This window comes from Streptomyces sp. NPDC050564 (assembly GCF_044457265.1).
Taxonomy (GTDB): domain Bacteria; phylum Actinomycetota; class Actinomycetes; order Streptomycetales; family Streptomycetaceae; genus Streptomyces.
This window is the reverse complement of record NZ_JBITGS010000019.1, coordinates 166,825-212,729: the sequence shown is the minus strand read 5'-3', so window position 1 is coordinate 212,729 and position 45,905 is coordinate 166,825. Positions and strand designations below refer to the sequence as shown.

Annotated in this window: 46 protein-coding genes and 1 rRNA gene (1 of these 47 running past the window's edge); 20 read left to right on the top strand and 27 right to left on the bottom strand. The window is 69.8% G+C overall.

Annotated features, from left to right (window positions below; translation table 11 throughout):
• Positions 1-90, top strand: a 5S ribosomal RNA gene (gene rrf, locus ACIBK0_RS29190); the annotation flags it as partial.
• 403 nt (positions 91-493) lie between these two features.
• Here rrf and ACIBK0_RS29185 read toward each other — a convergent pair.
• A complete protein-coding gene (locus ACIBK0_RS29185; RefSeq protein ID WP_399086320.1) occupies positions 494-1,255 on the bottom strand; it encodes a CDP-alcohol phosphatidyltransferase family protein in 762 nt (253 codons plus the stop codon).
• Between the two features lie 122 nt (positions 1,256-1,377).
• Between ACIBK0_RS29185 and ACIBK0_RS29180 the strand changes: the two genes are divergently transcribed.
• A complete protein-coding gene (locus ACIBK0_RS29180) occupies positions 1,378-1,944 on the top strand; it encodes a GNAT family N-acetyltransferase (protein WP_399086317.1) in 567 nt (188 codons plus the stop codon).
• A 112-nt stretch (positions 1,945-2,056) separates the two neighbouring features.
• Here ACIBK0_RS29180 and ACIBK0_RS29175 read toward each other — a convergent pair whose 3' ends face one another.
• The 10 genes from ACIBK0_RS29175 to ACIBK0_RS29130 form a co-directional block, all read right to left on the bottom strand.
• Positions 2,057-3,676 carry a type VI secretion protein gene (locus tag ACIBK0_RS29175; RefSeq protein ID WP_399086314.1) on the bottom strand — a complete coding sequence of 540 codons (1,620 nt, stop codon included), beginning with the start codon at positions 3,674-3,676 and terminating at the stop codon, positions 2,057-2,059.
• Positions 3,677-3,689: 13 nt separating this feature from the next.
• Positions 3,690-5,114, bottom strand: coding sequence for an ATP-binding protein (locus tag ACIBK0_RS29170; RefSeq protein WP_399086311.1), 1,425 nt, complete (start codon positions 5,112-5,114; stop codon positions 3,690-3,692).
• 14 nt (positions 5,115-5,128) lie between these two features.
• On the bottom strand, positions 5,129-6,688 hold the full coding sequence (locus ACIBK0_RS29165; protein ID WP_399086308.1) for an SCO6880 family protein: 1,560 nt from the start codon (positions 6,686-6,688) through the stop codon (positions 5,129-5,131).
• Entirely contained in the window at positions 6,685-8,001 is a 1,317-nt protein-coding gene (locus tag ACIBK0_RS29160) for a hypothetical protein (protein ID WP_399086305.1), read from the bottom strand. Before ACIBK0_RS29160 ends, ACIBK0_RS29165 begins: the two co-directional genes overlap by 4 nt.
• A complete protein-coding gene (locus ACIBK0_RS29155; protein WP_399086302.1) occupies positions 7,991-8,839 on the bottom strand; it encodes a hypothetical protein in 849 nt (282 codons plus the stop codon). The genes ACIBK0_RS29160 and ACIBK0_RS29155 overlap by 11 nt, the downstream gene beginning before the upstream one ends.
• A 199-nt stretch (positions 8,840-9,038) precedes the next feature.
• On the bottom strand, positions 9,039-9,347 hold the full coding sequence (locus tag ACIBK0_RS29150; protein WP_028804304.1) for a hypothetical protein: 309 nt from the start codon (positions 9,345-9,347) through the stop codon (positions 9,039-9,041).
• 529 nt (positions 9,348-9,876) lie between these two features.
• On the bottom strand, positions 9,877-11,199 hold the full coding sequence (locus tag ACIBK0_RS29145; RefSeq protein ID WP_399086299.1) for a peptidase S8: 1,323 nt from the start codon (positions 11,197-11,199) through the stop codon (positions 9,877-9,879).
• A 409-nt stretch (positions 11,200-11,608) separates the two neighbouring features.
• Positions 11,609-11,869 carry a DUF397 domain-containing protein gene (locus ACIBK0_RS29140; protein ID WP_399086296.1) on the bottom strand — a complete coding sequence of 87 codons (261 nt, stop codon included), beginning with the start codon at positions 11,867-11,869 and terminating at the stop codon, positions 11,609-11,611.
• Entirely contained in the window at positions 11,862-12,056 is a 195-nt protein-coding gene (locus ACIBK0_RS29135; RefSeq protein WP_399086293.1) for a DUF397 domain-containing protein, read from the bottom strand. The genes ACIBK0_RS29140 and ACIBK0_RS29135 overlap by 8 nt, the downstream gene beginning before the upstream one ends.
• A gap of 11 nt (positions 12,057-12,067) precedes the next feature.
• On the bottom strand, positions 12,068-12,913 hold the full coding sequence (locus ACIBK0_RS29130) for a helix-turn-helix domain-containing protein (RefSeq protein ID WP_399086290.1): 846 nt from the start codon (positions 12,911-12,913) through the stop codon (positions 12,068-12,070).
• A 218-nt stretch (positions 12,914-13,131) separates the two neighbouring features.
• Between ACIBK0_RS29130 and ACIBK0_RS29125 the strand changes: the two genes are divergently transcribed.
• Complete coding sequence (locus ACIBK0_RS29125) at positions 13,132-13,575, top strand: ATP-binding protein (RefSeq protein ID WP_399086287.1); 444 nt, start codon at positions 13,132-13,134, stop codon at positions 13,573-13,575.
• A gap of 191 nt (positions 13,576-13,766) precedes the next feature.
• Positions 13,767-14,522: a trypsin-like serine peptidase gene (locus ACIBK0_RS29120; RefSeq protein ID WP_399086284.1), complete on the top strand. Its 756-nt coding sequence runs from the start codon at positions 13,767-13,769 to the stop codon at positions 14,520-14,522.
• On the opposite strand, the gene ACIBK0_RS29115 is transcribed toward ACIBK0_RS29120, so the two are convergent.
• The gene (locus ACIBK0_RS29115) at positions 14,519-15,184 is read right to left on the bottom strand and encodes a hypothetical protein (protein ID WP_399086281.1); all 666 of its coding nucleotides are present in this window, start codon (positions 15,182-15,184) and stop codon (positions 14,519-14,521) included. The two genes, ACIBK0_RS29120 and ACIBK0_RS29115, sit on opposite strands and share 4 nt — an antisense overlap.
• Before the next feature lie 89 nt (positions 15,185-15,273).
• Here ACIBK0_RS29115 and ACIBK0_RS29110 point away from each other — a divergent pair, with 89 nt between their 5' ends.
• Both ACIBK0_RS29110 and ACIBK0_RS29105 read left to right on the top strand, forming a co-directional pair.
• Positions 15,274-16,281: an NlpC/P60 family protein gene (locus tag ACIBK0_RS29110; protein ID WP_399086278.1), complete on the top strand. Its 1,008-nt coding sequence runs from the start codon at positions 15,274-15,276 to the stop codon at positions 16,279-16,281.
• A gap of 214 nt (positions 16,282-16,495) precedes the next feature.
• Positions 16,496-17,197 carry a phosphatase PAP2 family protein gene (locus tag ACIBK0_RS29105; RefSeq protein ID WP_399086275.1) on the top strand — a complete coding sequence of 234 codons (702 nt, stop codon included), beginning with the start codon at positions 16,496-16,498 and terminating at the stop codon, positions 17,195-17,197.
• Positions 17,198-17,336: 139 nt separating this feature from the next.
• Here the strand turns inward: ACIBK0_RS29105 and ACIBK0_RS29100 are convergent, their stop codons facing one another.
• Entirely contained in the window at positions 17,337-18,899 is a 1,563-nt protein-coding gene (locus ACIBK0_RS29100; protein WP_399086272.1) for an FAD-binding oxidoreductase, read from the bottom strand.
• 122 nt (positions 18,900-19,021) lie between these two features.
• A complete protein-coding gene (locus ACIBK0_RS29095) occupies positions 19,022-19,192 on the bottom strand; it encodes a hypothetical protein (RefSeq protein ID WP_399086269.1) in 171 nt (56 codons plus the stop codon).
• Between the two features lie 120 nt (positions 19,193-19,312).
• Between ACIBK0_RS29095 and ACIBK0_RS29090 the strand changes: the two genes are divergently transcribed.
• Together ACIBK0_RS29090 and ACIBK0_RS29085 are read left to right on the top strand one after the other, a co-directional pair.
• The gene (locus ACIBK0_RS29090) at positions 19,313-20,152 is read left to right on the top strand and encodes a hypothetical protein (protein WP_399086266.1); all 840 of its coding nucleotides are present in this window, start codon (positions 19,313-19,315) and stop codon (positions 20,150-20,152) included.
• 116 nt (positions 20,153-20,268) lie between these two features.
• Positions 20,269-20,478, top strand: a complete 210-nt coding sequence (locus ACIBK0_RS29085; RefSeq protein WP_399086263.1) for a hypothetical protein — start codon at positions 20,269-20,271, stop codon at positions 20,476-20,478.
• Between the two features lie 104 nt (positions 20,479-20,582).
• On the opposite strand, the gene ACIBK0_RS29080 is transcribed toward ACIBK0_RS29085, so the two are convergent.
• Complete coding sequence (locus ACIBK0_RS29080; protein ID WP_399086260.1) at positions 20,583-20,957, bottom strand: metal-sensitive transcriptional regulator; 375 nt, start codon at positions 20,955-20,957, stop codon at positions 20,583-20,585.
• Positions 20,958-21,211: 254 nt separating this feature from the next.
• Here ACIBK0_RS29080 and ACIBK0_RS29075 point away from each other — a divergent pair, with 254 nt between their 5' ends.
• The gene (locus ACIBK0_RS29075; protein ID WP_399086257.1) at positions 21,212-21,832 is read left to right on the top strand and encodes a DUF47 domain-containing protein; all 621 of its coding nucleotides are present in this window, start codon (positions 21,212-21,214) and stop codon (positions 21,830-21,832) included.
• Between the two features lie 7 nt (positions 21,833-21,839).
• Entirely contained in the window at positions 21,840-22,838 is a 999-nt protein-coding gene (locus ACIBK0_RS29070; RefSeq protein ID WP_399086254.1) for an anion permease, read from the top strand.
• A gap of 280 nt (positions 22,839-23,118) precedes the next feature.
• Here ACIBK0_RS29070 and pstB read toward each other — a convergent pair whose 3' ends face one another.
• From pstB to ACIBK0_RS29015, 11 genes are all read right to left on the bottom strand, one after another.
• Positions 23,119-23,895 carry a phosphate ABC transporter ATP-binding protein PstB gene (gene pstB, locus ACIBK0_RS29065; RefSeq protein WP_399086251.1) on the bottom strand — a complete coding sequence of 259 codons (777 nt, stop codon included), beginning with the start codon at positions 23,893-23,895 and terminating at the stop codon, positions 23,119-23,121.
• 48 nt (positions 23,896-23,943) lie between these two features.
• Positions 23,944-25,002 (bottom strand): phosphate ABC transporter permease PstA, encoded by a 1,059-nt coding sequence (gene pstA / locus ACIBK0_RS29060; RefSeq protein WP_399086248.1) that lies wholly within the window; start codon positions 25,000-25,002, stop codon positions 23,944-23,946.
• Positions 24,999-26,006 (bottom strand): phosphate ABC transporter permease subunit PstC, encoded by a 1,008-nt coding sequence (gene pstC, locus ACIBK0_RS29055; RefSeq protein ID WP_399086245.1) that lies wholly within the window; start codon positions 26,004-26,006, stop codon positions 24,999-25,001. The genes pstA and pstC overlap by 4 nt, the downstream gene beginning before the upstream one ends.
• Before the next feature lie 100 nt (positions 26,007-26,106).
• Positions 26,107-27,240 (bottom strand): phosphate ABC transporter substrate-binding protein PstS, encoded by a 1,134-nt coding sequence (gene pstS, locus ACIBK0_RS29050; RefSeq protein ID WP_399086242.1) that lies wholly within the window; start codon positions 27,238-27,240, stop codon positions 26,107-26,109.
• Between the two features lie 355 nt (positions 27,241-27,595).
• Positions 27,596-28,018: an NUDIX hydrolase gene (locus ACIBK0_RS29045; RefSeq protein ID WP_399086239.1), complete on the bottom strand. Its 423-nt coding sequence runs from the start codon at positions 28,016-28,018 to the stop codon at positions 27,596-27,598.
• 10 nt (positions 28,019-28,028) lie between these two features.
• Entirely contained in the window at positions 28,029-29,099 is a 1,071-nt protein-coding gene (locus ACIBK0_RS29040) for a CHAD domain-containing protein (RefSeq protein WP_399086236.1), read from the bottom strand.
• The gene (locus tag ACIBK0_RS29035) at positions 29,080-31,311 is read right to left on the bottom strand and encodes an RNA degradosome polyphosphate kinase (protein ID WP_399086233.1); all 2,232 of its coding nucleotides are present in this window, start codon (positions 31,309-31,311) and stop codon (positions 29,080-29,082) included. The genes ACIBK0_RS29040 and ACIBK0_RS29035 overlap by 20 nt, the downstream gene beginning before the upstream one ends.
• Positions 31,312-31,666: 355 nt before the next feature.
• Positions 31,667-32,674, bottom strand: a complete 1,008-nt coding sequence (locus ACIBK0_RS29030; protein WP_399086230.1) for a hypothetical protein — start codon at positions 32,672-32,674, stop codon at positions 31,667-31,669.
• Positions 32,671-33,675 (bottom strand): ABC transporter permease, encoded by a 1,005-nt coding sequence (locus tag ACIBK0_RS29025; protein WP_399086227.1) that lies wholly within the window; start codon positions 33,673-33,675, stop codon positions 32,671-32,673. The genes ACIBK0_RS29030 and ACIBK0_RS29025 overlap by 4 nt, the downstream gene beginning before the upstream one ends.
• Positions 33,672-34,568, bottom strand: coding sequence for an ABC transporter ATP-binding protein (locus tag ACIBK0_RS29020; protein WP_399086224.1), 897 nt, complete (start codon positions 34,566-34,568; stop codon positions 33,672-33,674). Before ACIBK0_RS29020 ends, ACIBK0_RS29025 begins: the two co-directional genes overlap by 4 nt.
• On the bottom strand, positions 34,565-34,954 hold the full coding sequence (locus ACIBK0_RS29015) for a GntR family transcriptional regulator (protein ID WP_399086348.1): 390 nt from the start codon (positions 34,952-34,954) through the stop codon (positions 34,565-34,567). The genes ACIBK0_RS29020 and ACIBK0_RS29015 overlap by 4 nt, the downstream gene beginning before the upstream one ends.
• A gap of 135 nt (positions 34,955-35,089) precedes the next feature.
• On the opposite strand from ACIBK0_RS29015, the gene ACIBK0_RS29010 reads away from it, so the two are divergent.
• The 5 genes from ACIBK0_RS29010 (at position 35,090) to ACIBK0_RS28990 (ending at position 40,065) form a co-directional block, all read left to right on the top strand.
• The gene (locus ACIBK0_RS29010) at positions 35,090-35,632 is read left to right on the top strand and encodes an RNA polymerase sigma factor (protein ID WP_189186057.1); all 543 of its coding nucleotides are present in this window, start codon (positions 35,090-35,092) and stop codon (positions 35,630-35,632) included.
• Positions 35,629-36,663, top strand: coding sequence for a zf-HC2 domain-containing protein (locus ACIBK0_RS29005; protein ID WP_399086220.1), 1,035 nt, complete (start codon positions 35,629-35,631; stop codon positions 36,661-36,663). The genes ACIBK0_RS29010 and ACIBK0_RS29005 overlap by 4 nt, the downstream gene beginning before the upstream one ends.
• Positions 36,664-36,891: 228 nt before the next feature.
• A complete protein-coding gene (locus ACIBK0_RS29000) occupies positions 36,892-37,752 on the top strand; it encodes an ABC transporter ATP-binding protein (protein ID WP_399086345.1) in 861 nt (286 codons plus the stop codon).
• Positions 37,753-37,861: 109 nt separating this feature from the next.
• Positions 37,862-39,421 (top strand): ABC transporter permease, encoded by a 1,560-nt coding sequence (locus ACIBK0_RS28995; RefSeq protein ID WP_399086217.1) that lies wholly within the window; start codon positions 37,862-37,864, stop codon positions 39,419-39,421.
• Positions 39,418-40,065 carry an ABC transporter gene (locus ACIBK0_RS28990; RefSeq protein ID WP_399086214.1) on the top strand — a complete coding sequence of 216 codons (648 nt, stop codon included), beginning with the start codon at positions 39,418-39,420 and terminating at the stop codon, positions 40,063-40,065. The genes ACIBK0_RS28995 and ACIBK0_RS28990 overlap by 4 nt, the downstream gene beginning before the upstream one ends.
• Before the next feature lie 37 nt (positions 40,066-40,102).
• On the opposite strand, the gene mshD is transcribed toward ACIBK0_RS28990, so the two are convergent.
• Positions 40,103-41,029, bottom strand: a complete 927-nt coding sequence (gene mshD / locus ACIBK0_RS28985) for a mycothiol synthase (RefSeq protein ID WP_399086211.1) — start codon at positions 41,027-41,029, stop codon at positions 40,103-40,105.
• Between the two features lie 255 nt (positions 41,030-41,284).
• Between mshD and ACIBK0_RS28980 the strand changes: the two genes are divergently transcribed.
• From ACIBK0_RS28980 to ACIBK0_RS28960, 5 genes are all read left to right on the top strand, one after another.
• Positions 41,285-43,084, top strand: coding sequence for a bifunctional metallophosphatase/5'-nucleotidase (locus ACIBK0_RS28980; protein WP_399086207.1), 1,800 nt, complete (start codon positions 41,285-41,287; stop codon positions 43,082-43,084).
• Between the two features lie 86 nt (positions 43,085-43,170).
• Positions 43,171-44,370, top strand: coding sequence for a DUF2993 domain-containing protein (locus tag ACIBK0_RS28975; protein ID WP_399086204.1), 1,200 nt, complete (start codon positions 43,171-43,173; stop codon positions 44,368-44,370).
• Between the two features lie 249 nt (positions 44,371-44,619).
• Positions 44,620-44,748, top strand: coding sequence for a hypothetical protein (locus tag ACIBK0_RS28970; RefSeq protein ID WP_399086201.1), 129 nt, complete (start codon positions 44,620-44,622; stop codon positions 44,746-44,748).
• A 42-nt stretch (positions 44,749-44,790) separates the two neighbouring features.
• On the top strand, positions 44,791-44,922 hold the full coding sequence (locus ACIBK0_RS28965; RefSeq protein WP_399086198.1) for a hypothetical protein: 132 nt from the start codon (positions 44,791-44,793) through the stop codon (positions 44,920-44,922).
• A gap of 81 nt (positions 44,923-45,003) precedes the next feature.
• On the top strand, positions 45,004-45,905 hold the 5' portion of the coding sequence (locus tag ACIBK0_RS28960; protein WP_399086195.1) for an ABC transporter ATP-binding protein. The gene runs 865 nt beyond the window's last position; the window shows 902 of its 1,767 coding nt (coding positions 1-902); the start codon lies at positions 45,004-45,006; the stop codon falls past the right edge of the window.

Genomic DNA, 45,905 nt, shown 5'->3' with positions numbered 1-45,905 from the left:
CCCGGTTACATTCCGAACCCGGAAGCTAAGCCTTACAGCGCCGATGGTACTGCAGGGGGGACCCTGTGGGAGAGTAGGACGCCGCCGAACTAATTTTAGAGAAAGCCTCAACTCTTGGGTATACACCCGGAGTTGGGGCTTTTTCGCGTTCGTGGTGCAGTCATGTCCACGTCAATCATCCCTCGTAGTCCCCTCTCCGGTCACCTTCTCGCGCTATCGCCGTGCACCCCCGTCGGATACAAAGTCACTCCCGCCGGCCACCAGGCTCGGCTCGGAAACCTCCGACTCGACGCCGTGCTCCCGCCCGACAAGAGCATGCTCCTGGTGAGCAACGCCGGTCAGGGCACCCAGTCCCTACAGGCGTCTGCCCGGGCTGTGCCCAATGATCAGGTGGCAGACCTGGCAGACCTGGCAGACCCGGATGACGATGATTGAGTGACGTACGTAGGCCCCCACCCCCCGAGGGGAGTGGGGGCCATTGCCTTGGGGAGGGCTACTTCAGGCGGGACGACGCGACGATCGAGACGATGTGGGCAGGGACGAGGAGCCAGACGATCGCCGTCACGGCCACCGTCGCGACCTTCGTCGCCGTCAGGTCGCCGAGCGCCAGGTCGACGATCGCCGTGACGAGCAGCAACAGGGTGCACTCGATGCCGTTGACCAGTCTGTGCAGGCCGACGGCCGAGGTGAGGCGGCGGACTCGGGCGAGACCGCTGGAGCGCGGGACGACGGACTGGTCGGTGGCCTTCTCCATGCCGCTGTCGGAGCGGGCCACGTGGACGAGGTCGGAGGACGACTTCAGGAGCAGCACACCGATGGCCGCCGCAAGGCCGGCCACCAGGTAGGGGTCCAGGCCGAGTTCGGAGGCGCGGATGCCCATGCCGACCATGACGGCGGCGTCGGCGAGGTAGGCGCCGAGGCGGTCCAGATAGACCCCGAGCGGGCTGAACTGCTTGCGCCAGCGGGCCACTTCGCCGTCCACGCAGTCCAGCAGCAGGTACAGCTGCATGAAGACCACGGAGAGCACGGCGCCGCCGAGGCCGGGCGGGACCAGGGCGACTCCGGAGAGTACGCCCGCGAAGACCATCACCGTCGTGATCTGGTTCGGCGAGAAGCGCGTGCCCAGCATCAGGCGGGTCACCCTCAGCGAGAGCGCACGCATGTAGAGGCGGCCGGCCCAGTGCTCCGCCCTGCTGTCCAGTTTGCCCGCAGGGTGGATGACCTCGCGGAGTTCCTCTAGTTGGACCTTGGACATGCGGCATTCTCCCCTGGATCAATGTGCGTTCAGGGAAGAGCATGACGGGGGCCCGCACGGCGGGCGTAGGCAGGGTGGATAACCGGTGGGTGATGTCGTACACGCGTAATAACGTGGCCCCCATGAACCACGTGATCCGTTCCATATGTTCCGACGAGTGGGCCAAGGTGAAGGAGCTCCGGCTCGCCGCCTTGCGGGATCCCGTCGCGCATCTTGCGTTCCTGGAGACGTACGAGGATGCCGCCGCCAGGCCCGACGCGTTCTGGCGGGAGCGTGCCGCGGGGGCCGCGGTGGGGACGACCGAGCGCCAGCAGTTCGTCGCCGTGGGTGAGGACGGGGAGTGGGGCGGCTCCGTGACCGTGTTGGTCGAGGAGGCCGGGTCGCAGGACCCCTTCGGCACCCTGGTCGAGCGGAGCCAGGGGCATCTGGTGGGTGTTTTCGTCCGGCCCGAGCACCGCGGGAGCGGGGCCGGGGTGACGGGGGCGCTGTTCGACGCCGCCATTGAATGGTGCTGGGGGATCGGGCTCGATCGCGTACGGCTGTTCGTGCACGAGAAGAACGGTCGCGCCGAGGCGTTCTACCGCAAGGCGGGGTTCGTGCCGACCGGTGAGACCGCGGAGGTGCCGGGGGCGCCGGGGGAGCGGGAGCTGGAGTTCGTGATCACTCGGGGGAGCTCGCGGGGCGTCTAGCTCCTACGTGAGCCTGGTCCTGGTCCTGGCGCTTGCACTGGTCCTGCGTGGTCTTGCCTGCTTCGCGCCTGCTCCGAGCCTGGTCCTTGCCCAGTGCCTGCCCGATCCTCGGTCAGACCGGGAGTTCGTACTGGGGCCAGCGGGATCTCGCCTGTTCCTGGGAGCGGAGCAGGGCGAGGGTCGGGAGGCCCCGGTTCGCCCCGCCGGCCAGGAGGTCCGGGAGCTGGGGGAGCGGGGCCACCGCCGCTACGTCGTCCAGGACGAGAGCAAGTGGTGGGTCGAGGCGACCGGAGGATGACCGTTCGGCCATGCGCCGGCCGCGCTCGACCACGCTTGAGGCGAGGGCCGTCAGGAGTGGCATCGCGCCGGGGTTCGCCTTGGGGTCCTCGATGGGTTCACCGACCACATAAAGCGTGCCCCCTTCGTTGACGAAGGAATCCAAGGCGAGGCTGTCATTTCGGTTCGGAGTGCAGGCCTCGCGGACGTTCACCGTGAAGAGGGAGGAGAGGGCGCGAGCCGTCAACTCCTGGGCGATGTCGCGGCGTTCGGGATGCGAGGTGAGGGCGGCCTCGAGTTCGCCCGCGGCGCCGGATGCGGCCTTGGGGTTCGTCCGGAGGGCTCGTACGGCGTCCTGTACCTGGGTGCCCTGGGCCCAGCGGTGGACGTGGCGGAAGGGTTTTCCCTCCACGGCGGCGGCGTGCAGATAGCTGCGCAGGAGCGTTTCCGCAGAGTCTGCCATTGCCTGGTCGACCTTGGCGGTGGGGCGTACGGGGGCGAGTATCGCGGCCGCTCTTGCCGCCGCCGTGGCCTTGTCCTCGCAGCCCGTTGCCGGGGACCAGTGGAGGCGGGCCGGGGTGTCGCACAGGTGCGAGGGGTCGTAGAGGAGGACCGGGCCCAGCTTGGCTCTGGCGTCCTTCGTCTCCGACCAGGTCCTGGGGTTCGAGGTGATGACCAGGGCCGGGCCCTCGGCGTCTCGGACGGCTTGGGTGGCGGTGGTGTGGCGGGCTTCGGCGGGGGCGAGGACGACAGTGCCTGTGGGGCGTGCTGCCCACCCGGCCGCGCGTTCGCCCCGTTCCCGCGGCTGCGCCGCCACCGTTGGCAGGACCGCGCCGTCGGCGCGCATGTCCTCCCGCTCGCCCGCCCGTTCACCGTCAGCTGCCGAAGAAGCCGCCGACATCGGCTGGGGCGTCGCTATGGGTTGCGAGGCAGCGTCTTCGGCGCGCGCGGTTTCCCATCCGTCTGCCGATGCACCGTCAGCTGTCAAAGGAGCCCTCGACGAGGCCGTCGTCGGCTGGGGGGCCGCCGGCGTGTGCGGCACTCTCCCCTGCCTCGGTACCTCCACCGCACCGCCGGCCTCCGCCCTCCGTCTCGCTCGTCCCACTCTCCACCGCGCCACCGACCCCATCACGAACACCGTCAGGACCAGCAGCACCATCAACTGGCCGATGAACAGGCCCCAGAAGAGCCCATAGCCGGACAGCTGGGCTGCGGGGGTGTCGGGCCAGGCTCCCGTGATGTCGTGCGGTCGGCCGATCAGATGGCGCATGGCCAGGGGGGTGTGCGAGAACGTGACCGCGTCGGGCCAGGCGCCCCGGGCGAACCAGGCCGCGAGGCCCGTGGCCGTCCACACCATCAGCGTCATGCCGAGGAGGAAGGCGAGTACCCCGACCAACAGCCCGTCAGGGATGCCGCCTTCTCCTTCGCGACGCCCGTCACGCTGGTCCTGTCTCATCTCACGCCACCTCTCACGCCACTGTGGACTCGGAGGAGTCGTCGAGATCGCTGAGGTGCTGCTCCACGAAGGCCGCGGCCCGCTCCTCCGCCTCCAACTCCGCGGCGCGCAGGGCGTCGTCGGAGAGGAGGTCCGCTGAGGACTCGGTCATGGCGCGGTCGGTGAAGACGAGGGGGCGCTCGGTCTCGGTGATGAGGTGTTTCACCACTTGGACGTTGCCGTTGACGTCCCAGACCGCGATGCCGGGGGTCAGTGTCGGGATGATCTCGACCGCCCACCTGGGCAGGCCCAGGACACGGCCCGTCGACCGCGCCTCGTCCGCCTTCTGGGCGTAGATCGTCCTTGTCGACGCCATCTTCAGGATCGCGGCGGCCTCCTTCGCCGCCGCGCCGTCGACCACGTCGGACAGGTGATGGACCACCGCCACGAAGGACAGACCCAGCCGTCGGCCGAACTTCAGCAGGCGCTGGAAGAGTTGGGCCACGAAGGGGCTGTTGATGATGTGCCAGGCCTCCTCGACCAGGAAGATGCGCTTCTTCCGGTCGGGGCGGATCCATGTGTGCTCCAGCCACACGCCCACGATCGCCATCAGGATCGGCATGGCGATCGAGTTGCGGTCGATGTGCGACAGGTCGAAGACGATCAGGGGCGCGTCGAGGTCGATGCCGACCGTGGTCGGGCCGTCGAACATGCCCCTCAAGTCACCGTCGACCAGGCGGTCCAGGACCAGGGCCACGTCCAGGCCCCACGCCCGTACGTCGTCTATGGCGACGTTCATCGCCTCGGCGGACTCCGGCTCGGGGTGCCGCAGCTGCTCGACGATGTCCATCAGCACCGGCTGGCGCTCGACGATCGTCTCGTTCACATACGCGTGCGCGACCTTCAGGGCGAAGCCCGAGCGCTCGTCGAGGCCATGGCCCATCGCGACCTCGATGATCGTCCGGAGCAGCGCCAGCTGGCCCGTCGTCGTGATCGAAGGGTCGAGCGGGTTGAGCCGGATACCCATGTCGAGGGCCGCTGTCGGGTCGAGCCGGATGGGAGTTATTCCCAGCTCCTCCGCGATCAGGTTCCATTCGCCGACGCCGTCCTCGCCCTGTGCGTCGAGGACGACGACCTGGCGGTCGCGAAAGCGCAACTGGCGGAGGACGTACGTCTTCTCCAGGGCCGACTTGCCGTTGCCGGACTCACCGAGGACCAGCCAGTGCGGGGCCGGCAGCTGCTGCCCGTACAGCTGGAAGGGGTCGTAGATGTAGCCCTTCCCGGAGTACACCTCGCGGCCGATGATGACGCCGGAGTCGCCGAGGCCGGGCGCGGCGGTCGGCAGGTAGACCGCCTGGGCCTGGCCCGTGGAGGTGCGCACGGGGAGGCGGGTCGTCTCGACCTTGCCGAAGAGGAAGGACGTGAAGGTGTCCGTGGCGGCGGACAGCGGATCCCGCATCAGAACATCAGCCCCTACCTGCGGATTCCGGTGGCGAACGGCAGTGTGTTGACGAAGGCGCGGTGGTGCTCGCGGTCGCACCACTCCAGCTTCAGATACGACTTGCCGGCCGAGGCGCGGATCGTCCGCTTGTCGCGGGCGAGGGCTTCCGGCGAGCGGGCGGAGACCGTGATGTAGCCGACGAGGTTCACGCCGGCGGCTCCGCTGGCGAGGTCCTCGCCCCGCTGGTCCAGGCGGTTGTGCGAGGCGACGTCGCGCGGGTCCACGGTGCGGTTCATCTTGGCGGCGCGGCTGGCCTCGGCCTCGTCGTTCGTCTTCTCGGTCAGCATGCGCTCGATGGCGACCTCGGTGGGTTCGAGGTCCATCGTGACGGCCACGGTCCGGATCACGTCCGGGGTGTGGACGAGCAGCGGGGCGAGGAAGTTGACCCCCACCGGCGTCATCGGCCACTCCTTCACCCAGGCCGTGGCGTGGCACCAGGGCGCGCGGGTGGAGGACTCGCGGGTCTTCGCCTGGAGGTAGGTGGGCTCCATGGCGTCGAGTTCGGCGGGCCAGGCGTTGCGCTTGGTCATCGCCTGGATGTGGTCGATCGGGTGGTCCGGGTCGTACATCGAGTGCACGAGGGAGGCGAGCCGCCCCTGACCGAGCGGCTGCCGTACGCGGATGTCGGCTTCCTGGAGCCGGGAGCAGATGTCGGTGAGCTCGCGCGCCATGACGACGGCGAGGCCCGCGTCCCGGTCGAGCTTCTTCCCGCCCTGGGGCCGCGCCGCCCGCGCCATCGCCTGTGCCTCGGCGGCGAGTTCGCGCGAGTAGTGCATGCACGCGACGAGATACGCCCGGTGCTGCTCGCTGCTCGTGGACACCATGGACTGGAGTTGGTCGTACGACTGCTGCAGCCAGCCGGGGGCCCGCTCGTCCCCTCGTACGGCGACGTCCTTGGCGTGTGCGTCCGGGTCGGCGGGCAGGGTGCGCGCGAGCATCTGCAGCCGGGTGACGAAGCCGTCGCCGTTCGCGACGTGCTTGAGGAGGGTCCCGAAGCGGTCCACGAGGGCTTCCTGGTCCTCACTGTCGCGCAGGCCGACGCCGGGACCTTCGATCTCGATCGCCGCGGTGACCGTACGGCGGTCGGCGTGCAGGAGCACGGCGATCTCGTCCGGGCCGAAGGGCGCCGCGAGCCACGAGATGCGGCCGATACCCGGTGGCGGTCCGATCTCGATCTCACGGCCGTCGAGGTGCGTACCCGCCTCCATGACGTTCGACCGGTACGTCGTCCCCTGGCGCAGGGTCCGCTTGTAACTGCGGTTGATCTCGAACCACTTGTAGAACGTACGGCGCTTGTACGGGACGTACACCGCGGCCAGCGCAAGGAGCGGGAAGCCCATGAGCAAGACGATCCGCAGGGACAGGACGGGGACGAGCAGGCCGCACATCATGCCGAGGAACGCGCCCGCGATGATCAGCGCGATCTCGCCGGATTCACGATTCCGGCCGACGATCGCGTTCGGCCGGGCGCGGCCGATCAGATATGTACGGCGGGGCGTGACCGGATGGGACACGTGGGACTCGGTCGTCAACGCCCTTCACCTCCCGTGCGGTTGGTACTGCTGTTGCGGGTGCTGCTTGCGTGCGGGGTGTTGGCCGGGCTGGTACGCGGTGGCGGTGCGGCGGAGGGGACAGATCCGCCGCCTCCGTTCGATGTACGCGTGCTGTGCGCGGCCACACCGCCGGACGCCGGGTTGGCGGGGCGGGGCTGGTTGCCACCGCCTCCGCCGCCGTTGTTGTCGGCGCGAGAGCTGTGGGTCTTGATGCCCTGCGCGACCAGGGTGGCCGGCGAGCTGATCACGGCCGCGGCCTTGCTCTCGGCGCCCTGCATGATGCGGTTGTTGCGGGAATTGGCGATCTCGTCGCCGAAGCCCGGCACGAAGCGGTAGATCATCGCGCTGGCGAAGATGGCGAGCAGGATGATGGCGAGGCCGGAGACGACGGCGGAGAAGGCGTCCGGGCCGCTGTCGGTGGACAGTGCCCCGGCGAGCCCCAGCACGATCACGATCACCGGCTTCACCAGGATCACCGCGATCATGATGCCTGCCCAGCGGCGGACATGGCCCCACAGGTTCTTGTCGACCAGACCCGCGTAGACGACGGTCCCGAGCAGCGCGCCGACGTAGAGCAGCGCGGCCCGGATCACCAGCTCCAGCCACAGGACCCCCGCCGCGAGGATCGACACCAGCGACACGACGATCAGCATGATCGGGCCGCCGCCGATGTTCTCGCCCTTGCCCAGCGCGCCGGAGAACGTCCCGAAGAAGGTGTCCGTCTGGTTGCCGGTGGTCTTGGCGAGGACCTCGGTGACACCGTCCGTCGCCGAGACGACGGTGTAGAGGATCAGCGGGGTGAAGGCCGACGCCAGCACCGTCAGCCACAGGAACCCGATCGCCTCCGACAGCGCGGTGGTGAGCGGGACACCCCGCACCGCCCTCTTCGCGACCGCCAGCAGCCAGAGGAGGAGCGTGAGGATCGTGGACGCCGCGAAGACGACGGCGTACTGCTGCAGGAACTTGGGGTTCGTGAAGTCGACGTTCGCCGTGTCGTTGACGGCGGCGGAGAGCTTGTCGATGGTCCAGGAGGCGGCGTCGGCGCAGCCCTTTGCGAGGGAGGAGAGGGGGTCGAGGGTGGAGGTGGGGTCGAGGCTGCCTCCGGTGCCCTTGCTGCCGCTGTCGCCTTCGCAGTAGTTCTTGGCGGGGCCGTGAATCAGGCCGCAGGGATCGCTGCTCGATGACGGCGACGGTTTGGGTGCGGCAACGGCCCGGGTGGCCAGCAGCACCGCGGTGGCCTGTACGGCCCCGACGGCCGCGGTGAGCTTGAGTACGCGATGGTTAGCGGGCATACGTGAACCCTCCGTACTCCTCGACAGCCTTCGCGATGTCGTCTGCGCTGGAGGCCCGGTCGTCGCCCGGGACGGGCGCGGGGCCGTCCTTCTGAGAGTGCGTGACGATCTTCCAGTCGCCGCCGGTCCACCTCAACTTCATGGTGATGGTGAACCAGCTGCTGGTGACGGGGTTGGTGGAGTTCTGGCCCGCGAGGCCGAGAAGACCGCCGCACCAGACCTCGACGGTCGCCGCGTCACTGGAGGACGCGGTCACCTTGGTGCCGATCGGGCTCGTACGCGAGACGAACGTGTAGCCGTGGGGCGCCGAGCCGTCCTCGTTCAGACCGACGTTCTTGTTGAACTGAGGGGTGTACGCCTTGTCCAGCGTCGCTTCGAAATCCGTCACCCGGGACGGGGTGATGATGGCCTCGAGGATCTGGTCCCGTCTGGCCTTGTTGAACATGTCGGCCGAACCCAACGCCACCGCATAGTTCGCCGCCGCGCTCTGCGCCCCCTGCTCGCTCTGCGCGAACCCCGAGGGAATCCCCGCCGCCTTCGACTCCACCGGCCGTGTCCCCGACGCCGCCGTGGGTGAGGTCTTCGCCTTGTCGTTGTCGCCGTTGCCCGAAGAGGAATCGTCCCCTCCACGGTTCGCGAAGGCGATCGCGGCGATCAGCAGGACGACGACACCGACGACCGTGACCAGGCTCCGGGAGGAGGACCGCCCGCGGCGGGCACCGCCGTAGACGTCGCCGGGGCGGTCGGGGAGCCGGGTCCGGGTCTGGCCAGAGCCGCCGTACCCCCCGTCCTCGCCGCGCGAGGCGTCGCCGTAGCCGGGTTCGTCACCGAGACTCATGTCGCGTACGCCCCCTCAACCTCTCGCTGAACCAAGTAGTACGACGGTAGCCGTGCTGGTTCCCGCGCGGGCGCGGTGTGGTGACTCGACATCAGGGAAACGCAACCTCAGCCGGTGGGCACGACGGACGGGTGGGTCGGAAGGGAGAGATCCGGGCGCGCCCGGCCGGGGACTGACGGAGCGCCAGGCGTGGCCGGGCCTAGACAGCCATGCCGTACACGATGGTGAAGAGTGTGCCGAGCGATCCGATGATGAAGACTCCGGTGAGGCCCGCGATGATGAGGCCCTTGCCCTGTTCGGCACTGAAGGTGTCGCGGAGGGCGGTCGCGCCGATACGCTGCTTGGCCGCTCCCCAGATCGCGATGCCGAGGCAGAGCAGGATGGCGACCGCCATCACGACCTCGATCATCACCTTCGCTTCGTTGCCCAGGCTGCCGAAGGGACCCCAGTCCGGAGCGATCCCGCCGATGATCGTGGTGATGTCGCCCTTATCGGCTGCGAAAAGCATGTAAGTCACCGCCCCTAGTGGGTAGTTCTGCACCCCCTGCCACTGCGCGCAGAGGTCGGGCCCATTCTCGCCGACAATGACGCTGTCGTATGTCGACTTGGCGTCATTGATTGGCGGGTTTCGCACGAAACCCTTGTCACCGGCGTGCGCGGAACCCATGAGGGGGACGTGCGGCGGTATGCGAAGGGTTGCATGGTCACTCTGTGTATCACGGCAGGTTACGCCGGGCAATGAAGTCGGAGCGGAACCTGTCGTGTGGTTCCGTCGTTAGCCCCTTCTACGAAGCGCACGCCCAGCCCGTCTCGTACGTACGCCGTGCGCGCGTCCCGTTTCTGACGGGCCGTCGAGCCGATGTTCTCCGGGTCGTCGCGTCTGCGGGATGTGGACGCCGACCGCCGGCCCGGTGATCCAAAGGCTATCCCTCGCCTCTCGGCACGGCGAAACGGGTCGCGGCTGGTTGCCGCGACCCGTTCATCAGGTGCTGCCGGGGATCCCCACGCTCCCCCGGCGGCTCCCCGCTCCCCGGAGGTCAGCCGGTGAAGGCCGCGACTCCCTCCGGGGTGCCCCAGCCGGTCGGGCCGTCGTAGCCGGACGTGGCGGTGCAGAGGTAGCTGGTGGTGCAGGTGCCGTTGTTGCCCGAGGTCACGTCGTTGAGGGCCGAGGTGCCGGCCGCCGTGTACGGGAACTTCGCGGGGTAGGAGCCGGTGGACGGGGTGCCCGCGAGGGCGTAGACGCCCGCGATGATGGGCGACGAGGCGCTGGTGCCGCCGAAGGTGTACCAGCCCGCCGTGATGCCGTACGAGTCGTAGACCGCGACGCCGGTGGCCGGGTCGGCGACGGCCGAGACGTCGGAGATGGTGCGCTTGGTGCAGCCCGTGTCGGTCTGCCAGCTCGGCTTGGTGTCGTACGCGGAGCAGCCCGAGCCGGTGCCCTCGGTGCTGCTGGTCTTCCAGACCGTCTCGGTCCAGCCGCGGGTGGTCGAGGTGGCCTTGGTGAGCGCGGTGCCACCGACGGAGGTGACGTACTGCGAGGCCGCCGGGTACTCGGCGCCATAGCCCGAGTCGCCCGCGCTGACGGTGATGGCGACACCCGTGTGCTTGAAGTACGAGGTGTCGTAGGAGGTGTCGGAGGACGACTCGGAGCCGCCGTAGCTGTTGGAGACGTACTTCGCGCCGAGGGTGACGGCTTCGTTCACCGCGGTGCCGAGGTTGGCCATGGTGGCGGACTTGGCCTCGACGAGCAGGATGTTGCACTTCGGGCAGATGGCGCTGGCCATGTCGAGGTCGAGGGAGATCTCCTCGGCCCAGCCGGTGTTGCTGGAGGGCAGTCCGGTCGTGGACCCCGTCTGGCTGACCTTCTTGAAACAGCCGTTGGCGGTGGTGCACGCCGACAGGCCGTAGTACGAGCGGTAGGTCGCCAGGTCCGCCTCGGCGTTGGGGTCGTTGTAGGCGTCGACGATGGCGATGGTCTCGCCGGAGCCGTTGGAGGCCGCGGCCGAGGTCAGGCCGTAGGCGGCCTGGAGGTCCGTCGGTCCGAAGCCGGAGGGCGTCGACGCGTCGGCGGCCTTGGGGGTGACGCCCTTGGCATACGCCTTCTCCGCCATGTACTCGGTGACGCCGCCGGTGACGCGCTTGGCGTTGCAGGCCGCGACGTCCGCCTTGGTGGGCGTCGAGCATGCCCTGGTCCAGCTGACGTGGGGGGTGGCCTTCGCGACGCGGGCCTGGGCGTCCGCCGCTGTGGCGCCGCCGAGGCCGGCGAGGACGAGCGCCGCGGCGCCGAGTGCGGCCGCGGCGGTGCGGCCGAGGCGCCCGCTGCCGCGTACGGCAGGTCTTTGGGGGTGAGTGGTGCGCAACGTACAGCCTCCTGAGAGTGGTTGACAGGGGCAGTGCAGGTGCGCCGCCGGTGCGGTGTCCCCAGCGGTGGGCCGAGCGGCCCGCGCAAGACCATCTCTTGTTGAGTACGCGACAACAAGAGGCTTATGGAATCCTTACTTCCGCAATACCGAACGAGGTGTGGGCGTGACTGGTCAATGGCCGCTCGATGGCGCGAAGCTGACGGTGGCTTGACTCAACTCACAGCCGTCTCATGGGGTTTGAACAGCAGGTTCGGCCTTCGGGCCAGGATGGCGGAACGGGCCGCGGCTGCTTGCCCGCGCCCGTTCCGGACACCGCCGGTGGATCCCCACTCACAGATGGCACCGGCCGGCGGAGGCCGCAGGGGGGCTCTGCTCACAGGGGGTGCGTTCCGTTCCTACGGGCACTTCACCGGCGAGGGTCAGAGGGCGCCGAGGGCTCCACGTCCTCCAGGCCCTCCACGAAGTGGTCGAACTCGCCGGCCTGTACGCCCAGTACGAACGCGTCCCACTTCTTCTGGGTGGTCGTGACGACGTTCTCGGGGTCGCTGGTCTCGCGGATGTAGACCAGGTCGTTGTCGCCGAAGGCGAGTTCGATCCAGGGGCCGGGGCCGGTGGCGTCGGGCGGGGCGGCGCGCTCCCAGGTGAGGTTCGGGGGGACGTCAGCCACGGTGGGCGTTCTCCTTGAGCACGTGGATGAGGGCGCCGAAGGCCCTGGGGGTGACGCCGAGTTTGGATCGGCTCGGATCGCTGCTTTCGGTGAGATGGATCGTTCCGGCCCTGTTGGTGGCGGCAACGTATACGCAGGAGTTGCCCTGGGCGCAGTAGGACGACTTCTGCCAGGTGAGCTTGGGCATCTTGGTTTCCTTCACAGGTCCTGGATGACTTTGTGGATGAAGTCCCGTGACTGGGCGGGCGGCAGCGACGTGGCCTCCATACGGTCGAGCAGGACGCGGTACTTGTCGAGTTGGGCCTCGGAGTCGAGGAACACCGGACCGTGGGACTGGTCCAGGTTCACCGTGTCGAGTGGAGGCAACGGGCCCTGGGCGTAGTAGATCGACTGGCCCGAGCCGGGGAAGGCGCCGGCGTCGAACGGGATCACGTGGACGGTGACGTGCGGCCGTTCGGTCATGTCCAGAAGGTGCTTGAGCTGCGCGCCGGTCACGGACCGTCCCCCGAACTGCATGCGCAGCGCCGCCTCGTGGATGATTGCATGCTGCGGTGTCGGGGAGTCCCGGTAGAGGACCGCTTGCCGCTTCACGCGGAACGACACCCTGTGCTCGACGTCCGGCGGAGACATCTCGGGTACGTCCTGGCGGAAGATCTCGCGGGCGTAGTCCGTGGTCTGGAAGAGGCCGGGGATGTGCACCGTGACGGCAGTCCGCAGCATCGTGGAGTGGTGCTCGACCTCGGCGAGATCGAGGAGCACGGCGGGCAGGATCTCCCGGTACTCCTCCCACCAGCCGCGTGTGCGCTCGGTCGCCATGTCACTGAGCGCCTCGACGAGGGCCTTGTCCCCGCAGTCGTAATGACAGGCCAAGGCGCGCACCCGCTCGGGGCTCACCCCAGCGCGTCCGGCTTCCACGTTGCTGATCTGGTTCTGCTGTACGCCGAGCAGCTTGCTGGCCTGGGTGGAGGTCAGTCCGGCGCGCTCTCGGAGTTTGCGCAGCTCGGTACCCAACCGGAGTTGACGACCCGTCGGGTTGTTTCTCACGGGCTGGCCCGCCTTCCTGGTGCAGCAGGTCACCCACGCGGGTGATAGATCAGGGCTTTCTCGGAAACCGTGTAAGACCTTTTATGGATGCCGCTACTTTATAGCTCGGGCCCCGCTCAGAAGCACCCCGCTCGACGGAGCGGCCGCGGTCACTGGGCAACGTAACGACATTCCACGCCATGACACCACCCAACTCCCCTCCGTGATCGGAGACTTCCATGGCAACCGTATCCCCGCCCTGGTCCTACACCCTTCAACTCCCGCACGATCCCCGCGCCCCGGGTATCGCCCGGGCCACCCTCCGGACCGTCCTGGCCGCCCATGGCCTCACCGAGCTCGCCCCCACCGCCGAGTTGTTGGCGTCCGAACTGCTCACGAACGCGCATCTGCACACGCGGGGCCCGTATGCCCTCCGTCTCCTCTCCGTTGAGCCGGACCGGGTCCGGATCGCTGTGTGGGACACCGATCCGCGGGTCCCGCCCGGCTTCGGCGAGGCACCCCCGCGCGCCGCCCCGGCGGACGCCGAACACGGTCGCGGTCTGCCCCTGGTACGGGCCTGCGCCGACTCGTGGGGTGCCTCCGTGCTCAGGGAGCTGGGCGCATCGAAGGGCGGGAAGCTGCTGTGGGCCGAGTGCGCGCGAGCCGAATGGCCCGTGGGGTGACCTACCCGCAACGGCACCTGGGCGTCGCACACTCGCCCCGGCCATGGCGCCCACCAGGACATGCTGCCCGGAAGTACGGCGAACCCGTGCCCCTGCCGGACCACTCGGGATGCCGGACGGCGTCCACTCACGGATGATTCTCAGAGTGGTCCGAGGGTTTTTCTCACCCGCCTGCGGCAAGGTGAGGGTCGATGAAACGCACCACACGTCTCACCGGACCCCGCCGGTACGCGCTGCTGGGCACTGCCGTGCTGCTGGCGGCCACGTCCTCGTCCCTGGCGGCCGCCGACGACGGTCCCGGGCCGTTCGGGGTGACCGTGCAGGCCGCCGTGACCCGGCAGAGCGTGAGAGTCGGGGCGATCTTCAGCGGTGGACTCGGCGGCCGGCACTTCTGTACGGCGTCCGTGGTGCGCAGTAGCGGGCACGACCTGATCGTCACGGCTGCGCACTGTCTGGACGGCGGCGGAAACCTCGTATTTGTGCCCGGCTACCGGGACGGCAAGGCGCCGTACGGGGTCTGGAGCATCGGGAAGACGTACCGCGGCGACGCCTGGACCGGTGGGCAGGACGAGGACAGTGATGTCGCCTTCGCCGTCGTGGCCGACCAGGGCGGCAAGGGCGTCGAGGACGTCGTCGGTGCCAATGCCTTCGCGGCGGGGCGAGCCACCGGAGCCACCGCCGTCACCGTCACCGGATACCCCAGCGCCCTCGACGCGCCCCTCACCTGTACCAACAAGCCGACCCTCCACAGCCGTACGCAACAGCGCATCGTCTGCCCCGACTTCGCCGGGGGGACGAGCGGCAGCCCCTGGGTGAACGGCGACGGGGAAGTCGTCGGCGTCATCGGCGGGCACCAGCAGGGCGGCGACACCGACGACGTCTCGTACAGCGTCGTCCTCGGGAACGAAGCCGCAGCGCTCTATCGCGAGGCAGCCACGACGAGCTAGCTCGACATCTCGTTGGAGAGGTACAGGGCGAGCCACAGCAGCGGCAGGATCAGGAAGACGTACGCCAGCGGGCGTTGGAAGACCGGCTTGCCCTGGTCCATGGCGACCCCCGTCGGGGACGGCGTCGTCGGGTGCGGAAGCTTTCTGATCTTCGTGCGGACGAAGAGGTTCCACAGCAGCGTCAGCGGGGTGAAGAGGACCAGCGACACCGGGCTCCACCAGCCGCCCGCCAGCGTTTTCGCCGTCATCTCGCGGTGGATCGCGGTGGCGCAGGAGCGGCAGAACGGGCCCTCCATCTTGGAGAAGCGCATCGCGACCAGCAGTCCGGTGTGCTGACGGATGGTCATGTCTCCGGCCGGCTGCGAGGCACATATGCGGCAGCCGGGGGTGAGGGGTGGCGGGGCGGCCGCGTAGGCGTGGCCGCCTGCGGGGGCGTACGGGTTCTCGCCGGGCGCCGGGTTCTGGGCGTACGGCGGGTTCTGGCCGTACGCCGGAGTCCGAGGCGTGGCTGCCGGGCTCTGTGCGTACGGCGGCTGACCGTACGCCGTGTTCTGCGCGTACGGGTTCTGGCCATACGCCGGCGCCCCGTTTGGCGCGTAACCGCCTTGCGGGGCAAAAGGGTTGCCCTGGGGCGGGTTCGAGTGCGGGGGCGGGGTCGCCACGTGCGGTTTCTCCTTGTGTGTGATCGTCCCGCGGCGCGGGGCCCGCCTCTAGACTGACGGTCGGCGGACTCCTGGGCGGCGAGGGGCGGTTGACGGTGCGTAAGGCATGGATCGTAGCGACCGCTGCCGTCGGGGCCGGGATCAGCTTCGTGATGCTGCTCGCCGTCGGCGTCTACATGGTCGCGGGGAACCTCGCCAACGGGATGGGCTCAGGCGCGGTCGCGCTCGCCAAGGGAGCCGTGCCCGCCGCGTACCAGACGCTCGTACAGAAGTGGGGCAATCTGTGCAGCGCCATCAATCCCGCGCTGCTGGCCGCCCAGTTGTATCAGGAGAGCGGGTTCAACCCGAATGCCAAGAGTCCGGCGAAAGCGGAAGGGATAGCGCAATTCATCCCGGGGACCTGGGCCACCCATGGAGTCGACGGCGACGGGGACGGCGACCGCGACGTATGGGATCCGAATGACGCGATTCCGTCGGCCGCTTCGTACGACTGCCAGCTCGCCTCCTACGTGAAGAACGCGCCGGGGAACGTCACCGAGAACATGCTCGCCGCCTACAACGCGGGGGCCTACGCGGTCATCAAGTACGGAGGCGTGCCCCCGTACAAGGAGACCCGGAACTATGTGAAGACGATCACGACGCTCTCGAAGAGCTTCGCCGCGCCGGTGACCCGGGTGGACCCCTCGAAGCAGGCCGCGGCGGCGATCACGTACGCGCAGAAGAAACTCGGCACGCCCTATCTGTGGGGCGGCAACGGTACCGCTGACCAGGGCGGACGCTTCGACTGCTCGGGGCTGACGAAGGCCGCGTACGAGAGTGTGGGGGTCGAACTGCCGCGGGTCGCCAACGATCAGTACAACGCCGGGCCGCACCCGAAGAGGGAGGAGCTGCTCCCCGGGGATCTGGTCTTCTTCTCGGACGACCTCACCGACTCGCGGGCCATCCGGCACGTGGGGATCTATGTGGGCGGCGGGTACATGATCGACGCTCCGAGGTCGGGCGCCGTGATTCGGTTCGACCCCGTCGACACCCCCGACTACTTCGGTGCCACCCGGGTGACCGAAGATGGCGCGAAAGCATTGCCCACCTCTGTGTGAACGCACCCCCTGAGCTGCGGAGATGTGTCTCTCTTCGATAACGTCTGCGTGATCATTCGGTGGAGGGTGGAACGTATGACTGGGGACTGTGCGTTCCTTTTGACGTAGCGCTGATCTATGACGCGGTTCTAGCGGTTCTACGACCACGGGGGTGGATCGAGCCGCGCACGAAAGGGTGCGCGCGCGGGAAAGACGACGAAGGGGCCGCAGCACCATGGCTGGACTCGCCGAATCCGGTTCGAACCCCGACGTCGAGCTGCTCTACGACATCAATGGCCTGGCCAAGGATGCGCCGCACTGGTTCGACCGGGGCATGGAGTTCGTGGGCGAGTACGGGCTGCTGCTCGCCATGGTCCTGCTGGTGCTGTGGTGCTGGTGGACCGTGCGGCGGCGTGGTGGTGGCGATGCCGCGTCGTCCGTGGCCGCCTTGGTGTGGGCGCCGCTGGCCGCCGGCATCGCGCTGCTGGTGAACGTGCCGATACGGGGCTTCGTGGAGAGACCCCGCCCCTTCGTCGACCACCAGGGGCTGGACGTCCTGGTTTCCGGCAAGACCGACTTCTCCTTCGTCAGCGATCACGCGACGCTCACCATGGCGATGGGGGTCGGGCTGTTCGTGGCGAACCGGAAGTTCGGGCTGGCGGGGATCGGGCTCGCGCTGCTCGAAGGCTTCTGCCGGGTGTACATGGGCGTGCACTACCCGACGGACGTCGTCGGCGGGTTCGCGCTCGGCACGGCGGTCGCTCTGCTGCTGTCGCCGCTTGCGATGGCGTTGCTCACACCCGTCATGAAGGCCGTGGAGCGGTCCCCGCGGGCCGGGTGGCTGATCCGGGCGCGGGGGGTGGCCCCCGCGGGGCAGGAGGCGCTGATTCCGGGGGCTCCTGCGGAGCTGCCCGAGGAGCGGGACCTCGCCGCGTAGTCGGCCGGCCTTGGGGGTTTTCGCCCCCTCCGCCCCTACCCGTCCCGTACCTGGGGGCTGCCGCCCCCAGACCCCCGCTTCGGCCTGAACGGCCTCCTCCTCAAACGCCGGACGGGCTGAAATCAGCCCCCGGCCCCCCTTACAGCGCCTGCGGGAATGTGAAGAAGCGGTTCGGGTCGTACTGCCTCTTGAGGGTCGTGAGGCGGGTGGCCGCGTCGCCGTAGTACGCCTTGCGCCAGTCCGTGAGCGTGGAGTCCGTGTAGTTCTGGTAGGCGGCGCCCGAGGCGTACCGGGACATGGCGTTGTGCGCGGTGGTCAGCCAGGACTGGGCGGTGGTGCCGGAGGTGCCCGCCTGCCAGGAGGCGATGTACTGGGCGAGCATGCGCGAGCGGCGGTGGACGAAGGCCGTCGCGGTGGGCGAGACACGGTTGACCGCGCCGCCCAGTGCCGTCAGGGCGATGCTGCCCGCGCCGCCTCGGACCGACGAGATCTGGTTGAGGAGCGTCTGGACGCCGGCGGTCGAGATCGAGCGGTCGAAGAAGTCCGAGCGGGCCGCGTAGGTCTCGCGGCCGAGGGCGCCCTGGGGGCTGCGGCCCGGCGTCGATCCCGGGAGGTGGCACTGGGCGTCGGCCGAGAAGGAGGAGCAGCCCGCGTACACCTCCATCGAGTCCTCGTACGAGCGCTTCTTGAGGGAGACGCTGCGCGCGGGGGAGCCGATCTTGTCGGCCAGGCGGTCCACGGCGTTCTGGAGTTCGCCGTACGTGCCGAGGGAGAAGGCCGCGATGGAAACGGTGGGCGTGCCTCCGGCCGCGTTCGCGAGATGGCACGAGGACCAGATCTCGTCCGGCTGGTTCGGGCCCCACTCCTGCCAGGCCTTCACCACGGCGGCGGCCTTGGCCCAGGGCCATGTCATGTACGCCGAGACGCCCTGCGGGGCGGGGTGGGTCCTGAAGCGCAGCTCGGTGACGACGCCGAAGTTGCCGTTGCCGGCGCCGCGCAGGGCCCAGAAGAGGTCCTTGTTCTCGCCGGCGTTCGCGACGAGCTGCTTGCCGTCGGCGGTGATCAGCGTCGCCTGGGTGAGGCTGTCGCAGGTCAGCCCGTACGCCCGTGACACGACCCCGTGGCCGCCTCCGAGCGTCAGTCCGGAGACGCCGACGGTCGGGCAGGAACCGGCGGGTATGGTCACGCCCTTCGCGGCGAGGGCGCGGTAGACGTCGATCAGTTTCGATCCCGCTCCGACGACCGCCTCGTTCGCGGACGCCCGGATCTTGTTCAGCTTGGAGACGTCGAGGACCAGGCGGCCGTTGCCGGAGGACCAACCGGCGTACGAGTGGCCACCGTTGCGGATCGACACCTTGATGCCGTGGGCGCGGGCGTAGTCCATGGTGGTGCGGATGTCGTCCGCGTGGGCGACGTAGGCGACGGCGGCGGGCTTCAGGTTGTCGAAGCGCGTGTTGTAGAGCTGGCGCGCGGCCGGCCAGCTGTGGTCTCCGGGACGGACCAGCGCGCCGTCCAGCTCCCTGGACAGGGCGGCCCAGTTCGCGGCGGCGCGGGTGCTGGTGGTGGCCGTGCGTATGGGGGTGCCGGTGGTCTCCGAAGCACCGGAGGCCTTCGGGCCGCCGCTGTCGCTGCCGTTGCATGCGGACGTCGTCGCCGCCGCGAGTGCGGCGGTGGCTCCGCCGATGAACGTACGCCGTTGCATGTGCGCCTCCCGTGGGTTCCGTGGAACGAGACGGGTCACCGGGCCCCAGGGTTCCACGGGTGAATGCCACGGAATCGCTACAGCGCAGCTCTCCGGCGGCACGACCGCTCGCGGCTGAAAGGCTACGTCAGCAGGTTTCCGATGTGGGTTTGGGCGTCCGCGCGGGCCAGACTGCGGGCTCTGCGGGCCGGGCCCCTCCAGCCGCAGATGCAGCGGGCTACGCAGAAGCGGCCCTGTTCGACCGTCGTTGTGCGGTGTTCCGGGGAGGAGTCGATCTCGTCCTGCTGCGCCACGCCGACAACGTTACCCAAGGCAAGTGAACGGAGCGCCGCCCGCGTGACGGGCGCCCCTACTCGTCGTTAACCGGAACGACAGGGAGGGCCCGGGACGGACCGGCTGGGGGTCGGCAGGAGATGGTGGCGCTGGAGGAAGGGCGGGCCGGCTGGGCGGTTGTCGCGGCCGCAGCGGCGGGGTTGATGGTGTGTGCCACGGGATGCTCGGGTGGCGGGGCCGCCGCCGAGGACGCCCGCTCCGGTGTCGACTCCGTCGAGGTGCTGCACCGGGCCGCCGCCGCGCTGGAGCGCGCCGGCAGCGCGAAGGCCCGTACGTCCATGGAGATGGCCACCGGCGGGACCCGGGTCACCATCCGGGGCGAGGGCGTGTACGACTTCAAGGATCAGATGGGGCAGCTCAAGGTGCTGCTGCCGCAGGACCCGGCCGGCACCGACGAGCACCGGCCGATCACCGAACTCCTCGCCCCGGGAGCCCTGTTCATGAAGAACCGCGGCGCCGGCGTGCCCGCCGACAAGTGGGTCCGCGTCGACACGGCCGGCCTCACCGACGGGAACCTGGTGACGGGCGGCGCCACCGACCCGTACGCGGCGGCCGAACTGCTGCGCGGGGCGCGGGCGGCGACGTATGTGGGGAAGACCGAGGTGGCCGGGACTCCGGTCCGGCACTATCGCGGGACCGCCGACCTGGACATCGCGGCGAAGAGCGCCTCGAAGGGACAGCGGAAGGCTCTGCAGGCGGCCGCGCAGGGGTTCGCCACCGCCGAGGTGCCGTTCGACGCCTACCTCGACGACCAGGGGCGGCTGCGCAAGGTCCGCCATCGCTTCAGCTTCGTCAACGGGCAGCAGAAGGGCACCGTCGCGGTCGCATCGACGACGTTGCTGTTCGACTTCGGGGTCCCCGCCGACGTACGGCTGCCGGAAGACGGGGACATCTTCGCCGGGAAGATCGCGGAGCAGTAGCTTCGTGGGAGCGGAGCCGTAGCTTCCCGGGAGGGGCCGGAAATGGCCCTTCCGTGCCATGCGCGGTGTGTAGGCCGCTCCCTACTCTAGGAAGTCGGTGACGGCAGGAAGAGGTGATGCACGTGGCTCCGGTCGGCGGTACGGCAGTTCAGGACCACGTGGCCCTCGCCGAGATCGAGCTGTGCGGCGACCTGATCATCGCGGCCTCGGCCGCCCATGAGGACCGGCTCAGTCTTGAGAGCATCGACGAGGTGCTGAAAGTGGCTGAAGAGCGTACCCACGACGTCCATGAGCGGGGTGCTGAGGAGCAGGCCTCCCGGGCCTGACTCCGGTACCCGGGCGTGGCCCCGTCCCCGCCACGTCATACCCCGCCGTCCACGGCGTCTCGAGCACCGTGCCTCGAGCACCATGATGCGCGTCACGCCGTACCTCAGGTACGGAGCAGTCGGCCGATCGCCTTCGTCGCCTCTTCGACCTTCGCGTCGATCTCGTCGCCGCCCTTGAGGGCCGCGTCCGCGACGCAGTGGCGCAGGTGCTCCTCCAGGAGCTGGAGGGCGAAGGACTGCAGGCCCTTGGTGGAGGCGGAGACCTGGGTGAGTATGTCGATGCAGTAGACGTCCTCGTCGACCATCCGCTGCAGGCCGCGGATCTGGCCCTCGATGCGGCGCAGGCGCTTGAGGTGCTCGTCCTTCTGCTTGTGGTATCCGTGGATCCCGCGGTCGTGGTCCGTCACGATCTCCTGGGGCTCCTGGACCTCTTCGACCTCGCCGGAGGGTGCCGTCGCGCCGGCCTCGGTGGTCGTCATCGCGTCCTCCTGCTGAATCTGCTGCATTGGTCCGGGGCGGTGGGCGAACCTGTCTGAAACGCCACTTACATATACCCCTGGTAGGTATATGGTATCGAACTTTGCTGGGTATGGAGCCCTTGCCCGATGCCGGGACCGGACCCCGTGCTGACCACTGTGCCCGATGGGCGACACTGGGGGACGGCCCATTAGCCGTGGCCGGATGATGCGCCTAGCATCAGCCTGACCGAACCGAAGCACCCCGAGGACCCCACGTGCGCTTTCGTCTGACCCCCAGGGAGACGAGCTTCTACGACATGTTTTCCGCCTCCGCGGACAACATCGTCACGGGCTCGAAACTCCTGATGGAACTGCTTGGGGCGGACGCCTCCGCCCGGGCCGAGATCGCAGAGCGTATGCGGGCAGCGGAACACGCCGGTGACGACGCCACACACGCGATCTTCCACCAGTTGAACTCCTCGTTCATCACGCCGTTCGACCGTGAGGACATCTACAAGCTGGCCTCGTCCCTCGACGACATCATGGACTTCATGGAGGAGGCCGTCGACCTGGTCGTCCTCTACAACGTCGAGGAATTGCCCAAGGGCGTCGAGCAGCAGATCGAGGTGCTGGCCCGCGCGGCCGAGCTGACCGCCGAGGCCATGCCGAACCTGCGGACCATGGACAACCTCACCGAGTACTGGATCGAGGTCAACCGGCTCGAGAACCAGGCCGACCAGATACACCGCAAGCTGCTGGCCCACCTCTTCAACGGCAAGTACGACGCCATCGAGGTGCTGAAGCTCAAGCAGATCGTGGATGTGCTGGAGGAAGCGGCCGACGCGTTCGAGCACGTGGCGAACACGGTGGAGACCATCGCCGTCAAGGAGTCCTGACCCGGTCATGGACACCTTCGCTTTGATCGTGACCATTGGGGTCGCGCTCGGATTCACGTATACGAACGGCTTCCACGACTCGGCGAACGCCATCGCCACGTCGGTGTCCACCCGGGCGCTGACCCCGCGGGCGGCACTCGCCATGGCCGCGGTGATGAACCTCGCCGGTGCGTTCCTCGGCAGCGGTGTCGCGCACACCGTCAGCAGCGGACTGATCGAGACGCCCGAGGGCAGCAAGGGGATGGGAATCCTCTTCGCGGCACTCGTCGGCGCCATCGTCTGGAACCTCATCACCTGGTCCCTCGGGCTTCCGTCGTCCTCGTCGCACGCGTTGTTCGGCGGGCTGGTGGGGGCGGCGCTCGCGGGCGGTACGACCGTTCTCTGGTCCGGTGTCGTGGACAAGGTCATCATTCCGATGTTCCTGTCGCCGGTCGTCGGTCTGATCGCCGGCTATCTGGTGATGTGCGCCATCATGTGGATCTTCCGCAGGGCCAATCCGCACAAGGCCAAGCGGGGATTCCGCATCGCTCAGACCGTGTCGGCGGCCGGGATGGCGCTCGGGCACGGTCTTCAGGACGCCCAGAAGACGATGGGTGTCGTGGTGATGGCGCTGGTCATCGGCGGCGTCCAGGGGGCGGACGATCCGATTCCGGTGTGGGTGAAGATCATCTGTGCCGTGATGCTGTCGCTGGGGACGTACGCGGGTGGGTGGCGCATCATGCGGACGCTCGGGCGCAAGATCATCGAGCTTGATCCGCCTCAGGGATTCGCCGCGGAGACGACGGGGGCGTCGATCATGTTCGCCACGGCGTTCCTCTTCAAGGCGCCGATCTCCACGACGCATGTCATCACCTCCGCCATCATGGGCGTCGGGGCGACGAAGCGTGTGAACGCGGTGCGGTGGGGTGTAGCCAAGAACATCGTCCTCGGGTGGTTCATCACGATGCCGGCGGCCGGTTTGGTGGCCGCTGCCAGCTTCTGGGTCGTGAACCTGGCGTTTCTGTAGGCGGGCGGTCCTCTCGCCCCCTCCGCCCCTGCCCATTCCCGTACCGGCCTTTCGGCTGCGGGTGGGTGGGGGCTTGTCGCGCAGTTCCCCGCGCCCCGTTCAGGAGCGCAGCCCCCAGGTACGGGACGGGTAGGGGCGGAGGGGGCGAGAAACCTGCCCTCAACCGCATCGCACGGGTGCGAAAACGAGCGGGCCCGCCCCCGGGAGCCAGGGGCGGGCCCTTCTCGTCCTCGCGGTGGCACCGCCATGCAGCACCGCGAGGGGTATGGGTGGCGTCGGCTCAGCCGAAGCGGCCGGAGATGTAGTCCTCCGTGGCTTGGACCGACGGGTTGGAGAAGATGCGCTCCGTGTCGTCGAGCTCGATGAGACGGCCGGGCTGGCCGACCGCGGCCAGGTTGAAGAACGCGGTGCGGTCGGAGACGCGGGCGGCCTGCTGCATGTTGTGCGTCACGATGACGATCGTGAAGCGCTCCTTGAGCTCACCGATGAGGTCCTCGATGGCGAGGGTGGAGATGGGGTCCAGGGCCGAGCAGGGCTCGTCCATGAGGAGGACCTGGGGCTCCACCGCTATCGCGCGGGCGATGCACAGACGCTGCTGCTGGCCGCCGGACAGGCCGGAACCCGGCTTGTTCAGGCGGTCCTTGACCTCGTTCCAGAGGTTCGCGCCCTTGAGGGACTTCTCGACGATGTCGCTGAGCTCGGACTTCTTGTAGGAGCCGTTCAGGCGCAGGCCCGCTGCCACGTTGTCGAAGATCGACATGGTGGGGAAGGGGTTGGGGCGCTGGAAGACCATGCCGATCGTGCGGCGCACGGCGACCGGGTCGACACCCGTGCCGTACAGGTCCTCGTCGTCCAGGAGGACCTTGCCCTCGACGCGGCCGCCGGGGGTGACCTCGTGCATGCGGTTGAGGGTGCGCAGGAAGGTCGACTTGCCACAGCCGGAGGGGCCGATGAAGGCCGTCACCGAGCGGGGCTCGACCGTCATGGAGATGTCCTCGATCGCCTTGTGGGCGCCGTAGTAGGCGGTGAGACCGCTTACGTCGATTCGCTTGGCCATTTCAATCACTGCTTCTTTCGCAAAGGTTCGGGTCGCTGATTGGCCGCGTCAGCGGCCCGTCTTGGGCGCCTTCCAGCGCGCGATGCCACGTGCTGCCAGGTTGAGGATCATGACGAAGGCGATGAGTGCGAGTGCCGCCGCCCATGCCCGGTTGTAGGCCGCGTCCGTACCGTTCGCGTACTGCTGGTAGATGTACAGCGGCAGCGAGGCCTGCGGGTCCGAGAACGGGTTGTTGTTGATGACGCTGGTGCCCCACACCAGCAGCAGCACAGGAGCGGTCTCACCGGTGATGCGCGCGACAGCGAGCATCACACCCGTGGTGATACCACCGATGGAAGTCGGCAGAACCACCTTGAGGATGGTGCGCCACTTCGGGATGCCCAGCGCGAGGGAGGCCTCGCGCAGCTCGTTCGGTACGAGCTTGAGCATCTCCTCCGTGGAGCGGACCACCACGGGCATCATCAGGATCGACAGGGCGAGCGAACCGGCGAAGCCGGAGTAACCCATGTCCAGGATGAGGATCCAGAAGCTGAGGATGAAGAGGCCGGCGACGATCGACGGGATACCCGTCATGACGTCGACGAAGAAGGTGACGGCCTTGGCGAGCTTGCCGCGCCCGTACTCGACGAGGTAGATCGCGGTGAGCACACCGATCGGGACGGCGATCAGGGTGGCGATGGCGACCTGCTCAAGGGTGCCGATGATCGCGTGGTAGATGCCGCCACCGGGCTGGTTGTCGGCGACCACACCCATGGAGTGGGTCAGGAAGAAGACGTCGAAGACCTTCACACCGCGCTTGACGGTCTCCCAGATCAGGGAGGCCAGCGGGACGACGGCGACGATGAAGCAGACCCAGACGAGGCTGGTCGCGACGCGGTCCTTGGCCTGGCGGCGGCCCTCGACGGACGCGGCGATGGCGTACGTACCGAGGACGAAGAGGATCGCGGCGATCAGGCCCCACTGGACCTTGCTGTCGAGGCCCGCGGCCAGGCCGATGCCCACGGCGACGAGGACGGCGCCCGCGGCGATGGCCCACGAGGACCATTTCGGGAGGCTGGCGCCGCGCAGCGTGCTGGGGCGCTTGTGGGTGGCGGGTGCGGTGCTCATGCGTTGGCCCCCGAGTACTCCTTGCGGCGGTTGATGATCATGCGCGCCGCGCCGTTGACCAGCAGAGTGATGACGAACAGGACGAGACCGGAGGCGATCAGCGCATCCTGGCCGAGCGGGGTGGCCTCGTTGAACTTGCTCGCGATGTTCTGGGCGAACGTGCCGCCGCCCGGGTCGAGCAGGCTGGCGTTGATCTCGAAGGTCGGGGAGAGGATCGTGGCGACGGCCATCGTCTCGCCGAGGGCGCGGCCGAGGCCGAGCATCGAGGCGGAGATCACGCCGGAGCGGCCGAAGGGCAGCACCGACATGCGGATGACCTCCCAACGCGTGGCGCCGAGGGCCAGCGCGGCCTCCTCGTGCATCTGCGGGACCTGGCGGAAGACCTCACGGCTCACGTTGGTGATGATCGGCAGGATCATGATCGCGAGCAGGATGCCGACGGTGAGCATCGAGCGGGGCGCGCCGCCCTCCCACTCGAAGATGCCGGTCCAGCCGAAGTAGTGGTCGAGCCAGCCGAAGAGGCCGCTCATGTGCGGTACGAGGACGAGGGCGCCCCAGAGGCCGTACACGATGGACGGGACGGCCGCGAGCAGGTCGATCACGTACGCGATGGTGCCGCCGAGCCTGCGCGGCGCGTAGTGCGTGATGAACAGGGCGATGCCGACCGCGACCGGGACCGCGAGGATCATGGCGATGAGCGCGGAGACCACGGTGCCGAAGGCCAGCACCGCGATACCGAAGCTCGCCGGTTCGAGGCTGGTGTTCCACTCGAACGTGGTGAGGAAGTTGCCGTGGTCCTTGCTGATCGCGATGGCGGCACGGTAGGTGAGGAAGGCCGCGATGGCGGCCATGATCACCAGGAGGAAAATGCCGGACCCGCGCGAGAGACCGAGGAAGATCCGGTCTCCGGGGCGGGTGGCGCCGCGGGTCGTGCGCTTCAGCGCGGCCGCGGAAGGCTGTGGGGTGGGGGGAGGCGCTTCAGTGTTCTGTGTTGATATGTCCATCAGGATTCTCCGGTCTGCGGAGCCGTAAGAGGTGGCGGCTCCAGGCGGCGGTGCACCGGACGGTGTGGCCCGCCTCGGCGAGGCGGGCCACACACTCAGGTCAGCTCAGGCTCGAGACGGTGGAACGAACCTTGGTGATGATCTCGTCGGGGATCGGCGCGTACTTGGCGTCGGTCAGCAGCTTCTGACCGTCCTCGCTCGCGATGTAGGTGAGGAAGGACTTGGTGGCGGCCAGGGTGTCGGCCTTGTTGCCCTTCTCGCAGACGATCTCGTAGGTGACCAGGGTGAGCGGGTAGGCGCCCTCCTCGGTCGGCTTGTAGTTCAGGGACAGCGCCAGGTCATTGCCCGTGCCGGCGACCTTGGCGGTGGCGATGGCCTTGGTGGCGTTCTCGACGGTGGCCTTGACCGGGGCCTTGGCGCCCGTCTTCAGGTCGACGGTGTTGATGCCGTCAGCGGCGTAGGAGAGCTCGAAGTACGAGATCGCGCCCGGGACCTGCTTCACCTGCTGGGCGAGGCCGGAGGAGCCCTGCGCGGACTGGCCGCCCTTGGCCTGCCACGCCTTGCCGCCCGAGTAGTTCCAGTCGGACGGGGCGACGGCCTTCAGGTACTTGGTGAAGTTGTCCGTGGTGCCGGACTCGTCCGAGCGGTGGAAGGCCTGGATCTTGGTGCTGGGAAGCTTCGCGTCAGGGTTCAGCTTCGCGATGGCCTTGTCGTTCCACGTCGTGATCTTGCCGTCGAAGATCTTGGCGAGTGTGGAGGCGTCCAGCGTGAGGTTGTCCACGCCGTCCAGGTTGTAGCCGATCGCGATCGGGCCGCCGACCATCGGAAGGTCGATGGCGGCGTTGCCGCCGCAGGCCTTCTTGGCGGCCGTGGCCTCTTCGGGCTTGAGCGGCGAGTCCGAACCGGCGAACGCGGTCTGGCCCTGGGTGAACGCGGTGATACCGGCGCCCGAACCCGTCGGGTTGTAGTTGATCTGCACGCTGCTGCAGGCGGCCTTGAACTGCGCCACCCACGCGTCGATCGCGTTCTTCTGCGCGGAAGAGCCGGAGGCCTGCAGCTGACCCTTGGCGTCGTCGCACTTGATGGCACTGTTGTTGCTGGCCGTGGCCGAGCTGCCGCCACCGTTGCTCTTGCCGGTGTCGTCCGAGCCGCACGCCGTGAGGGCCAGGGCGCCGGAGACGGCGACAGCACCGAGCGAGAGGGCGCGAAGCCGGTTCTTGCGCTGAAGCTTCACTTTCGGGAGTTCCTTCCAGGAGCCGCCGTCGAGGTGGCGGCGTGCGAGGTTCGGTGTATGCGGGGGCCGCTTCCAGGAAGCGGTCCGCACCGGGTAAGGCCGAAATTAGGCAGAACAGGTGAAGGCGCCGATGGCCGTAAGTGAACGGGGGGTGAACCCCTGCGGTCGGTGCGGTGAGGTCACGGAACGCTTACGTCGAGGACACAGGGTGGTTTCCGGCAACTCGGGTCCCTTCGACAACTCTAGGTAACCGGGTGTCAGCGCACAGGTTGCGACGCCGGTGCGCCGGCGCCGTATGACGCAACAGGGGCGGCCGAGGCCTCGGCCGCACTCGTGTGGCGGTGACATCGCGTCACTACGTCAGATGCAGCGCGGCGAGCAGGGCTCCGACCAGGTCGCGGTCCCTGGGCATCGTCAGCCGGTCGCGGGCCTCGGCGGGGGAGAGCCACAGGACGCGGTCCACCTCGCGGTTCGGGGTGAAGTGCCCGTCCGTCGCCTCGGCCGCCCAGTACCGGACCTCCTTGGGGCGGCCGGCGACGAGGTAGCGGAGCAGCGGCAGGGGGGCGCCCAGCACGGCGGTGTAGCCGGTCTCCTCCTCGACTTCGCGCAGTGCGCCCGCGAGAGGGTCCTCGCGCCGTTTCAGCTTTCCCTTCGGGTGCGACCAGTCGTCGTATTTCGGCCGGTGGACGAGACAGATCTGCAGCTCGCCGTCGACCGGGGAGCGGCGCCACAGGACGCAGCCCGCCGCCTGGATGGTGTCGATGGTGTCGTCCGCCATGGGGCCTCCCTCAAGGGGTGCGTACGGCTTCCCTCTGCCATGCCTGTTGGAACGCGAAGCGTGCCGCCTCCACCTCGTGCCGTTGGTCGGCGTGGAGCACGCCGAGCGCGTACGCGGTTGCCGGGGCGATACGCGGGGTGCGGGCCGCCGACGCCGCGGCGGACGCCGCCTCCGCCGCGTCCCGGTGCCGGTTGAGTGCCTGGCCCGCCGCGAGGAGCCGTACGTCGATGGGGCACTCCTCGCCGTACAGGACCTCGCGGGCGTAGCGGTGCAGTCGCAGCAGCAGGCGGACCTGGTGCCAGGGGGCGTCCTGCGGCTGGGGCGCGGTGTCGGCGGAGAGGCCGTGGACGAGGGCCTCCGCGTTGTAGGGGTGGCCCGCGGTGACCAGGGGCAGCGCGGCGATCGCGTCGGTGAGCCGGTCCTCCGCGGCAGCGGCCGGCGGGCGCAGGTCGGTGGAGGTGGCCGTGGGGGTCAGCGGGACCTCGCTGGCCAGGACCGCCACGCTGTCGGCGACCGCGTGGAAGCGGCTCGAGCCCAGCGCCTGCAGGGCCGCCGAGTGGGCCCTGGTGCGGGCCAGGGTGAGCTGGCGGTCCAGGAGGGCGCCCGCTTTCGCGGCGCCGACGGTCAGGTTGCCCGCGGGCTGGGTGCGTGGGCCGGGGGCGGAAGCGGTGGCGGCCGGCTGGCCCACAGCCTTGCCGCCCGACTGTGCCGGGAGTGCCGACGAACCCGACAGGCGGTTCAGGGCGCCCAACAGCCGTTCCAGGCGTGCCGCGTACGCGTGTTCGCGGGCCAATGTGCCGGACAGCCAGGCCAGTTCGGGGCGCATGCCCTCCGACCAGTCCGGGTCGAGCAGGGGCCGGAAGGTGTGGAGGCTGCCGCTGATGCGACGCGCCGAGCGGCGCAGTGCCCGCGCCGCTTCGACGGACTCCTCCGAGCCGTTCGCTGCGCCGCCGGTCTCCCGGTGCTGGCGCAGCGAACGGAGGAACTCCGTGGCCTGGGCCCGCAGATATCCCGCCAAGGCGTCCCCGGACACGGGACCGGCCGTGGGATCGGTGGGGGGATCAAGGTGCTGCTGTGCCACGCCGGCGCCTCCGGGCGTCTATGAGCATCTCCTGGACGTTCCGCAGGGGCTGGCCATCCGCGTCGGTCGCGTGCCGCGTCCACTCGCCGTCGGGGCCCAGGTGCCAGGAGGAGGTGGTGTCGGACATGCCGGTCTCCAACAGCCGGTTGAGGGCTGCCCGGTGGGCCGGGTCGGTCACTCGGACCAGCGCCTCGATCCGCCGGTCGAGGTTGCGGTGCATCATGTCGGCGCTGCCGATCCACACCTCGGGCTCGCCGCCGTTGCCGAAGCCGAAGACCCGGGAGTGTTCGAGGAAGCGGCCGAGGATGGAGCGGACCTGAATGTTTTCGGACAGGCCGGTGACGCCCGGCCGGACCGCGCAGATGCCGCGCACCCAAATGTCGACCGGTACTCCGGCCTGCGACGCGCGGTACAGCGCGTCGATGATCGCCTCGTCCACCATCGAGTTGACCTTGATGCGGACGAACGCGGGGCGGCCGGCGAGGTGGTGCTGTACTTCCTTGTTGATCCGCGAGATCAGGCCGTCGCGCAGGGACTTGGGGGCGACGAGCAGACGGCGGTAGGTCTCGCGGCGCGAGTAGCCCGACAGCCGGTTGAACAGGTCGGAGAGGTCCGCGCCGACCTGCGGGTCGGCGGTGAGCAGTCCGAGGTCCTCGTACAGCCGGGCGGTCTTGGGGTGGTAGTTGCCCGTGCCGACGTGGGAGTAGCGGCGCAGGGTGTCGCCCTCCTGCCGTACGACGAGCGACAGCTTGCAGTGCGTCTTCAGACCGACCAGGCCATAGACGACATGGCAGCCCGACTCCTCCAGCTTGCGGGCCCACTTGATGTTGGCCTGCTCGTCGAAGCGGGCCTTGATCTCGACGAGGACGAGGACCTGCTTGCCGGACTCGGCGGCGTCGATGAGCGCGTCGACTATCGGCGAGTCGCCGGACGTCCGGTACAGGGTCTGCTTGATGGCGAGCACGTCCGGATCGGACGCGGCCTGCTCCAGGAAGGCCTGCACGGAGGTGGAGAAGGAGTCGTACGGGTGGTGCAGCAGGACATCGCGTTCGCGCAGGGCGGCGAAGATGTCGGGCGCGGACGCGGACTCGACCTCCGCGAGGTCGCGGTGGGTGCCCGCGATGAACTTCGGGTACTTCAGCTCGGGCCGGTCGAGGGCGGCGATGCCGAAGAGGCCGGTGAGGTCCAGGGGACCCGGCAGCGGGTACACCTCGGCCTCGGAGATCTTCAGCTCCCGTACGAGCAGATCGAGGACGTACCGGTCGATGGACTCCTCGACCTCCAGGCGCACCGGCGGACCGAAGCGGCGCCGCATGAGCTCCTTCTCCAGAGCCTGGAGCAGGTTCTCGGCGTCGTCCTCCTCGACCTCCAGGTCCTCGTTGCGGGTGAGGCGGAAGGTGTGGTGCTCAAGGACCTCCATGCCCGGGAACAGCTCTTCCAGGTGGGCCGCGATGACGTCCTCGATGGGGACGTAACGGTTCGGCGAGGCCTCCAGGAAGCGGGAGAGCAGCGGCGGGACCTTGACGCGCGCGAAGTGGCGGTGGCCGCTGACCGGGTTCCGTACGACGACGGCCAGGTTCAGGGACAGGCCGGAGATGTACGGGAAGGGGTGCGCGGGGTCGACCGCCAGCGGGGTCAGGACCGGGAAGATCTGGTGCCGGAAGAGCGTGAAGAGGCGGGCCTGCTCCTTCTCGGTCAGCTCGCTCCAGCGGACCAGGTGGATGCCCTCCTCCGCGAGCGCGGGGGCGACGTCCTCCTGGTAGCAGGCCGCGTGCCGGGCCATGAGCTCGCGCGAACGGGCCCAGATCATCTCCAGGACCTCGCGGGGCTGCAGGCCGGAGGCGGACTTCGTCGCGACGCCGGTCGCGATACGGCGCTTCAGACCCGCCACCCGGACCATGAAGAACTCGTCCAGGTTGCTGGCGAAGATGGCCAGGAAGTTGGCGCGCTCCAGGAGGGGCGTGTTCGGGTCCTCCGCGAGCTCCAGAACCCGCTCGTTGAACCCAAGCCAGCTGCGCTCGCGGTCCAGGAAGCGGCCCTGCGGCAGCGTGATGCCGTCCTGCACCGTGTCCTCGTACGCGTCGAGGTCGGCGTCGATGTCGGGCTCGAGATCGGAGACCGCCGCCGACACGGTGTGCGGGCGGTGAGCGGCTATGGAGCCGACGGACGGCTGGGGGTGCTGTACCGGTGCCTGGGCGCTGGGCTGGTTCATGGACCCATTCTTCCGCGCCAGGGGCGAGACCGGCGCGTCGGAGAGGGCGAGCGGCAGCGGAGCGAGGCGGATGTTCCCTCCCCCACCCTCGGCTTCGCTCGGGCGGGGGGACCCCCATCGCATCACCGGCGTAGGCTCATCCCCCGTCGTCGGCGAGGTCCCGTTCTCGGGTGGAGGCGACGGCTCGGGCACGGCGGGCTTCATTGACTGAGCGTCGCAAGGTCACCTGAATCGATGGTTACGGCGACATGACGTGCGGGATAGCGGGGGGCGGCTCCCGGACGTCTACATGTCCGGGAGCCGCGTACGCGCCCACCCCCGTGAGGTGCGTACGTCTCTCGGCCGTACAGCCGCTCTAAGGGGTACGGCGGCGCAGCAGCCGGAACGCCACTGCGGTGGCGAGGGCCGCGACGGCGAGGAGCACACCGGTCTCCATGAACTGGAGGGGCCAGAAATGCGACTCGGGGTGGCGCGTGGCCCAGAAGTCGGTCAGGCCGGAGCGGGCCATGCAGTCCTTGATGTCCGCGGCGCTGTCGTAGCCGACACAGGCCAGGTTGTTGCCGATGTGCTCGCCGGTCGTGGTGACGGCGCCGTGTTCGAGCACCTGGGAGCTGCGCGGGAGGTGCAGCGCGGCCCGTCCGGTGACCGTGTCGGCGGGCCACAGGCTGGTCCGGAACCAGTCGACGACGTTGTACAGGACCAGCGTCGCCGCGAAGGCCACGCCCGCCGCGGGCAGCGCCTTCCTGGTGACCAGGCCCGCGAGCGCGCCGAGGGTGAGCCCGGCGAGTACGTGGGCGACGGCGGCCGGGCCCGTGGAGAGGAAGACGTCGGGGTTGTACCAGTCGCCGACGAGGTTCGGGTTGTCGTCCCGGCGGGCCCAGACGTTGAGGAGGACGATCAGGGTGGTGCCGGTGGCGAGCAGGGCCGCCGGGACAGCGAGCTTGGCGGTGAGCCAGCGCACCGGGGTGACGGACTGGGTCCAGGCCAGTTCCGCGGTCCCGCTCTCCAGTTCGCGCCCGATCAGCGCGGCGCCTGCCCAGGCGGCGACCGGGAACATCAGGTACGACAGGGCGGTGTCGACGAGGCCGATGCCGATTCCGTAGGTCTCGTCGGTGTTGATCGCCTCGACGTCCGAGCAGCTCGGCAGGGTGTCGGTGGCCGGTGTGGCGCAGGCGCTGAGTCCCGCGCGGGCGTCGGCACCGATGGAGTACATCCAGATCAGGGTCCCCACGGCGGCGAGCAGGAGGGCACCCCAGAGCAGCAGGGCCGTGCGGTGCAGGCGCAGGACGGTCCAGGGGAGGCCGCCGAACGCGCCGCTGTCGTTCGCGCGGGCGACCGTACCTCTGGCGGTGAGGGCGCTCATACGGCGGTTCCCTTCGCGACGGTGCCGGTGTGGCGAGCGAGCACACGGAAGGCGAGAAGGACCACGAGGCCGGTGAGGGCGAGGGTGAGGGCGGTCGCCGTGAGCTGGAGGGGCCAGTAGTGGGAGTAGGGGTGCATCTCGCTGTAGAAGCGCACGATGTGCTGCTTGTCGAGCTGGGCGCGGCAGTCCTTGGCGGCGCTCCAGTACTGGGCGCAGTCCGGGACGGGTACCTGGGCGCCGGTGGACGTGACCGCGCCGTAGGAGACCACGGGGCCGCCGAACCAGGGGCCGTCCTTGAGCGGGGTGGTCACCGTGACGGTCGGCCAGAAGTACCCGCGGAACCAGCTGAGGCCGAAGCCCACGGCCGCCGTGACCGCGACGGTGACGGCCAGGGCGGCCAGCGAGCGGCGCAGCAGCAGGCCGGTGAGAGCGCCGGCGGCCAGCCCGAACAGGGTCAGTGCGACGGTGGTCGGGCCGTTGGCCTGGAAGACCAGGATGTCGTTCCAGCCGAGGACGTCGGCACGGCGGCCCTCGGCCCACAGCAGGTGGTGCAGCAGCACCAGGAGTGAGGTGCCCGCCGTGAGCAGAGCGGCCGGGGCGAGCAGCTTGGCGGCGAGCCAGCGGGCGGGCGTGACCGACTGGGTCCAGGCGAACTGCGCCGTGCCGCTCTCCAGCTCGCGACTGGTCAGCGTGGCGCCGGCCCATGCGGCGACCAGGAGGGGCAGGAACGTCACGACGTACGAGGCGTAGCGCAGGACGTCCTTGTAGATGAGGTACGCGTCCTGGTCGTAGGAGCAGGCGTAGTCGCACGCCTTGAGACGCTGGTAGGCGGCGGCCGCCGGTTCCGCGAGCCATCCATAGCCCCACACCATCAAGGCCAGGGCGGCGAGGACCACGCCCGTCCAGAGGAACAGTGCGGGGCGGTGCAGCCGCAGCATCGCGCGCGCCGTGGTGAAAGGGGTGGGCGCCGCCGGGGTGCCGGCGACGGTGACGGCGGTCATGCGGCGGGCTCCTGGGAGGGGGTGCGGGCGGGGTCGAGGACCAGCGCGGGGGCGTCGGGGTTGCGCAGGTGCGCGAGGAGCAGTTCCTCGAGCGAGGGCGCGGTGGCGCCGCCGTCGGTGGGAAGCGGTCCCCGTGGTCGTATCAGCGCGGTCAACTGGCGCCCCGTGGTGCGGGATTCGACGACGGTGTGCGGGTCCAGGTCGCGGACCGGACCGGTGGTCAGCGTGTGCGCGGCCAGCAGGTCGTCCAGGGCGCCCGCCAGGCGCACCCGGCCGCCGCCGATCAGCAGCAGGTAGTCGCAGGAGCCCTCCAGTTCGGCGACGACGTGCGAGGACATCACGACCGTGGTGCCGTACTGCGCGGCCTCGGCCATCAGCAGGCCCATCAGTTCGTGGCGGGCGAGCGGGTCGAGGTCGGCCATCGGCTCGTCCAGGAGCAGGAGTTCGGGCCGCTTGCCGAGCGCCAGGGCGAGGGCGACGCGGGTGCGCTGGCCGCCGGAGAGGGAGCGGACCCTGGCCTTCGGGTCGAGGTCGCCGGCCGCCACGATCCGCTCGGCGACGGAGGCGTCCCAGCGCGCGGGGTTGAGCTCCCGGCCCAGGAGCAGCGTGTCGGCGACGCTGAGCTGCGGGTACAGCGGCTTGCCCTGCGCGACGTACGCGATGCGCTCGCGGGCGGCGGCCGGGTGCGTGCCGAGTACGGTCAGGGAGCCCTCGGTGGGGGCGAGCAGCGCGGCCGCGTGGGCCAGCAGGGTCGACTTGCCCGCGCCGTTGGGTCCGACGACGGCGCAGACGCGCCCCACCGGGAGCCGGAAGGTGCACTCGCGCAGGGCCCAGCCCCCGCGCCGCCCGAACCGCTTGCCCAGCTCGGCCGCCGCTATGGCGGTCTCGGTCATTCCTGGTCTCCCTTGCTGAACTGTTCATCGAGTACGGCGGTGAAGAGCGCCGCCACGTCGTCGCGCTGGAGCCCGGCCTCGCGGGCCCTGCTCGCCCAGGCGTCCAGTTCGGCACGCAGGGGCGAGTCGGCCGGGGCGGTGCCCAGCGACTTCCGTACGAAGGTGCCGAGGCCGCGTCTGGCCTCGACCAAGCCCTCCCGCTCCAGCTCGCGGTAGGCCTTCAGGACGGTGTTCGGATTGATGGCGGTGGCTTCCACGACCTCACGGGCCGTGGGGAGCTTGTCGCCCGGTTCAAGGAGGCCGAGGCGCAGGGCCTGCTTGGTCTGCTGGACGATCTGGACGTAGGTGGCGACGCCGCTGCGCCGGTCGATGCGGTACTCGACCACTCGGACAACCACCCTTTCACTAATTGAGTAGTGAAAGGGTGGTGCAAGAGGGTGGCCGCGGTCAAGACCGAGCGGGTCCAAGATTTCGTGGGCCGATGCGTGAACCGATCGGCGGGGCTCGTCCGATGAGGGGTTGTGAGGGAAACGAGAAGCGACGGGGAGCTGCTGCGGGCCATCGCGGCGGACGGGGACCGTCGCGCCTTCGAGGAGCTGTACCGGCGCTACGCGCCGTGGCTGACCGCGCGGCTGCGCGGCCGGTGCGCCGACGCCGGAGTCGTCGACGATGTCGTGCAGGAGACCTTCCTCGCCGTGTGGCGCGGCACCGCCCGCTACCGCGAGGAGGGTGACGCGGCCGGCTGGCTGTGGCGCATCGGCTCGCGACGACTGATCGACGCCCTGCGCGGCGACGGCGCGCGCGGCCGGCTCCGGCAGGCACTCGCCCGTCTTCGGCACCGCGACGAGGACTCCGCCGAGGAGCGCGTGCTGGCCGGGGTCGAACACGGCGATCTGGCAGGCGCGTTGACCCGGCTCTCGCCCGAACTGCGCGCGGTCCTCCAGGCCACGGTGATCGACGGGCTCAGCACCCGGGAAGCGGCCGTCCTGCTCGGTATTCCGCCGGGCACGGTCAAGACGCGGGCACTGCGTGCACGCAAGCAGCTGCGGGAGGAGTTGGCATGAGCGGCGACGAGTATGCAGCCCGTCCGGCGTTCGAGGACGAGGCCGTTCAGGCCGACGCGGGGGACGGGGGGCGGCAGCACCCAGGGACGGGACGGGAAGGGGCGGAGGCGGCGAAAACCGCTGGTCCGCCCGCACCCGACGCAGGAGCGGGCGCAAGCACCGCACCGACCGACGGCCGGTGGCACGTGGACGAAGCCGACCTCCGGGCCTACGCACAGGGCGAGTTGTTCCCTCCCCGGCTCTGGTCCGCCGACACCCACCTCGCCTCGTGCGCACGGTGCCGGGAGGCGCTGGCCGCCGTGAGCGATCGCGTCGCGCTGGACGCCGGGTGGGAGCGGCTCGACGCCGAGCTGGACGCGCCGCGGCCGGGGCTGTTCGAGTCGCTGCTCGTGCGGGTCGGCGTCGCCGATCACATCGCGCGGCTGCTCGCGGCCACGCCCGTGCTGCGCCGCTCCTGGCTGGGCGCGGTCGCCGCCGTGCTGGTCATGACCGTGGTGGCGGCGAACACGGTGCAGTCCGCGGCCTCGCCCTCGCTGTTCCTGGCCCTCGCGCCGCTGCTTCCGCTCGCCGGGGTCGCGCTGTCGTACGGGCCCCTGCTCGACCCGACGTACGAGATGGCCGTCGTGTCACCGATGCACGGGTTTCGGCTGCTGATGATCCGCACGGTCGCCGTACTGGCCGTCGGCCTGGGCCTGAACGGCCTGGCGACCCTCGCGCTGCCGTCGTACGGACTGCGCGCACTGGCCTGGCTGCTACCCGCGCTCGCCCTCACCGGCACCGGGCTCGCGCTGACCCCCCGGCTGGGCCCGGTGCTCGCACCCTCCCTGGTCGGCGGTGCGTGGATCGGCCTGCTGGTGGCGGCGCACTCGACCACCGAGGCGGGCGGCACGCTCGCTCCGTTCACGGCGGCCGGACAAGGCGTCGCCGGGGCGGTCGCGGCGCTCGCCACCGGGCTGCTCTATCTCCTACGGGACCGCTTCGACGCGTCGCGTGTGCCCTTCGCTTCCTTCTCCGACGGGGGTGCCGCGTGACCGCTCCCGGCTCCGACGGGGGTGCCGCGTGACCGCTCCCGGCTCCGACGGGGGTGCCGCGTGACCGCTCCCGGCTCCGACGGGGGTGCCGCGTGACCGCCCCCGGCTCCGACAGGGGTGCCGAGTGACCGCCCCCGGCTCCGACAGGGATGCCGAGTGACCGCCGCCTCTGCCCACGTCTTCGACCTCTTCGACCTCTTCGACCTCTCCGACAGGAGTGCCCTGCGTATGACCCCCACCGTCTCCGCATCCGGTCTGACCCTGCGCTACGGCGGGACCGTCGCCCTCGACGACGTCTCGTTGCGGCTGACCGAGGGCGTCACCGGGCTGCTCGGGCCCAATGGGGCCGGAAAGACCACCCTGTTGCGGGTGCTCGCCACCGCCGTGCCCGCCGACCGGGGGGCCTTCACGGTGCTCGGGCACGACCCGGGCACGACGGCCGGCCGCCTGGACGTGCGGCGCGCGCTGGGCTATCTGCCGCAGACGCCCGGGTTCCACCAGGACTTCTCGGCCTTCGATTTCGTCGACTACGTGGCGATCCTGAAGGAGCTGACGGACCGCGGCGCCCGGCACCGGGAGGTGCGGCGGGTGCTCGACGCCGTCGACCTGTCGGACGTACGGAGCAAGCGCATCAAGAGGCTGTCCGGCGGTATGCGCCAACGGGTCGCGCTGGCCGCGGCGCTCGTCGGCGACCCCGGTTTCCTCGTCCTCGACGAGCCGACCGTCGGCCTCGACCCCGAACAACGCATGCGCTTTCGGGAGCTGATCGCCGAGGCGGGTGAAGGGCGGACGGTTCTGCTCTCCACCCACCAGACCGAGGACGTCGCGATGCTCTGCCACCGTGTGATCGTCATGGCTCGCGGAAGCGTCCGCTTCGAGGGCACGCCCGCCGAGCTGACCGCGCGGGCGGGCGGCCGGGTGTGGAGCAGCACGGAACGCGACCCGGGCGCGCGCGCCGGATGGCGTACGGGCACGGGCTCCTTCCGTAACGTCGGCGACCCGCCCGAGGGCGCCGACCTCCTCGAACCGACCCTGGAGGACGGCTACTTGCTCACGCTCGACGGCGAGTCCGCGGAGGTGGCTGCCTAATGCTTCTGTCAAGCCACGAGATGAAGAGGCGGCCGAGCCTGGTAGGGCTGGCGGTCGCGCAGTCCCAGAGTCGCGAACTCATGGGACGCACTCAAGAAGGTAGGGCGGCATGAGCGGCACCACCACCGGCACGGTCGAGCAGGCGGCTCCCACGGGGGTGGAGCCGCCTGCTCGGGGACAGGGGTCCAGGACGGCCGCCGTGCTCGCCCTCGCCCGCTTCGAGGCACGCGAACTGCTCCTGCAGATACCGGTGTTCGTCTTCTTCGCGCTGTACGTCGGCTACACCGGCTGGACGATGTTCAACGGCCGCGAAGGCATGGACGACTACCCGGTCCTCCAGGACGTCGACCGGTCCACCCAGACCGGCCCGTTGCTCCTCGGCATCGCGCTGTTCGTCTGCGTCAACCGCGCCGTGCTGCGCTCCCGCAGGCAGGGCACCGACCGGCACTTCGACGTGCTGGTCATGGAGCCGTGGCGGCGGACGGTGGCGCACGCGCTGTCCGTCGTGCCCTTCGCCGCCGGCACGGCGCTGGTCGTCGTCCTCCAGTTCACCTGGGCGGCGCTGAAGCCGGGCGCGGTCGGCCACGGCTCGCCCGCCGAACTGGCCGTGGGCCCGCTGGCGATCCTCCTGTCCGGCGCCCTCGGCGTCCTGCTCGCACGGCTGATCCGCTCCACCTTCGGCGCACCGCTCTTCGTGGTCGTCGCCTATGTCGTCACCGTCCTCGTGACCAACGCCGCGGGCAGCGCGCACTGGGCGCGCCGGCTGTCCCCGGCCGTCTCGGAGGAGGGGGCCGACCCGATCCCCTCCGAGCTGCTGGGCCGCCCGGCCGCCTGGCACGTGCTGTATCTGGTGGGGCTCACGGTGTTGCTGCTGTGCCTCGCGGTCCTGGTCGGCGGCGGTCGTACACGTGTCGTCAAGGCCCTGACCGCCGTCGCCCTCGCCGCCACGGTCACCGGTGTCGCCGGGCAGTCCCCGGGCGATTCGGCCGGGCTGATCGCGGCCCGCGCCAAGGCGTCCGTCACGCCGGAGAAGGTGCAGTCGTGCGTCGCGCACGGCAGGTCGACCTACTGCGCCTACCCCGAGTGGACCGGCCGCACCGCCGACTGGGCCGAGGTCGTCGCCCGCGTCCAGTCCCTCGCGGGCGGCTCGGCCCGGGGCGAGCGGCTGACCGTGCGGCAGCGGGTCGACGCCCGCTACGGACTGGAGAGCGACGCCGCGCTCGAACCGTCCAGCACGCCCGGCGTGGTGACCGTCGGCACGCGGTGGGGCGGCAACCGGATCCCGGAGTTCGCGGTCGGCGTCGCCTCGGTCCTGGTGGCCGGCGACGAGGAGTCCAGCGGCGAAGGGTGCGACGCCCGCGCGGTGACCATCATGTGGCTGGCGCTGGCCTCGGAGTCCGACCCGATGACCGTGTTCCGCCACATCCGCCTCAACGACAGCGTCAAGGGCTCCGGGATCTCGCTCGCGCCCACGAACTCGGTCTATCTGACTGCCGAACAGACCAGGATCGTACGGGAGTTGCTGCACAAGCCCCGCTACAGCGTCATCCCCAAGGTGCGGGCCCACTGGGCGGAACTCACCTCCGCGAAGACGTCGACGTCTCGGGTGGCCCAGCTGCTGGGAGTGCCGGCGGCGGGCGCCGGGGACGCGAAGAGCTGCGAGCAGTGACCGCACCCGTGATCCGAGCCCTGCTGCGCCCGGTGTCCCGGACCCTGCCCCGGCGGGCTCTCGCGGCGGGCAGCGCCCTTGGGCTGCTGCTCGCCGGGAGCCCGCGGCTGCTGTCGTCCCCGCCCGACGCGTGGCTCTGCCTCAGCCTTCTGCGGGCCGCCGCGCTCGCCTTCGGCCTGGGCCTGGCCTTCCTGCTCGACGACCCGGCCCGGCACACCACCGCCGCGGTGCCGACCCGGCGACCGGTGCGCATCGGTCTGCGGGTGGCGCTCGTCGCTCCCTTCGCGGTGCTCTGGTGGACGACCGCGCTGCTTCTCGTACCGGGGGAGGCCCGGCCCCCGGTGGGCGCGGTCACCCTGGAGGCGGCGGTCATCGCCGTATTCGCCCTGGCCGCCGCGGCCCTGGCCGTGCGGTGCTCCGACGTGGCCGAGCCGGGGGTCGGGGTGTCGGCCGGCCTGCCGGTCGCCGTGCTCGCCTGTTCCCTGCTGCTCCCGGAACGGTGGGAGCTGTTCGTGGCGGTGGCCGACCCGCGCTGGGACGGCGCCCACGAACGCTGGGCGGGGCTTTTGGTCGTGGCGGTGGTGGTGGGTGTGTGCTCCGTCGCGGAACCCAGGCGGCGGATCACCGCTCTTGCTCATCGCTGACCCGGCGTGAGGCACCGAGCCGGTGCCGGCGGAGCGGTTACGACTCCGTGCGGTACATCAGGTCCGTCTCGTGGGTGACGAAGCCGAGCCGCTCGTACACGGTCACCGCCGCCTTGTTGTCGGCGTCGACGTAGAGCATCGCGGTGGGCAGGCCCTGCGCGGCGAGGTGGCGGAGCCCGATCGTGGTGAGCGCCTTGCCCAGCCCGCCGCCCTGGGCGCCGGGGCGCACCCCGAGGACGTACACCTCGCCCAGCCGCTCCTCGGCGTGGACCTTGGTCCAGTGGAAGCCGGCGAGTCGGCCCTCGCGGAAGGCGAGGAAGAAGCCGGACGGGTCGAACCACGGCTCGGCCATCCGGTCGTCCAGGTCGCGCTGGGTGAGGGAGCCCTGCTCGGGGTGGTGGGCGAAGGCCTCGGCGTTCACCGCGAGCCAGGCGGCGTCGTCCCGGCCCCGCACGAAGGCGCGGACGTGCACCCCGTTCGGGAGCTTCGGCTCCGGCAGGTCGAGGTCCGCCAACGGCCGCCGCATCTGGCGCAGTTCGCGGAAGAGAGTGAGCCCGAGGACCTGCGCGAGGTGCCGGGCGGCCGAGTGCCCGCCGTGCGCCCACACCCGCAGCCGCTTCCCGGACTCGGCGAGCAGTGCTGAGCCCAGCGCCCGCCCGTGCCCGTGCCCGCGGTGCGCCGGGTGCACGACCAGCTCGGCGGCCGGGGCCTCCACCGGGTCGGTGTCCTCCAGCTGCGCGTAACCGATGAGCTGGTCGCCGACGGTCAGCAGCAGATGCCGTACGCCCTCCCGGGCGCCGCCCTTGAGCTGCAGCCGCCCCTGCTCGGACACCGCCTGCTGCCCATCGGCCCGGGCGGCCTCGGCGAGCAGCTGGAGCACGTCCTCGGCCTGGCCCGGGGAGAGCGCGGAGCAGGTCTCGATGGAGCGGGAGAGGGCGGGCAGTGCGCTGTCGTCGCTGGTCATGGCTACGAGGGTAAGGCCTGCCCCTTTCATGGCGAAGTGCCCTCGACCGCAACCTGTTGGTAACCCCCAACCCCCTGTTGCGCTACGCGCGTTGAATCTAAAGTGCGCGCAAAGCGGTAAGTCGCGGTAAGTCGCAGTGGTCGCACGGCTCCTACGGCTTCCACAGCTCTCCGCCTCGTTCAGCCTTCCGGCTCTTCCAGCTCTTCCAGTTCTTTCGGCTCTTTCAGCTCCCACGGATCCCACAGGGGGGAACCCATGCCACCGACGCCACGGCACAGACGTACCCATCGCCTCCTCGCGGCCGCCGCCGGCCTTGCCACCGTCGGCGCGCTGGCCGCGGCGATGCCCGCGAGCGCGGGTCAGGACACGGCGACGCCGCTGCACCACCAGGGCAGCGGCCGCTACCAGGACGTACAGCTGCTGTCCTTCAACGACCTGCACGGCAATCTGGAGCCGCCGTCCGGATCCTCGGGCCGTGTCACGGAGCTGCAGGCGGACGGCACGACGAAGACCATCGACGCGGGCGGTGTCGAATACCTCGCCACGCATCTGCGCGAGGCCCGCAAGAACAACAAGTACTCGATCACGGCCGCCGCCGGTGACATGGTCGGCGCCTCCCCGCTGATCTCCGGCCTCTTCCACGACGAGCCGACGATCGACGCGCTGAACAAGCTCGACCTGGACGTGACGAGCGTCGGCAACCACGAGTTCGACGAGGGCGCCAAGGAGCTGGCCCGCCTGCAGAACGGCGGCTGCCACCCGAAGGACGGCTGTTACGACGACAGCGAGGAGTTCACCGGCGCCAACTTCCCCTACCTCGCGGCGAACGTCACCGACGAGAAGACCGGCAAGCCGATCCTCAAGCCCTACTGGGTGTGGAAGAAGAACGGCGTCAAGGTCGGCTTCATCGGCGTGACCCTCGAAGGCACCCCGAACATCGTCTCCGCCGAGGGCGTCAAGGGCCTGAAGTTCGGCGACGAGGTCGAGACGATCAACAAGTACGCCAAGGTGCTCCAGCGCCAGGGCGTGAAGTCGATCGTCGCGCTGATCCACGAGGGCGGCGCGCCCGCGTCGGCGGCGTACAACTACGACTGCGACAGTCCCGGCGCCGGAGACGGCATCTCCGGCCCGATCGTCGACATCGCCAAGAACGTCACCCCGGCCGTCGACGCGCTGGTCACCGGCCACACCCACCAGGCGTACGCCTGCACCATCCCCGACCCGGCGGGCAACCCGCGCATGGTGACGTCGGCCTCGTCCTTCGGCCGGCTCTACACGGACACGACGCTGACGTACGACCGCTGGACCGGCGACATCGCCCGTACGGCGGTGAAGTCCGCGAACCACGTCGTCACCCGTGACGTGGCCAAGGCCGCCGACATGACGGCCCTGATCACCAAGTGGAAGACCCTCGCCGCCCCGGTCGCCTCGCGCCCCATCGGCTACATCGCGGGCGAGATCGGCAACACCGGCACCGAGTCCCCGCTCGGCGACCTGATCGCCGACGCGCAGCTCGCGTACGCCAAGTCCGTCGACCCGGAGGCCGACCTCGCGGTGATGAACCCGGGCGGCATCCGCGCCGGGCTCACCTACACCGCGAGCGGCAGCGAGGGTGACGGCGTGGTGACGTACGGGGAGGCCTACACGGTCCAGCCCTTCTCCAACACGGTCAATCTGGTGAACCTCACCGGTGCCCAGCTGATCACCGCACTCCAGCAGCAGGTCAGCGGCACGAACGAGGCGGCGCCGAAGATCCTCCAGATCTCCTCGGGCCTCACCTACACGCTGGACCTGACGAAGACGGGCGCCGCCCGCGTGGTCGCGGACTCCGTCAAGCTCAACGGCTCCGCCATCGATCCCACCGCCACCTACCGCGTCGCGATGAACTCCTTCCTCGCGGGCGGCGGCGACGGCTTCGCCGAACTCGGCAAGGGCACGAACATGGTCGTCGGCGGCGACGACCTGGCGGCCTTCGGGTCCTACCTGACGGCCAACTCCTCGGCGGCGACGCCGTATCCGGTGCCCGCGGCGGACCGGATCACGATCGTGAAGTAGAGATCGTGCCGTGGAGATCGTGAAGTAGATCGCATACGAGCGGTTGCGCTTGCGGACAGGGGCGGTACGCATGGTCGGATGAGACGATGCGTACCCCCCACCGCATAACAACGCATCCCTATACGAACCCCTACGAAGAGCTCGCCGCTCTGGACGACGGTCCGCTGGAGGAGTTCCTCCACGAGGACGAGCCGGAGGAGGCGCCGGAGGAGGACTGGGCTCCGCCCAACCACCGCCGGGGCAGCCGACGCGGCAAAAAACGCTTCGCCGGACTGCCGTTCGCGATGAAAGCCGCCGTCCTCGTCCTGTCCCTCGCCGCGTTCCTCACGCTCGCCGACCGCTGGGCGCTGCTGTACGCCGAGCACGAGGCGGCCGGCAAACTCAAGGACCAATTGCACCTGGCCGCCGCGCCCGAGGTCGAGATCGGGGGCTTCCCCTTCCTCACCCAACTCGCCGACCACCGGCTGGACTCCGTGAAGGTGACCGTGCCGGACGTGGCGGCCGACCGGGTCTCGCTGGCGCAGGTGTCGGCGACGGCGACGCATGTACGGCTCGACGGCGGCGACGGCCCCACCGCCGTACGCGGTGCCCGTATCCCCGCACTGCACGGTGAGGTGCTGCTCTCCTTCGACGACCTGAACCGGGAACTCGGCGCGTCCCAGGTGACGTTCACGGGACACGGCGGCGACCGGGTACGGGCGCGCGGCACGCTGCCCGTCGCCGGACACGATCTGAAACTCCGGGCCGACGCCCGCATCGGCCGCGACGGTGAGCGCGGCATCTCGACGCGGATCGACGGAATGCGCCTGGACATCGGCGACTTGGCCACCTACCGGCCGGGCGTCCGCGCCTCGGAGGGTCTGCACCTCACCGCGCGCTCCGTGGCGCGCCTCGGCAAGGAGACCGGCAAGGCGAGGGCCCTGCTCTCCGTCCCGTCGATCGTGCGCCGCCTCGGGGTGCCGGACGCGGCGGTGCGGGAGGCGCTGCGCGACGACACCGAGCTCGCCTCGCTGACGGGTTCGGCGAGGTTCGCCCGCCGGGCGATGCGCGTGAACCTCCTCGACGTGGCGAGCGCCCACCCGGCGCTCCTGAAGCGCTTCGGCCTGGACCCGGCCCTCCTCGACGGTCTCTCCCGGCTCACCCGGCCCGTTCTCGTGGACCAGCTGTCCCTGGGATTCCGCCTGCCGCATCCGAAGGACGGCGACCTGCGGCTGCGCGACGTCCGTGTGGAGAAGGACGGGATCCGGGTGCGGATGACGGGATCGGCTCTGACGATCGGCCGTTGACGGAACACCGACCGGGTGAATCAGCCTTTGCATTACCTCGGTAAGTTCCAGGTGAGGGTCGTCATAAATTCTGTGTGAGTGGCAAGTCGGTTCCGCGGCTTCGCTAAGTATTTCTTTCAGCTGCAATTCATCGAGGTCTCAGCAGAATTGGCGATTTCCGGGTTCGGTGTCCCGTAGTGTTTTCCATGTCGAAAGCGAACAGCGCAAACGGCAAAGGGAATTCACCCACTGGGAAGAAGGAGAACCCCCATGAGCTTCCACAAGATCGCCCCGGTCAAGAAGCAGCACAAGGCCGCTCCCGCCGCGAAGAAGGCGCACAAGCCCGCCAAGCCGGCGCCGAAGAAGCCCGCTGCCCGCCGCCCGGTCGGCAACAAGTAACCAGCAGACCTACCGCAGCAGAGAGCAGAGAGAGGGACACTCATGAGCTTCCACAAGATCGCCCCGGTGAAGAAGACCCGCAAGCCTGCCCCGGCCCCCAAGTGCGCCGGCAAGCCCGCGCCGAAGAAGGCCGACGCTCCGAAGCCGCGCCCGGTGGGCCGTCAGGGCCGCTAACAGCCGCTACGAGGCGGGGCCCCGGAATTGTTCCGGTGGCCCCGCCTCGGCCGTGTTCCGAACCGTAAGAAGGGAGTTGGCATGCGAGAAGTCCCTCAGGCCTTCGCTCGCTTTTGGCCGCTGACGCGCGGAGACCGTAAGTGGCTCGTGGTGATCATCGGCTGTGTGGTCGTGGCCGCGCTCGCCGAGACGGCCTCGATCCTGCTTTTCGCGCAGCTCACCGACCATGCCCTGAAGGCCGGTTCGCTCGCGGCGTTCTGGGGGCCCGCCGGCGCCTGGCTCGGTGTCGCCGTGCTCGGCGCGCTCGTCGGGTATCTCGGCAACTCGCTCGCCGTGTGGACCGCCGAGAGATTCGTCCTGCGGCTTCGCGCGGGGGTGTTCCGGCACGTCCAGGATCTGCCTCCGCACTTCTTCCAGAAGCACCGCCAGGGTGATCTGGTCGAACGTCTCACCGGTGACGTCGAGGCCATCGAGCAGATGGTCGTGTCCGGGGTCGTCGGGACGGTCTCCGCCGCCTTCTCCGCGGTCTTCTACGCCGCCGCGGCCCTCTGGCTGCGCTGGGACCTCGCGCTCGCCACCTTCGTCCTCGCTCCCCTCTTCCTCGTCGCCGCCCGCCGTTTCTCCGGGCGGATCAGGACCGCCTCCCAGGAGGAGCGGGCCGCCGACGGCGCGATCACCTCCGTCGTCGAGGAATCGCTCGGCAACGTGGTGCTGACGCAGGCGTACAACCGTCGCCGCGCCGAGGAGAAGCGGCTCGACCGGGAGGCGCGCGCCTGGATGCGGGCGTCCGTGCGCGGGGCGCGGGCGAGCGAGATGTACGAGCAGTTCGTCGAGGTCGTCGAGACGGTGTGCGTGCTCGCGGTGATCGGGCTGGGTGCCTGGGAGATCTCCCAAGGGCGGATGTCACTGGGCCAGTTGCTCGCCTTCGCTGCCTTCCTCGGCTATCTCTACCCGCCGATCCGCAATCTCGGGCAGCTCGGTCT

Coding starts and splice junctions, on each gene's coding strand:
- pstC (WP_399086245.1), bottom strand. CDS start 26,006: ATGGACATATCAACACAGAACACTGAAGCGCCTCCCCCCACCCCACAG.
- ACIBK0_RS28975 (WP_399086204.1), top strand. CDS start 43,171: ATGCGTACCCCCCACCGCATAACAACGCATCCCTATACGAACCCCTAC.
- ACIBK0_RS29000 (WP_399086345.1), top strand. CDS start 36,892: ATGACCCCCACCGTCTCCGCATCCGGTCTGACCCTGCGCTACGGCGGG.
- ACIBK0_RS29080 (WP_399086260.1), bottom strand. CDS start 20,957: ATGACGACCACCGAGGCCGGCGCGACGGCACCCTCCGGCGAGGTCGAA.
- ACIBK0_RS28980 (WP_399086207.1), top strand. CDS start 41,285: ATGCCACCGACGCCACGGCACAGACGTACCCATCGCCTCCTCGCGGCC.
- ACIBK0_RS29170 (WP_399086311.1), bottom strand. CDS start 5,114: ATGCGGGATCCGCTGTCCGCCGCCACGGACACCTTCACGTCCTTCCTC.
- ACIBK0_RS29135 (WP_399086293.1), bottom strand. CDS start 12,056: ATGCCCAAGCTCACCTGGCAGAAGTCGTCCTACTGCGCCCAGGGCAAC.
- ACIBK0_RS28995 (WP_399086217.1), top strand. CDS start 37,862: ATGAGCGGCACCACCACCGGCACGGTCGAGCAGGCGGCTCCCACGGGG.
- ACIBK0_RS29150 (WP_028804304.1), bottom strand. CDS start 9,347: ATGCTTTTCGCAGCCGATAAGGGCGACATCACCACGATCATCGGCGGG.
- ACIBK0_RS29120 (WP_399086284.1), top strand. CDS start 13,767: ATGAAACGCACCACACGTCTCACCGGACCCCGCCGGTACGCGCTGCTG.
- ACIBK0_RS29105 (WP_399086275.1), top strand. CDS start 16,496: ATGGCTGGACTCGCCGAATCCGGTTCGAACCCCGACGTCGAGCTGCTC.
- ACIBK0_RS29160 (WP_399086305.1), bottom strand. CDS start 8,001: ATGCCCGCTAACCATCGCGTACTCAAGCTCACCGCGGCCGTCGGGGCC.
- ACIBK0_RS29155 (WP_399086302.1), bottom strand. CDS start 8,839: ATGAGTCTCGGTGACGAACCCGGCTACGGCGACGCCTCGCGCGGCGAG.
- ACIBK0_RS29025 (WP_399086227.1), bottom strand. CDS start 33,675: ATGACCGCCGTCACCGTCGCCGGCACCCCGGCGGCGCCCACCCCTTTC.
- ACIBK0_RS29070 (WP_399086254.1), top strand. CDS start 21,840: ATGGACACCTTCGCTTTGATCGTGACCATTGGGGTCGCGCTCGGATTC.
- ACIBK0_RS29185 (WP_399086320.1), bottom strand. CDS start 1,255: ATGTCCAAGGTCCAACTAGAGGAACTCCGCGAGGTCATCCACCCTGCG.
- mshD (WP_399086211.1), bottom strand. CDS start 41,029: ATGACCAGCGACGACAGCGCACTGCCCGCCCTCTCCCGCTCCATCGAG.
- ACIBK0_RS29100 (WP_399086272.1), bottom strand. CDS start 18,899: ATGCAACGGCGTACGTTCATCGGCGGAGCCACCGCCGCACTCGCGGCG.
- ACIBK0_RS28965 (WP_399086198.1), top strand. CDS start 44,791: ATGAGCTTCCACAAGATCGCCCCGGTGAAGAAGACCCGCAAGCCTGCC.
- pstB (WP_399086251.1), bottom strand. CDS start 23,895: ATGGCCAAGCGAATCGACGTAAGCGGTCTCACCGCCTACTACGGCGCC.
- ACIBK0_RS29045 (WP_399086239.1), bottom strand. CDS start 28,018: ATGGCGGACGACACCATCGACACCATCCAGGCGGCGGGCTGCGTCCTG.
- ACIBK0_RS29180 (WP_399086317.1), top strand. CDS start 1,378: ATGAACCACGTGATCCGTTCCATATGTTCCGACGAGTGGGCCAAGGTG.
- ACIBK0_RS29030 (WP_399086230.1), bottom strand. CDS start 32,674: ATGAGCGCCCTCACCGCCAGAGGTACGGTCGCCCGCGCGAACGACAGC.
- ACIBK0_RS29005 (WP_399086220.1), top strand. CDS start 35,629: ATGAGCGGCGACGAGTATGCAGCCCGTCCGGCGTTCGAGGACGAGGCC.
- ACIBK0_RS29035 (WP_399086233.1), bottom strand. CDS start 31,311: ATGAACCAGCCCAGCGCCCAGGCACCGGTACAGCACCCCCAGCCGTCC.
- pstA (WP_399086248.1), bottom strand. CDS start 25,002: ATGAGCACCGCACCCGCCACCCACAAGCGCCCCAGCACGCTGCGCGGC.
- ACIBK0_RS28970 (WP_399086201.1), top strand. CDS start 44,620: ATGAGCTTCCACAAGATCGCCCCGGTCAAGAAGCAGCACAAGGCCGCT.
- ACIBK0_RS29175 (WP_399086314.1), bottom strand. CDS start 3,676: ATGAGACAGGACCAGCGTGACGGGCGTCGCGAAGGAGAAGGCGGCATC.
- ACIBK0_RS29085 (WP_399086263.1), top strand. CDS start 20,269: ATGCACGTGGCTCCGGTCGGCGGTACGGCAGTTCAGGACCACGTGGCC.
- ACIBK0_RS29020 (WP_399086224.1), bottom strand. CDS start 34,568: ATGACCGAGACCGCCATAGCGGCGGCCGAGCTGGGCAAGCGGTTCGGG.
- ACIBK0_RS29125 (WP_399086287.1), top strand. CDS start 13,132: ATGGCAACCGTATCCCCGCCCTGGTCCTACACCCTTCAACTCCCGCAC.
- ACIBK0_RS29090 (WP_399086266.1), top strand. CDS start 19,313: ATGGTGGCGCTGGAGGAAGGGCGGGCCGGCTGGGCGGTTGTCGCGGCC.